Source organism: Klebsiella sp. 18074 (assembly GCF_902705905.1).
GTDB lineage: Bacteria > Pseudomonadota > Gammaproteobacteria > Enterobacterales > Enterobacteriaceae > Klebsiella > Klebsiella terrigena.
In genome coordinates this window covers 57,672-98,325 of the sequence record NZ_CACSIS010000022.1, presented here as the reverse complement: position 1 = coordinate 98,325, position 40,654 = coordinate 57,672, and the positions used below count along the sequence as shown (strand labels likewise).

Genomic DNA, 40,654 nt, shown 5'->3' with positions numbered 1-40,654 from the left:
CCGGGCATCGGCTGACCATTGGTCTGTGGTTTTGTCTGCACCCGGCACCGGTATTCCCTCTGCTTTCGCCTTGTTACGCCAGTTATAGAGGGTAGCTTCTGATATCCCTTCCATCTGTGCAACTGCGGTGACGGTCATGTTGTAGGGCGGCAGTAATTTAGCCAGTGCGGCTGATTTACGTTCTGGTGAAATACGTTTCACGATCGGGTCCCATCTTGTCATTAGTATTTTCGATAGGGGTGCATCTATCCTGACAGAGGGGGATCTTGCCAGGGTATTGCTACTTCAGTGCATTATCCACATGTTAAAATCATGGCCGCTAATGTAGCGGATCATGCGGTGTTGCAGCTTGGCATCTTCCCAACAAGCAGGGCAATTCAGGTGTGATTATTCTGCCAGCAGGCTTCCTCAATGCTGTAAATACCGGTCCCGCAGGCGGTGCGGTGCAGCGTTTTTCCCCGCTGTAATGGTTAGCGACCAGACGCAGTACCAGGCCAGCGACATTACCGGGGAATCTGGGGTGTTGAAAAGACTGCGTAATGTTCTGCTGCGTATCTCCGCTTTCACTGCCGGGTCAATATGCGCATAACCCATCAACGTACTGGCAGCTACTGTCCTCTGGTCATGTTCGAACCAGGGTGAATCAGCGTGCGTGCTGGTATGGAAGATGAGTCGGCAGCCACAGGATACGCAGCTCCATACCTGCCCCGGCATGTTTGCCGCTTCACTGGTTGTCACAAAATGCCCACGGTGGTCATTGGCTAGGTAGCATTTCAGCATACGAATTCCGGCGTGCTGTTTCTCACTGGTAACGGTCTTAAAATTCATAAGACTGACTCCTTACCGCCATACGGTAATCCCACTATTCGCGTGTAGGATCATATGGCGAGGGTGAGATTTTCATGAGCCAGAAAGGGCGCGGTCTGGGGGATTGCTGGGGAATGGCAAACTGGGTCTGGGATGGCGCAACGTTCCGCAAAAGCCGCGAGTCAACAACCGGAATATGTCGGTATTTACGCCTGGGCGGTACCTGGGATCTCCCCACCAGGAGAGCCGATGTTAAACCTGGAAAGTAACGTGCTGAAATAACGAGGTAAAAATATCTCCCCCGGCATACCTATCAAGGAAAGTGCCGGAGGAGAAGAGGAGGTACAGGTTATTACTTACGCGCGTCCAGCAGCTGCTGCGCGTTGTCAGCGGTGACTACGGTCCACGGAATATAGTAGTGCTTCTGCGTACCACCATCCCATTTCAGGTCTTTAGCGTACTGCTTCCAGATTTCCGACTGCGGCTGGTAGCTCTCGCCTTTCACTGCCCGCAGGGCCACGTCGATAGAACCCTGTATTTGGCCTTTTGCATCCTGGAGGATGGAGACCATCTCCCCGTCCTGCACCGCGTGGATAGCATCGGAGACGCCGTCAACGCCCGCAATAGCAAAGTCTTTGACGTTCAGCCCAGCGCCCTTAATGGCTTCAATTGCCCCCAGCGCCATCTCATCGTTCTGGCCAATTACGCCGTTGATTTTACCGCGGTGTTTTTGCAGCCAGTTTTCCATCAGCGGCTGGGCTTCAGCGCGCGACCAGTTCGCGGTCTTCCGTTCCAGCACCGTCACCTGGCCTGCGCCACACTCCGCGATAGCCTTGTCGTTGCCTTTACCGCGCTGGATCTCGCCGCTGCCGCCTTTCGGGCCTTCGATGATCACTACGTTTACTTTATGGTTCTTACAGTCGAGTTTATCCAGCACCGCTTTGGCTTCCAGATAGCCGCCCAGTTCATCGTTAGAGACCACTTCCGAGGTCATCTCTTCGGTGTTAAGGCGGGCGTTGGTCACCACCACCGGGATTTTGGCCTCTTTGGCGTTGGTGACGATATCGATGTTGGCCTCGAAATCCATCGGGTTGACGATAATCGCATCGGCGCGGGTCTGAATTGCCGTGGCCGCCTGGTCGTTCTGCACCGAAGCATCGTAGCGCCCGTCATAGAATGTCAGTACCGCTTCGCCGCTTTTCACTGCCGGATGCTCCTTGCCGTAGCGTTCCATCAACTGCACAAACTCCGCTTTGTTACCGTACATCAGCACCGCAATTTTAACCGGCGCCGCCTGAGCGGCCGCCAGACTTCCCATCATCATGGCTGAAGCAAACAACGCTATTTTGGTCTTATTCATTATTCTCTCCTGTAGGGGTTTTGCAGGTTAATTAATCGCGCTGTTGCTTACGCGATGGGTCGAGCAGAACGGCGACCACGATCAGGGCGCCTTTAATAATTTGTTGGTAGTACGACTGCACGCCGAGCAGGTCGAGGCCGTTGTTCATCACCCCGATAATCAGCACACCGAAAAAGGTGCCGACCAGCGTTCCGACGCCGCCCGCCATACTGGTGCCGCCAATCACCACTGCGGCGATAGCGTCCAGCTCATAGCCCGCCCCGGCGTTGGTCTGCGCCGAACCGGTTCGTGCTGTGAGGATCAGCCCGGCGATACCCGCCAGCGCGCCGCACAGGGTATATACCAGTACTTTGATGCGCACGACGTTAATTCCGGAGGTACGGGCGCTTTTGGGGTTGCCGCCAACGGCGTAGACGTAGCGGCCAATAATGGTTTTATTCAGCAGCAGCCAGGCGAGGGCAAACAGCAAAATAAAGATAATCACCGGTACCGGTATGCCGCCGACGTAACCATTGCCCAGCCAGCGGAAATCGCTATTGAGCTGGGAAACCGGGTTGCCGTTGGTGGTCAGCATGGTCAAACCACGGGCGGCGGAAAGCATCCCCATGGTGACGATAAACGGCTGTAAGCGATAACGCGCTAACACCGTGCCATTAATCAGCCCGCAAACGATGCCGATACCGAGCGCCACAATTAGCGGCATGATCACCGCCGTGGCGGTATCACCGATCGCCAGCCCGCTGTTATTGGTAGCGAAACGTGCGGCGACGATCCCGCTGAGCGCCAGTACCGATCCGACCGACAGATCCACCCCGGCGGTGATAATGACGAAGGTCATGCCAATTGCCAGAATGCCGTTGATCGACACCTGACGCAGGACGATCAGCATATTTTCATTACTGAGAAAATAGTTGCTGCTCCAGGCACCCAGGGAGACCTGGTACTCGCCAATCAGCGCCACGATCAGGCACAGGACGAAAAACGCGATGATAATGCCGTACTTGTGCATACGGCGCTTATTGCGGGCGAAAAACGAAACCCCGGATGTTAAGAAGTGGGTACTGTTCATGTTTTATCTCTCTGTTAAACCGCGAGTTTCATCAGTTCGGTCTGGGTCGCATTGGCTGCCGTTAGCTCTCCGGCTAGCTGGCCGTCACGAAAGACTAAAATGCGATCGCTCATGCCGATAATTTCTGACAGTTCGGATGAGACCATGATGATCCCCTTATTTTTCAGGGCGAATTCCGACATAAAGCGGTAGATCTCTTTCTTCGCGCCGACGTCGATACCGCGCGTCGGCTCATCCAGCAGCAGCACTTCCGGGTCGAGCAGAGCCCAGCGTCCTAGCACCACCTTTTGCTGATTTCCGCCGCTGAGGTTGCCCACCGGCTGCTCGCCGTCATGGGTTTTGACGTTGAAACGTTTAATCATCTCGCTGGTGCGCGCCTGCTCCCGTTTCTCATTGATAAATCCGCCGCGGCTGATGGCGCCGAACGACGAAATATTGATGTTTTCGCTGACCGAGCGGCACAGCACCAGGCCGGTATCTTTACGATCCTCGGTGACGTAAGCGATACCACAGCCGATCGCCTCTTTCGGCGAGTGGCGGCCAAGTGTCTTTTCGCCCATCTGGATCGTGCCGCTGTCGGCGTGCTGAATGCCGAATACCAGATCGAGAAACTCGCTGCGCCCGGATCCGACCAGGCCGTAGATGCCGAGGATCTCGCCGCGCTTAAGCTGCAGGCTGATATCCTTGATCTTGTTGCGCCAGCGCAGGTTCTTCACTTCCATCATCACTTCATCACCGGGCTGGTTGAACTTGGCGAATTCGCTGTCGTACTCGCCGCCAATGATGTGCTCAATCAGCTGTTCACGAGTGATATCCGCGATGTAGCCTTCATGGATGTAGGTACCGTCGCGAAAAATGGTGTAGCTATCGGCAATCTGGAAAATTTCCGACAGGCGATGCGAGACGTAGATGATCCCTTTTCCTTTGGCCGCCAGGCGCTTGATGGTCTGGAAGATCTTCTGTACGTCCTCTTCGCCAATCGCCGAGGTTGGCTCATCCATGATGATGATGTCGGCATTGGCATGGGACAGCGCCTTGGCGATCTCCACCAGCTGCTGCTCGGCGACGCTTAGGTTGCGCATCTTCTCCGTGGCGCTGATGTTGAATTCCAGCTCCTTTAGCAGGGCGGTGGTGCGCTGATTGAGGGTGGTGAAATCGACAAAGCCAAAGCGCTTCGGCTCGCGGCCCAGCCAGATGTTCTCCGCCACGGTCAGGTCCGGAATGGCGCTCAGCTCCTGTTGCACGATGGCCACCCCGGCCTCCAGTGCTTCGCGAGGATGATGAAACTCGCGCCGCTGGCCGTTAATAAAGATGTCGCCGCCATCGGGCTGAATGAAGCCCATCAGAATACTGAGAAACGTTGATTTGCCCGCGCCGTTGCCGCCGCACAGCGCGTGAATGGAACCGCGGCGCAGACAGAATTCAGCATTTTTTAACGCTACCACCGGGCCGAAGGCTTTCCGGACACCGGTCACTTCCAGCAGATATGCGGGCTGTTGGGTATGTGGATCGCGCGTCACAGTTGTACCTCCGGGTAAGCTTGCTGCAGGCGTTGCAGATACCGTTGATAAAGTGTGTCGTACTGTTCCTGACGGCTGGCGTCCGGTCGGGTGTGGGTTGCCGGGTCCAACGAAACAAAGCGCTGGCACAGTTCGGCCAGCAGGACGCGGGCGTCCTGTTCGGGACTATCCGCCAGGCTGGTGGCCCAGATTGCCTGAATCGCTCCACCCAGGGCCGCAGCCTCTTTGACGCTTAAACAGACCACCGGACAGCCCATCACATCGGCAACAATCTGCCGCCAGCCAGCGCTGCGCGCGCCGCCGCCGGTAAGACGAATCTCGCGGGCGTTGATGCCCTGACGGCGAAACTGTTCGATACCGTAGCGCAGGCCATAGGTCGCGCTTTCCACGACCGCCATGCAAAGGTTGGCGCGGGTAAAGTTATCGCTATCGAGGTTATGCAGGCTGGCGCGAGCGTGCGGTAGTTGCGGAACCCGTTCGCCGTTGAAGAATGGCAGCATCTCAACGCCGCCCGCGCCCGGCATGGCCTGGGCCAGCAGGGTGTTGAAACCGGCGATATCCTCGTTCAGCAACGTCTGAATGGCGGTAGTGGCCGAAGTCACGTTCATGGTGCAAATCAGCGGTAGCCAGCCGTTGGTGCTGGAGCAGAACCCGGCAATCATTTCGGATTCCGCGCTGACCGGTTCGTCGGACCACGCAAACAGCGTACCGGAGGTGCCGAGGCTCATGGTGACCGTGCCCGCCGCGATATTGCCGCAGCCGATGGCCGCCATCATATTATCGCCACCGCCGGTCGAGACGCGGGTTACCGGGCTAAGGCCGAGCTTTGCTGCGGCTTCCGGGCGCAGGGTACCGATGCAGCTCTCCGCGCTTTTCAGCGGTGGCAGCGCCTGCCACAAACGGCCGCTATTATCGATAAGATCCACCGTGGCTTTGTCCCACTGGCGGGTGCGGACGTTAAGCAGGCCGGTGCCGGAGGCATCGCCGTACTCGGCGACCCGCTCACCGGTAAGCCAGAAATTCAGATAGTCATGGGGCAGCAGCACAGTGTGCAGTCGCGCCCACAGCGCCGGATGGTGGCTCTTAAACCAGAGAATTTTTGAGGCGGTGTAGCCGGTGGCAACCATCAGGCCAAGCTTCGCCAACGAACCCTTAACGCCGCCGAGCTGTTGCAACAGCATGGCGTTTTCTTCCGCGGTTTCGGTGTCGCACCACAGCTTAACGCTGTGCAACACGTTGCCTTGCTCATCCAGCGGCACAAAGCCATGCTGCTGGCCGGAAACGCCCAGCGCCTGAATCTCCAGAGGATCGACCTGCGCCTGGGCCACGGCCTGATGGAAGGCGGCAATCAAGGCCTCGATCCACCAGTCGGCTTCCTGCTCGCGACGTCCGTTAGAGTCGCTGATAAGGCGGTGAGGCGCGCTGCCCTCACCGAGGATCGCGCCCTGTTGGCTGTCGACAATCACCACTTTTGTCCCCTGCGTACCGCAGTCTATGCCAGCATAGAGCGCCATGGGATCACTCCATTTCCAGCATAATTTTGATATCGGACGCATGACCGGCTGCGGCGCGTTCGAAGGCGGCGACGCTGTCGATAAACTTATAGGTCTGACTAATCAGCGGCTGTACCTGCAGTTTGCCGCTGCTTAGCAGACGCAGAGTGCGCGGATACATGTTGGCGTAGCGGAAGATGGTTTTGAAGGTGATCTCTTTGGCCTGGGCGGCGACGATATCCATTGGCGCGGCATCGATCGGCATCCCCACCAGTACGGCGGTCGCACCCGGCGCGGCGTGTTCAGCCAGGGTGGCGATTGCCGGTTTTGCGCCACTACACTCGAAGACGATATCTGCGCCGTTACCGCTGGTCAGCTCGGCGACTTTACCCGCCAGATCGCCTGTTTTGATATTCACCGCGTGCAGACCTTCATAATTGGCGGCGACCGCCAGCTTCTCATCAAACAGATCGCAGATGATGACATCGGAACAGCCGCCCGCCAGCGCTGCCAGCGCGGTGACAACGCCAATAGGGCCTGCGCCGATCACCAGCGCGATGTCGCCGGGTTTGATCTCCGCTTTGGTGGCGGCATGCATCCCGATCGCCAGGGGTTCAACCATTGCGCCTTCGGCAAAGCTGACGTTATCCGGTAATTTAAAGGTGAATGCGCCCGGGTGAATCACGGTTTCACGCAGGCAGCCGTGGATCGGCGGGGTGGCCCAGAAGCGTACTGCCGGGTCGAGGTTGTAGATCCCTGCGCGGGTTTGCGCAGAGTTAAAATCCGGGATCCCCGGTTCCATGCAAACACGATCGCCCGTTTTAACGTGGGTGACATTTTTACCCGTTGCCAGTACCACGCCTGCTGCTTCGTGCCCGAGTACCATCGGCGCTTCAACGACAAAAGGACCAATGCGCCCGTGCTGGTAGTAATGTACGTCGCTACCGCAAATGCCAACGGAGTGAATTTTGATTTGCACATCGTTGTCGCCGAGTACTTCGTCAAAGCTGCGATCTTCGATAGCGATTTTACCGGCTTCTGCCAACACTAATGCTTTCATGTGACCTCTCTTTGCAATCATTTTAATGGTATCGGTATCATTAAGGTTCAACGATCCTGGAGTAAACATGAAGTGAAAACTGTGACAGAAGTTAAAAATATTCAAAATATGTTAATCATGATGATTACATGTAATGTACTGAAGCGATTCATATCACGGAAATGAAACCTTAATGGCGGGTTAAATGCTGACGATAGTGTTAACGATACCGTTTTTAATGCAGAGGATACGATGAATACACCGACTGATGCCGTTCAACGCACGCTTCATTTCCTACAATTAGCTGAGATCGTTTTGACGGGGGAGGAAAAGCAACATATTGAAATTGCGACATTTGGCTTACCGGATTACCCGCTTTCCGGCCTGCAGCTTCTGACGTACATCAACTCGCCGCGCTACTGCGCCAAAGAGCTGGTGCTGTTTCCACGCCAAACCTGCCCGGAGCATCTGCATCCGCCGTTCGCCGGTACGCCCGGGAAACAGGAGACCTTCCGCTGCCGTTGGGGTGAGGTGTATCTCTTTGTCGATGATCCAAACTTGACGCCGAATGACGCCAGCGGCGAGCCGATGTGCCAGGTCCCGGAAGGCAGCGAGGCGTGGTATACCTGCGATCGCTACATTCGACTGCGCCCCGGTGAGCAGTACACCATCGCGCCCAACACTCGCCACTGGTTTCAAGCCGGAGAGCATGGGGCGGTGGTATCGGAGTTTTCTTCCGAAAGCCGCGATGAACTGGATATTTTTACCGATATTCGGGTAAATCGTCTGGCAGGAGTAAAGTGTTAGCATCATGGAGTGAGTTCTGTCATGATGACATTAATGGTATAAAATGATTCATTTTGACTAAGGAGCTGCATTTGGCAGTTGGTCGTGGACGGAAGGCGACGCTGGCCAGCGTCGCTGCGCAGGCAAACGTCAGTAAAATTACTGCCTCGCGGGCTTTTTCTCAGCCGGATAAAGTGCATCCGGAAACGCTACAGCGCATTCGTGAAACGGCAGCCAGCCTCGGTTATGTGGTCAATGCTGCCGCGCGTAATCTGCGGGCGAAAACCAGCAAAACCATTGGTATCGTCAATCCGGACATGGCCAACCCGTTCTTTGGCGGCCTGACGCGGCTTATCACTCTCGAAGCGCAAAAGATGGGCTACGACACGCTGGTGTTTGATTCCTATGAATCTCAGGAGAGCGAAGATCGGATTATCGAAAAGCTGATCGGTTATAACGTTGATGCGATCATTTTATCGGTGATCTCCAATGATCATCAGTATCGCCCGTCCTATCTCAAGCGGCTGGAAACGCTCAATATACCGGTGGTGCTGGTGGACAGGGAACTGGACGATCGCCACTGTAGCGGGGTCTATATTGATAACCTCGATTGTGGTTTGCAGGCTGGGCGCTGGCTGCTGGAGCAAAAAGCACAACGCGTGGTGGTGGTCTCCGGGCCGGAAAATTCCAACGTCGCCAGAGAGAGGGTGACGGGGTTACAGGCGGCGCTGCTGGGAAAGGTTGAGTCCTGCGAAGTGCTGTATGCAGACTTCTTTATGGATATCGCCTGGCAGGAGACCAGCCGCTGGTTAGCGAATAATCCGGCACCAGATTTCTTTGTTGGCTGTAATAACCAGATTTCGTTGGGGATTATCAAAGCCTGTCTTGAGCATCAATTAGATCTTAAGCAGCAGGTCTCTTTATTCAGCATTGATGAAGTTTCCCACGCCGGGATCTACGGCTTCCACTTCCCTTGTGTTTCTCACGATCTGCAGGAGATCGCCTGGCAGGCGCTGAATCTGGCGATTCGCCGGGTGACCGACCCGGAGAGCAAACCGGGTAAAGTGGTTGTGCGTGGCAAAATGCTGCCGTAATTAGCTTTCGCAGGCCGTTGATCGGCGCAAATACCAGCACAATATTGTCCTCAACTCGCCATGTTGACGCAGATAAATGCGTCAGCAGACCGACGCCTTGTTCAAAATAACAGCCCATCTAATGTATTGCTAACTCGAATTAGTTTATGATTAAGCAGTTCTGTTCGTTATGGAAAATGATGTTATGGCCAAAACTGTTGAGCAAGTCGCCAGAGCGCTGGAAATCTCGATTACTACCGTGCGGCTGGTGCTGGGTGGCAAAGCTGAGCAGTATCGCATCAGCGCCAAAACGCAGCAGCGTATTAATGATTATATCGCTGAGAACGGGCTGGTCGTTAACCACATCGCCCGCAGCCTGAAGCTCAATAAAACCGAGACCTTAGGGTTGGTGATCCCGCGCCTGTCGAACCTGTTTTTCTCCACCCTGGCGGAAAAGCTGGAAGCCTGCTGCCGTCAGGCAGGGTATCAACTAATGATCGCCTCTACCTACAGCGACAGCGAGCATGAAAACAGCCTGGTCGAAGGGCTGCTGGCGCGCAATGTCGATGGGCTCTTTGTGGTGCCTTCTACCCGGGAAACGCAGCTGCATCATCAGAAGGTGGCGCGCAAGCGGCCGCTGGTGCTGCTCGACCGTGATTTTGGCGAGAGCGATGTGTCGCTGGTGGTGAGTGATAACTACAACGGCAGTAAAAAGCTGGTGCAGGCAATGACTCAGGCGGTAGATGTCTCGCCGATTTTTTTTATCGCCGGGGATACCCAGCAACCGTCGATCCAGCGCCGTTTGCAGGGCTATCTGAGCGAGCTGCCCGCCGGAAAAGAGTGGATTTTGTCGGCCAGCCATAACCGTCAGGAAGAGGGGAGGCAGCTGATGCTCGATTTTCTATGCCAGCATCGGGAGCCGCCGAAGGCGTTTATCGCCTCATCGCTGCCGATTCTGGAGGGGACGCTAAGCGCGTTGCGGGAAACTTATGGTTTTATTCCATCAGATATCCCGATTGGGACCTTCGATGAACATCAGATGTTAGGTTTCCTGCCGAATGCGGTGTGGTCGATGCGTCAGGACGAGGACGCCTGGGCGCAGCATGCGTTTCATCTGATGCAGCAGAAGCTGCAGGGCGAGAATGCCGACGTGAAGATCACGGTGCCGATGACGCTGATTCATCGCCCTTTGTCGGTGGAGAAGCAGCGGAGTTAAGTGGAAACGGAAAAGACCCTCTCCCTGGAAGGGAGAGGGGGAAAAGAGCGTCGGAGCGGGCATATGACGCGTAGCCCGGACAGGTGCGCAGCACCGCCTCCGGGAACGATTACGCAATCAGCCGCTGAACAAACCGCGCCGCCAGCTCGGCGTCCAGCGCCGGCGGCAGGCCACTGATTCCGACGCCGCCAATGGCCAGCCCTTCGACGATCACCGGCTCGCCGCCCGGCATTGCCAGCAGCTGCGGGTCATTAAATACCGCCAGCCGCAGGGTACCGGCGCTGACCTCTTGCGCCAGCGTTGCTGTCGGACGGCGAAAGCGCAGGGCGCTCCAGGCCTTGCGCTGCGCCAGCTGGCGCGGCAGCGGCGGGCAGCGCGCGTGCGCGCCAAAGGCGATGAGCTCGGCCTCCGGCCCGACAACCGCCACCGCCAGCCCCCGGGTACGCAAATCGCTTTCCGTTTCCTGTAAAAACCGCGCGACCTGCTGACACACGACGCTATCGTTCAGACGGACCTGGGGGCAGAGCGCGTCATTGTCCGGCATCGGCGATATACCCCCGTAAGCGCACATGAAGTTCGTCCAACTCCCCTTTTTGCGCCGCCGTCAGCGCCACAAACGGCTCGCGGGTTGGTCCTGTATCGACGGTCTCTTTACCGGCAAGATACTTCGCCGACTGGAACACGCCGCGCGCCACCAGGTTTTCCACCACCTCGTTAATCTGCTGCTGTAAGCGCTGCGCCCGGGCGATATCGCCCTGCTTAAACGCGCTGCGCAGAGCGAGAAACAGCTCCGGCTGGAGGTTGACCGTGGTGCCGACTGTGGCCGTCGCACCTGCCGCGAGGCTGGAAAGGAAGATCTCATCGAAACCGTTAAAGAACACTTTGTCCGGATAGCGGGCGATCATCCGCTCCAGCGAGTATAGGTTATGCGAAGTGTGCTTCACCCCCAGCACCTGCTCGTCGCCGAGCAGCGCTTCGGCGGTCTGATGGTCAAGCTCGACGCCGGTAAACTGCGGAATATTATACAAAATCACCGGAATCGAAATGGCGTCCAGTACTCGACGGTAGTAGGTGATAATCTCCTCGCGGCTGTATTTGTAGTAGTAGGGCGGTACCAACGATACTGCGCTGGCCCCGTCCTGCTCGGCGCTTTTTGCCAGCTCGACGGCATCCCGGGTACGCGGCGTTCCGACGTGGGAAATTACCGGCACTTTGCCTTCCGCCGCCTGTACCAGCGTTGCCAGCACCTGCCTGCGCTCATCGAAACGCAGTAACGGCCCCTCTCCGGAGGAGCCGCAGCAGTAAAAGCCTTCAACCCCGCGGGCCAGCTGGGCACGGGCGAGGGTGTCCAGCGCCGCATAGTTTACCGACTCGTCGGCATGCATCGGCGTCACCACGGCGGAGATAATGCCGCGAAAAACCTGCCATTTATCGTTTACCATGCGGTCCAGCCTCCATCCACGACGACGTTGGAGCCGGTCATATAGACCGACGCGTCGGAGAGCAGGAACACCACCGCACCGTTGTACTCATGTGGTTTTGCCATCCGTCCAATCGGAATGCGGTTGGTGTAGTTTTTCTGAAAACGCGGATCCTGGTCGCTACGCTCAACGCCGGAAAGGGTCAGGGTATTGACGCGAATGCCGTCGCGGCCCCAGTAGGTGGCGCAGTAGCGGGTAAAGTTATACAGCCCGGACTTTGCCGCTGAATAGGCCACCGGCTTGACGAACGGAATACCGGTATCCTCTTTTTTATAGCTATAGATATCCTGCACCGGGGAGACCACGCCGTAGATCGATCCGACGTTGATAATCGAGCCGCCTTTGCCGGCCTGCTTCATGCGCTTGCCAACCTGCTGAGTCATCAGGAAGGTGCCGACCAGGTTCACTTCCACCACTTCGCGGAATACCTCTTCCGGGAACTCCTCAAACGGGCCGGAAACTTCCGGCGGCGCGCTGGGCTGGGTATCAACCCCCGCATTGTTCACCAGGCCATCCGGCACGCCCCATTTTGTTTCGATGCTATCAAGAACCCGGTTAATGCTGGCTTTGTCGATAATATTCACTTCCGCGCACAGTAGGCGGTCGGAGTCCTTTATCGCCCCCAGCACGCGATCGATACGTGCGGCATCGACACGGGTGGCTAGCGCCGCCACCTTTGCGCCGCGCTCATGTAAGGTCTTCACGTACTGCGCCCCCAGCTGTCCAAGGCCGCCGGTCACGATGATGACCTTGTCTTTAACTGAGAATAACGTGTCTTCCATTGTCCTTTCCCCATCACTGAGTGGTTAGATTTTGTGTGTTGCGAGATAGTCACGATCGAGAATGATGCCGTGGCCCGGTCGTTCGCTCGGCACGTAGTAGCCGTCCACCTCTTCGCCCGCCTCGGCGATAATGCGCAGATCCTTCCAGCGCCCACCGTCGGTCATTTCGGCGTATGAGATATTCGGTACCGTTGCCAGCAGGCTGGCGCTGAGCTCCATGACAAAATGCGGCGTCATCGGCAGGTTGTGCGCACGGGCGACGGCGGCGATATCCAGATAACCAGTGATCCCGCCGACGCGTCCGAGATCCGCCTGGATGTAATCCGCACAGCCGCTCTCGATGTATTGCGTGAACTGGTTTAAGTTATAGACGTTTTCGCCCAGCGCGATAGGTGTAGTGCTGCGTTCGCGAAGCTTGAGATGGCCGGTGATATCGTCGGAGGGCAGAGGCTCTTCAATCCATAACAAGTTGAGCGGCTCGAACAGCTTGAACGCGCGCAGCGCCTGCGGGAAATTCCAGCCCTGGTTGGCGTCAACCGCCAGCGGAAAGCCCGGCACCGCTTCCTGAATTTTGCGCAGACGCTCTACGTCTTCTTCCAGCGTCGGTTTGCCGACTTTCACTTTCGCCGCCAGGTAGCCGGTGCTTTTCCAGCGTTTGACCTGGTCGATCACTTCTTCGATAGACAGATGCAAGTTGATGCCGCTGCCGTACAGCGGAACGCGATCGCGCACGCGGCCAATAATGTCGATGATTGGCGTGTTAAGAGTTTTGCCCAACAGATCCCAGTAGGCGATATCCAGCGCCGCCAGAGCATGGGTGGTGACGCCCGCGCCGCCGACGTCGTGAATATGTTTATACGAACGATGCCACAGGCCGCGCGGCGAGAGTGGCTGGCCGATCACGTCCGGGATAATCTCATCAATCAGCGCGGAGATAGTTTTTCCGCACCAGCCGGAAGTGTGGCTAAAACCGGTACCGACGTGGCCGTTTGAACCGTAGACATCAACAATCGCCACTTCGATATCGGTGACGTGGTGAATCTGATCCCCCCATGGGCCTTCCGGTAGCGGGACGCGGGCGGTCATCAGTTCGATATTTTCAATCACGGGCATTTTTGTGCTGTTCATCTGATTCCTTCCTTTATGTGTTCAGCGGGGGCCGCCTCTGCGGCCCGGACGGTTAATGTTTAGAAGTTGAGGCCGGGGATTCATGACCCTGCAGGGCGATTGCCGGGCTGGCGTCATGTTCTTGATCGTTTTCGTCGCCCACCGCATGGCCGAAGACTTCTGGCAGCAGGAAAATGGAGGCGAGGAAGGCGCAGAACGGCGCGATAGCGATAATCATTGAGGCCACCGGCACGCCAACCGCTTCAAACAGGGTCGGGAATACCAGAGTGGTGACGAAGGCGGTGACCTTGACGATGGTGTAGCCGATACCGGAAGCCACGCCACGGTAGCGCGGTTTTGCCACCAGGGAGATGACCGTCATCCCGCTTTCAGAGTCCCAGTAGTGGCCCCACAGCATCAGCGCTGCGCCGAAGATGATAAAAGCGAAGCTGCTGCTATAGACGCCCCACGCCGAAATCGAGATACCAATGGTCACCAGCAGGAAGCCATATTTGCTCAGCCCTTTATGGCCGAGTGTCGGCAGCAGCAGTGGGCCAACGAACGCCGAGAGCGCGGCGATACAGTTCACCGCCAGCAGAGCGAGGTTGTTCTGGATCTGCCCGGAAATACCGATGGTGACGAGGATCAGCGGCAGGAAGAACGAGAAGGCATAGTTCTCAAACGACTGTACGGCGCAGGAGAACCAGCCGAACAGGGTTGTGCGGCGGGTAAACGGGCGGCGGAACAGATCGTGCAACGTCTCTTTGAGCGTCGGGTCGGCGATAGCGACGTTTTCGTTGGGCAGAATGTCGTCCAGCAGGCGGCCATCCTGTTCGCCGTAATATTCGCGGGAAGCTTTTTTAGCTTCGATAAAGCGGCCGCGTTCCACAAACCATGCTGGCGTTTCCGGTAGCTCCCGACGCATAAACAGCAGCAGACAGGCTGGGATCGCCGGAACCGCCAGCACGATACGCCAGATCATATCCGGGTGAACATCAAGCGCGGCCAGAGTAGTGACCAGCAGAATAGCGGCGATAATTCCCAGCGCGAACATAAACTGCCAGCGGTTCGCCATCACCTCGCGTTTGCCTTTCGGCATGACTTCCATGATGTAGGTAAAGCCGTTGGCCACGTCCGCGCCCACCGGGATCCCGGCGAGGCAGCGAATAATCGCCAGCCAGTACATATTGGGCGCCAGGCCTTGGAGAATGGCGAAAATCGCGAACAGGATCATCGACCAGAGGAAAATTTTGCGTCGTCCAAGCTTATCGGTCAGCCAGCCACCGACCAGTGCGCCGATAACCGCGCCAAGCTGAGTACCGGCAGCGGTAAAACCGAGCAGCCAGCTGCTGGGTTCATAAATATCTTTCAGGGCGAATAAGATAAACGCCATGGAATAAATATCCCATGACTCAATTAATAATGCGGTGATCATTAGCCATCCCGCTTTGGTACAGCCGGGGGCTTCCTGTAGGTCGAGCCGTTTCTTTGCCTTTTTGATGATAAATTCAATGTGTTGCTGCTGATACATATAATCCTCTCTCGTCCGGGCAAGCAAAAGGCCCGCCCGGACAGATGCGCGTTGACCCGCTCTTTATGGGCGATAAAGAGGCGAATTAAGCGGATGTTTGCCAGGATCGCTAACAACGTAAAAATTACATAAGCGAATCAGTTTTTATTTCATTAATAAATGAGCATCGCCTGCGATAAAGACTTTTATATTTTGCGTCAGCGCCTGGGCAATAAAGGCGTTCAGCACTTCGGATAAAACCTCCTCCTCTACGTAAGCCAGACTGAGATGGTTGCTCTGGTGTCCCGCCATTAAATCGTCGCGCGAAACCCCGTCGAGAGCGGCGTTGAGTAACGGCCACTCGTAGTTTGTCGCCTTGCGGCGGCGTTCGAACTCGTCATGCGGTAGTTCGACGGCGGTACCGGTGCCGATGTGCAGGATCACCTGAGTGCCTTCATAGTGCGCGCGCGCCCAGATAAAGCGCCCGGCTTTGCCCTGTCCGGCGATAGTTGAACCGCCGTAGGGGAAGAACATCGGCGGCTGGCGATAGCCGGTGGCTCCGGCGATCCCGCCTTTCAGATGGGCGAACGGGACCGCACCGGAGATCTCCAGATCCCAATAAAATGTGCCGTTGTATTCGCTACCCCAGCGGATATCGTGGAGAGTGGTTTCGCTTTCCATGCCCAGTGCGCCGAGCAGCTTCGCCAGCATTACCTGCGGGATGGCGCTGCCCATATCCACCTCGTTGATGCAGGGGATTGGCGCATCCGGGCAGATAATCTCGCCGTGCTCATCCGGGATCGGGAAGCGCTCGGCGTTGCCGATAGCACCCTCTGCAAAATCAGAGGCCGCACAGCTGTCTTTGAGCCCCTGTTGATACTGCACGCCAACCGCCGTCAGCCCGAATCGCTTCACGAAACGCGCCATAGCGATCATCATTGCGCACTGTTCCAGCACCTGCTCCCGGGTGAGATCCTGCGCACTGTCAGGGCCGAATTCAAACTGCATTCCGCGAGTTTCGTACCAGTCGAGGCAGGCTTCGCGCAGGGCGGTCGGTACCTTATTCATCTCAACCAGCAGCGCCGATTGCGATAGCGACTCCACCGGCATCCCCACATCGATCATCGCTTTTTGCGGGAAGACACCGTTGATCATCCCCATACAGAAGGTGTCGAACAGACCGACAATGGCTTTGTGTTTGATGATCGACTGCCCAACTTTGACGCCAATCTGCCCGGCTTCGCTGGCCAGCAGCGGCGCGCTGGGGGCGACCGGATGCAGATAGCCGAGCTTATGGCTGAGGTGGCCATCGCGCAGCCAGGTCTCTAAGCCACGAATAAACGCGTCATCGGCGAAGGTTTCTGACCACAGACGCGAGTAGTTGCGCTCAAGGCTGGTGAGGCATCCGGCCATGCAGAGCATGCCGACCAGGCCCGGCCAGGTGCCATCGAAATTGGCGAGCAGCAAAATGGGGCCGCGATGATGCACCAGCGAAGGAGCAAGATGGTGAGAGTATTGCCAGGCGGTCAGCAGGACGATAACCGGCGCATCCGGATCGATTTGGGCGAACAGATCGCTACCTTCCTTCTGGCTGCTGATAAACCCGTGACCGCGGCTCTCATTCACTGGATGGGCACGGCGCAGTCGGTAGCCTAATGTTTCCAGCGCCGCTTCCAGACGTTGTTCAAATAATTTTTGTGTGGGCCAGCAGGTGACGTTAGCCGGTTCGCGGAGATCCGCATTGGTAACCATTAAAACTTCGCCTGATTTCGGGGTAATAAACTCGGCTTCCGCGGGTAACGTTAAATTCAACATGTGAATTTCTCCTGTAGGGGATAGGTAGCTTAGTTATCGTTCATCGTGCTGCGCATGGTTTTGTGCCGTATCAGCCGCTTCTTTGGTTGCTGATTTCATTAGCTAACTCGAATTAGCAAATTAGGGTAAAAAAAAGACAGGGACAAAGCCTTTACCGTGATTTTGTGATGGCTATCAATATTGTTTTGTTAATGTATTGATATTTATGTTTTTATTTAATTTATTCTGAGTGTGGGGGAAAAATGTCTGTAAAAGCGTTGCGAAGGTGGGAAAAAAGGGTGAAGAGAGATGGATTGATTATTCTTGATCACCGAATAGCGGATATTTCATTTATTTTTAATGGGTTATAACGTATTTTTGCTCGCCTTGCTGCCCTCGGTGATTTGCATGAGTGTTAAAATTTAACCGATCCTGGTCACACTCTCTTAGCATTTACGTTGTGAATCTCTGTATCTTGTTATAATTAGCTAATTCGAGTTAGCTTTGCTGGCGATTTTCCCTTCGCCGCTGCTGTTAGCCAGGCGCCGCCCGATTTAACAATAATGATTCAGGACAGAGGATTTAATGATGACTATGCTTACCTCGCCAGCCATTACCCCTGCAAAAGATGAACAAACATCGCTACAAAAGCATGAACGAAGAAAACTGATCACCGTGCTAGGCTCGGGTTTATCCGGCACAACCATCGAGTTTTATGACTTTTTTATTTACGGTACCGCCGCCGCTCTGGTGTTCCCGTCACTCTTTTTCCCCAATCTCTCACCGCTGATGGCGCTGCTGGTATCCTTCCTGACGCTGTCAATCACCTTTGTGAGCCGACCCATCGGAGCCATCGTTTTTGGCCACTACGGCGATAAAATTGGCCGTAAAAAATCGTTAGTGCTGTCGCTGATGATTATGGGGATCTCGACGTTCTGCATTGGACTCATCCCCAGCTATGACACCATCGGCAACGCCGCGCCGCTGATCCTGATCTTTTTACGCCTTTGCCAGGGATTTGCTATCGGCGGCGAGTGGGGCGGGGCGACCACGCTTATCACCGAATATGCGCCACGCAACCGTCGTGGCTTTTTTGGCACTTTTGTCCAGTTAGGTAACGTGCTTGGATTGTTTATTGCGACAGCCGTTTTCACGCTGGTGGTGATGTTGCCGGAAGATGACCTGATGTCCTGGGGCTGGCGCGTACCTTTCCTGCTGAGTATCGCGCTGCTGTTCGTGGGGATGTTTATCCGTTCGCGCATTGAAGAGACGCCGGTATTCCAGGAAAATCAGAAACAGCAGCAGAACGCGCCAAAAGCGGCGGAGCAACAGTTTCCGATTCTCGCTGTGCTGAAGCACCATCGCAAAGCGGTGTTTCTGGCAATGGGCATGCGCATGGGGGAGATTGTGCTGGGCTGGTTGACGGTGGCGTTCTTCATGTCGTACGTCACCAGGGAGCTGAACTTCACCCGTGAAACGGCGCTAAATGGTCTGCTGTTGGCCAGCTTTGTCGGTATCTTTACCTTCCCATTCTTTGGCTGGCTATCCGATAAAATTGGCCGTCGCCCGGTGTATCTTGCAGGGGCTGCCATCACGCTGATCTTTGCCTTCCCGCTGTTCTGGATGATCGATTCTGGCTCGGTGAAAATGTTTATGTTCGCCACCACCTTCTGCTATTCCATTGGGCTGGGAATGATGTTCAGCGTTCAACCGGCTTTCTTTTCGGAGCTTTTTGACACCAGCGTGCGCTATACCGGCGTGTCGTTAGGTTTCCAGTTGGCGAATATCGTCGGGGGGTTAACGCCGATGATCGGCACTTTGCTGCTGGTGTGGTCCGGCGGCGAGTCGTGGCCTATCTCGCTGTTTCTTGCCTGTATGGCGCTGATTACCATTCTCTGCGTATGCGTGACGCGGGAAAGCTATAACGATGAACTCAATGAGGTGAAGAAGTAATTTGTGAAGGTTTGCCCCGCCGATGGCGGCGGGGCAAACATATCAGAACAGATTAAACTTATATTCGATAATCACTTCCGAGGAGAGCGAGTTGGCCCGGCTGTAATGACCGTCGGTCAGCACCGGGATTTTGCCATTCATCTTATAAGACCAGCGCCGGTTACTTTCAGCTACCGCCACGCGCCCCTTGTGTGCGCACTTCCGGCGAGGCTCAGCAGGTTTACGCTCAAGAAGCAGATGGTGTGCTCTCATAATGCGATACACCCGCTTCGCATTAACCACAGCCAGGCCATCCCGCTCTGACTCCCGTCGCAGCAGCGCCCACACGCGGCGATAGCCATACGTCGGCAAGTCAGACACCGCCGTGTTTATCCGGGATAACACGGTGCTATCGTCAGAGCGGGGCTGATGTCTGCGATCCTGCCAGTCAGGTGGCCGGTGAACTCTGATGCTCAGTTGCGCACGCGACACGCCAATACTCCGGCAGACCTCGGTCAGTCGTCGTCCCCGGGCAACAAGGGCGCATGCGCTATCCATTTTTTTGCCCGGCCGAACTCCACGGCCTCTTTGAGTATCTCAGCTTCCATCGTCTTTTTGCCCAGAAGACGCTGAAGTTCGCGGATTTGCTTATTGGCCGCAGCAAGTTCAGACGCGGGTACGACCTCTTCACCTGATACCACGGCGGTCAGAGAACCGTCTTCATACTGCCTGCGCCATTTGAAGATCTGGTTAGCATTGATGCCATGCAGGCGAGCGACATGAGACACGGTCATGCCGGGTTCCATCGTCTGCTGAATAATGGCAATTTTTTCCTGCGGTGTACGACGCCGACGCTGTTCAGGTCCTGATAACACTTCAACCATCTTATTATTCTGACTGGTGTTAAACATAGTTCTAAGACTACCTCTTATTTTAAGAGAGGCGAAGTGTCTGGTGAACTATGGGGCCAGTCTACCTCATTGGTTCCCGTGAAATTCTGTATTTCTTTTCATCTGCATACAGGCAGCATGATAACGGAGTCTGAATGTCAGGAAAACAAGAAGGAAGAGACGGGGTGTCAGAACGGATGGAATGGTGAAGTTAAAGATAAGGAATAGCGTGCTCAAAGCGGTATAGCAGCGACTTTGTGCGATTTTTCGAATGGATGGAAACTCTGTAAGAGCCGTTCTGTTATCTATCCAGAAACGCCATGAAACATATTGTTCCTTCAATATGTTTAGTGATGTTCTATCATTGCATGTATTGGATTTACTTTTCAATGTTAATTGAATGTAAAGTGATTTACAATTATTTTACGATCGATTTCTATAGTTTTCTATTAATTAATTACCTGTCGTTATTTGTTTTTAGGATGTATCACAATGCTCTGCGAGTTAATTTACTGGGATAACAATGCTCGCGAGGTTAAATGTTTTTTTAATTGCCTGTTCAATGTATTGCTTTTTACCTAAAAAGTTATTTGATAATATTTTTATCGACCAGGGGATCTGGCTGTAATTAAATCTTGTTAGTGGCGATTTAATTATTAAAACGGATTTTTCGGTGATGCGGAGGGCTGCAGGTCGTTGGCCAAATATAATGCCACGACTTTATCGCTCTTTACTTTTTAGGATAAAAATTTATAACGCAGGAATTTTCTATGAAACTGAATAAAGTTGCTATGGCTGTGGCATTAACTGCTGCTCTCGGTTCTATGTCTGCTCTGGCTGATACAACTAACGGTCAGATTGAACTTCAGGGTGAGCTGGTGAATACCGCTTGCGGCTTAGCCCCGTCGTCCAGCCCGGTAACCGTTGATTTTGGTCAGGTTCCTGTTTCCCTGCTGCAAGGCGGTGGTCAGGCAACTGAAACCAAAAACATCGAACTGCAGTACTGCGATACCACCATTGCCAGCAGTGCTGTTGTTTCCTACACCCCGACTTCGGTTAACCCGAACGATCCTACTCTGGCAGCATTCACTTCTGGTTCCGCATCTGGTGCGGGTATCGGCCTGAAAGACAGCGCTAGCCAGACTGTTACCTGGGGCGCGCAGACTACTCCGGTAACTCTGGTTGACGGAACTAACACTATTCCTTTTGTTGCGTTCCTGAAAGCAGAAAGCGGTACTCCGACCGTAACCGCTGGTGCATTCCAGTCAACGATCAATTTCACTATCGATTATCAATAATCGTTTTTGAGTTATCGTTCGCGGGGAGATTACTCCCCGCGATATTTGGCTATATACCAGATAATATGGAATTCTGAGTATGGTAAAGGATACAGAGAAAAAGAGACTGATAGGGTTATTCGTATCTGTATTGCTCTTTTCCGGACATGCTTTGAGTACTAATTTCACGCCTGGAAAGCTGGCACTTTCTGGCGAGTTGGTTGCCGCCGCATGTGATATTGATCCTGACTCGCGAGAGCTATGGGTGGATTTTGGCAATATATCCGCTCGCGATATTAATAGGGATCAAGAGGGCAAGCTTACCCGGCCTTTTCTGGTGCGCTTAATCGGCTGCGAGTCTTTCGGCAGTGATAATCAGTCAAGTCCAGGCGCTTTTGCCACGATCACCTTTACAGGAAACGCCTCCTCGCAAGATTCTACAGTATTAATTCCTGATGGCGAAGGGAAGGGGTTTGGTATACAGATTCGCGATCGCCATGGAGAGATTTTAACCTTTGGGGAACCCTCTTCGGGATATCATTTGAGTGATGAGAATAATACGCTGAAATTTACCGCTTCATTGGTTCCGGTTCAGCAACATATTAAGGCAGGGGATTTCTACGCTGTCACTCGCTTCTTTATGGATTACAACTAGAAACAAATCGGCTAGTCGGTGTCATTAGCTTGTTTGTTGCGCACGATATTTTACTGAATGATTCGGGATGAATAGTCATGTCAGCAGAACTAAAAATAAAAATAAACGTAATCCTCTCTCAGATACTTTTTTTCTGTTGTACTTCTATGGTTTGCGCTTCCTCGGATGTGGAGTTCAATACCGATGTACTGGATGCCGCCGACCGCGGAAATATCGATTTAACCCGTTTTGCTACCGATAACTATGTTCCGCCCGGCGAATACCTATTAGACATTAAAATTAATGGCCAGGCGGTGGGACAGCAAAAGGTTCGCTATCTGCCCTCTAAAGACCAGAAGCATACCCAGGCCTGCATTAACGGTGAAATCCTCTCAAGATTGGCCTTGAAAGAAGAAGCACAGCTGAAGGTCGTACAGCCGTTTGCAGATTGCTATGACCTGCTCAGCCTTCCTGGCGCTACGCTAAGTAACTACGCTGGCGTGCTGGATATCACCGTCCCACAGGCGTGGATGAAATACAACGACCCGAACTGGGTGCCGCCAGAGCGCTGGGACCAGGGAATTGGTGGGTTCCTGCTCGACTACAGCTTGACCGGGCAATACACCCGGCAGCTTGATATGCATGAAGATTACAGCACTCTGAGCGGATATGGTCAGACCGGGGTCAACCTCGGCGGCTGGCGTTTACGCGGTGAGTATCAAACCAGTTACTATAGCTCAACGCATCAATTTGATTTCGATATGAATCAGATCTACGCCTACCGCCCGCTGCCGATGATGGCGGCAAAGCTGACGGCAGGCGAGATCTATCTCGATTCTCAGGTCTTCGACACCGTGCGCTTTACCGGGCTTAATCTCGCCAGCGATGAGCGCCAATTGCCGCCGAACTTGCAAGGTTATGCACCGGAAATTCGTGGCCTGGCAAAGACCAACGCCAAAGTCACGGTGAAGCAGAGCGGGCGCATTATTTATGAAACCACGGTCCCTGCTGGGCCGTTTAATATTCAGGACTTGCGTAGTTCGGTGCGAGGCACGCTGGATGTACAGGTTGAAGAGCAGGATGGTTCAATCGCCACTTTCCAGGTCAACACCGCCAATATTCCTTATCTCACGCGTCCGGGCTACGTGCGCTACAACGTGGCGATCGGTGCGCCATCCCGCTACAGCCATAAAATTCAGGGACCGGGATTCGCTTCCGGCGACTTCTCCTGGGGGATAAGCAACGCCTGGTCGCTATATGGTGGGCTGCAAAGCGCGGGGGCTGAATATACTGCGGTTTCCGCTGGTATTGGTCGCGATTTAAGCGTTCTTGGTGCGCTCTCGCTGGATGCCACAGAATCTTATAGCCAGCAGTCGAATAAGAAACGACTTAAAGGCACCTCATTTAAGTTGAGCTATGCGAAAACCTTCGACGAATACAACAGTTCCATTACCTTCGCCGGATATCGCTTTTCTCAGGAAGATTTCCGCTCTTTCTCGCAATATCTCAACGAACGTTATGAGGGATATGACAGCCTTGGGCGCGAAAAAGAAGTTTATACCATTACCGGGAATAAAACGTTCTGGGCCGATGAGGCGGGGAAAGCGACCACTATATTCCTGACTTATACCCACCAGAATTACTGGAATCGCAGCAGTCAGGATCGCTATGGCATCTCTTTAGGGCGCTCGTTTAATGTCGGTAATATTCGTGGGATCACCACCAATATATCGGCATACCGTTCGGATTATGAAGGACGTAAAGACGACTCTATCGCCATTTCGCTTTCTATTCCGGTTGGCGATAGCAAATGGAGTGGTCTGGACGTGCAGACCAATAACGGCAAAACCAGCCCGATGCTCTCGTATACCGATAGTAGCGACTACAACAATCTGTGGCGACTGCGCGCAGGGGCGAGCCAGAGCGGTTATGCCAACGTCGACGGCTATTATCAGCGCCGCTCGCAGTATGCCGAAATCAACAGTAACGCCAGCTATCAGCAGGATCACTATATCTCTCTGAGCAGCACCCTGCGCGGCGGCTTTACCGCCACCCGACACGGCGCGGCGATCCACAATAGCGGTGCGACGCTCAACACCGCTCGCGTGATGGTGAATACCAACGGCATTGGTGACGTTCCGCTAAATGACGGTAAATCAAGAACTAACAATTTCGGTATCGCCGTTATTCCGGACATCGTGAGTTACAACAGCTTTGATACCCGGGTTGATGTCGATTCGATGTCGGAATCGATTGAACCGGCAAAAGCCATCAGCACCGCGACGCTGACCGAAGGTGCTATCGGCTATCAAACCTTTGGCATGGCGAAAGGTGAGAAAATGATGGGCATCATTCGCCTGGCTGACGGCACCTATCCGCCGTTTGGCGCCGAGGTTATTAACGGCGATGGCGTAAGCGTATCGATGATTATGGAAGGTGGACAGGGATGGCTGGCGGGCGTGAATCCACAAGAGGCGCTAAGCGTGATGTGGAGCGGGAAAAAACAGTGTCAGATAACCATTCCGCCATCTATAGAGCGTCGTTCGACAGCCGCGCTATTGCCGTGTAAATGACAGTGACAGTAATAAAAGGCCAAAAATGAGCATGACAAGTAACAAACTCTGCTGGATGGGCGTTCTGATGCTGACGGCGGTAAGCAGTACCGCTCAGGCGGGCGTTTCTCTGGACCGCACTCGCTTGATTATCACCGGTAAAGATAGCTCGGCAAGCGCGAATTTGACTAACACCAGCCCGGATATTCCGTTTCTGGCGCAGTCCTGGGTCGAGGACAGCAAAGGCAATAAAATTACCTCTCCGCTGGTGGTGCTGCCGCCTTTGCAGCGAATTAACGGCGGGCAAAAAGGCGTCGCGCGTGTTACCAGGACTGATGGCATCAATCAACTGCCACAGGACCGTGAAAGCTTGTTTTATTTAAGCGTGCGCGAAATTCCGCCTAAACCAGATAAAGCGAATGTCCTGCAATTAGCTATGCAGTCGCGGATTAAATTATTTTTCCGCCCGACAGCCATTATTCCAAAAAGCAAAAGTGAGATTTGGCAGGACCAGGTTGTCTTTCAAAAGAGCGGCAATAAGATGACTGCGCAAAACCCGACGCCTTATTACATCACTATTATTAGCTTATCTCGCGGCAAAGGCGAAAAAATAACGAAATTCCCAGGGGTTATGATTGCGCCGAAATCCAACCTGGAATTCAGCGTAACGGATGGCGGAATTAGTGATTTTTCCATGATGTACGTGAACGACTATGGCGGACATCCGGAGTTGAAATATCGCTGTGCAGGAAATACCTGTAAGGCTCTGCCGCCGTCGCAGCAAGGGTAATTGAGAGGAACCTGATGATGAAAACGCGTTTATCGCTATTCGCACTGTTTGTATTCGGTCTCAGCATGCCAGCGCTGGCCGACGCTGATATTCCGCTACAACCACAGCACTATAACCAGGATCATCAGGGAGAAGATGGCGGTAACGTGATATTTCAGGGTTCCGTTTACGCCTCACCGTGCGTCCTTGCTCCGCAGAGCCGTCTGCAAATCATCGAATTGGGCGAAATTAGCGCCCGCCGTTTTCATCAGGCGGGCGACCGTAGCCAACCGGTGCTGGTTCGCGTTGAACTGCGAGATTGCCTGAAAGGTGCTTCACAGGCGCGCGACAGCATCGCATCAAGGACTACGGGAAATAGCAAGCACCTCTATACCACGGGCGAGCAGGCGGTACAGATGACGTTTATCGGCGAGTCGGACGAGAATAATCGTCAACTGTTACGCCTGACCGGCAGCACCTCCGGAGCCGGCATTCGTCTGCTGGATATCAAAGAGCGCGCGCTGGATATCAATCAAACCCAGCCGCCGTTTATTGTGAAAACCGGCGACAGCAGCCTGACGTTTATTGCGGTACTGGAGTCTACCGGCCGAAACGTGACCGCCGGTAATTTTAGCGGCCTGCTGCGTTTAAAAATGGAGTATCTGTAATGGCTGCTAAGGTTATCTGGCGTAAAATCCGCGTTGCTATTTTGCTATGCGGTGGCCTACTGTCCTGGGAAACCGCAGCGGCAGTTGAAGGGGAAATCACGCCGGTTGGCGGACCTAAAATGTATAATATTGACGTCGCCAACCAGGATATTACCAGTAATAGTATTGGGGCGACCATTCCTTATACTTTCACATTAGGCGGCCAATACTCTGGCGTAGCCAGCTGCACTATCGCCATGGAAAATCAGGCCATCTATTATTCTGCTATTGCCTCGTTACTTCAGCAGGGTAGTTCAGCGGGATATTTAAAACTCAATGATTATATGGATGTGAAAATTGAAATTTACATCCGTGGCCAACGCATGGCGTATCTTCCTGTGCCTTTTAATAATGAGTCGAACGAGGCTTTTCAGAATAAATGCGTGCCGCCGACCACCCAGTTTAATAACTTTGAGTCCGGCGCTCAGGGGCGAGTGACGTTTATGATCACCAAGCCGATTATTAACGGTGTTAATCTGCTGGGAACTGAAATAGCCAAGCTTTACGGTCGTCTGGGTAATTACAGCGCCGGGATGGGGACCACGCCAATGTCGATTGTTTCTATTAACTCTGGGGTGATTACCGTTCCGGACAAATGCGTTGTTAACTCAGGTTCACCGATTACAGTAGATTTTGGCACTATCCCCAGTTCAAGTTCATCGCTCAATGGTAGCAACTACAGTCAGTCCGTGCCGATTCAGGTGAAGTGTGAAGGGGGGAGCTTTGCTACCGGCAGTCTGAATATTCGTCTGGGGGTTCAGCAAGCCAATACCGCCAGTTTTAATAGCGATTATTTAGGCACCACTGGCGCCGTTGACCGTTCAAACCTCGGCATTATCCTTAAAGACTCTGGTGGTAGTTTAGTGGCGGCAAATAAGTTTTATGACGTCACGGGTTTTGCTAATAACCAGGGAACCTGGAATCTGACCGCCGCACCGATTGCGAATACCGGAACCAGCGTTCTTGAAGGGGATTTTCAGGCATCGGCCACCGTGGTCGCTGAGTTTCAGTAAGGGGGCAGCATGCGTCAATTAATCGCATCAATGGTACTTATCTGTTCGCTACCGGCGGCTACCCCGGCGCACGCTATCGGGGAACTGATCGGCGGCGATTTAAACTTCAAGGGAACTGTCGTTGCCCAGGGCTGCAGCATCGTCCCTTCGTCAAAAAACGTTTCCGTAAACTTTGGTCAGATCTCAACCCGCACGCTGTATGCCGAAGGGAAATCACTGCCCAAAGCGTTTGTGATTGAGCTACAGGATTGCAGTACCGATGTCTTTAATTCCGTCACTGTGACCTTTAGCGGGACGGAAAATGCCAATATGAGCGATCGCCTGGCGATTACGCCAGTATCGCCCAATTCCGCCAGCGGGATAGGTATAGGCTTTGAAGAGAGTAACGGTACGGCTATTTCACTGAATACGCCGACCACTGCGGTTGCCATTTCCGATGCCACCATGCAGTTAAATTTTAAAGCTTTTGTGGAAGGGGAACCGGATGCCTTGAGCAACAAAACCTTGCAAACCGGTGCCTTTCAAGCCACGGCAAATTACACCCTAAACTATCAGTAGAACTGATCAAGGATGATTAAAAATGAGCCGCCATTTCTTTCTTTATGATAAAAATATTTTTTTCTCTGAAGGTGTGCGTTCCGCGGTCGCCGATCTTACCGCCCGCGAGCCGGACTGCTCTTTCGCAAAGATCGACCATTTTTCGCAGCTGATTAGCACGCTGCGTACACCGAAAAAGAGAGATGAGCTGCATTGGATCCTCTGTGATGTCGACAGCTTACCGGATGAACGCTTTAATGCGCTGTATACCATTAAAGAACATTATTGCCGGGAAAATCAGCAACTGGTTATTTTATTAGATGGCAATAATCTTGCTCTCTTTTTTGCACTGCATTCGCTTCTCCCTGAAGCCAGTTGGTTGTTAAAGAATGAATCGCTGAGCAATTTTTCCAGTTTTATCGAAGACACGCATTCATTAGTAGCAAAAAAGATATTTTTTAGCCGTTCGTTGATTAACTACACACGGCAGAAATGGTTGGCAAGAGATTTTAATAACAGCATCTCCAGCGATGACTGGTGGTTAATGGAAGAAATATTCAAAGGAAAGTCGCTTTCGCAAATTTCCTCTGAGCAACAAATTGATGTTCGTCGTTTAAGCCGCAGTAAACGAGGGTTGATGAAAAAGCTAAACGCCAAAAATAATGTTGAACTTTTTAATATCTTCAAATGCATCGTGGCCACGCCTTGCATATAGCAGCGTACAACGTATGACATCGACAGAATTACTGGCAGGTATCTAAGTTAGTAAGCGCAGTGAAATAAATTTCAATATAAATAGTTAAGGAACTAACAAATGCAAAAATTAAGCATGATTGAAGCATCGGGTATTATTGGCGGGACCTGTAAGGAAACTTGCACCAGCTCTTACGAGACTATGGTTGTTGGTGGTGTTTCTTCATGTAAAGAAGTTACCACTTGCACGGATAAACACGGCAACTCAACTGTTAGCATGAAAGATGCTGCTGATGGTATGTGCGTAGTGCCGAACCGCATCCGCCAGTAATTTCTGCAGTAGTACATGGAGGGGTAACCCTCCATATACCCGTCATACTTCAAGTTGCATGCGCGTTGGCTTTCCTCGCTCACCCCAGTCACTTGACTTGCGTAAGCTCCTGGGGACTCTCTGCGTCGCCGCCTTCTCGCAACTCGAATTATTTAGGGTATATTTCTACGCTTTTTTCGCGAGCCTGGTATCGAAATGAAAATAAAACCTATTACCGCTGTTGGCTACACGTTTCTGGTGGCGTTAATTTCGTCCCTGATTACCGTATTGTGTTATCACCTATTTGTCTTTAATACATTCTCACTGGACAGCAGTAAGCCTTCAGCGCTACGAAAAATTGACGATGCAATTGTTGCCAGTAGCCCAATAAAACATGAGAACAGTATTATTGAAGTGCTGTCTTATGGCTGCCACTACTGTGCGTCGAATGAGGAAGATATCGAAAAATTGGCCGCCACCTTACCGGCAGATAGCACCTTCGAAGTTATCCATATTACCGCTGAAAGAAATGGTCTGGCGGTTTATGCACCGGTTTTTGCGACGCTTGAAGTGATGGGCCTTGAGCGTCAGACGCGCGACTCGGCATTTAGCGCGGTAATGGTTCGCGGTATTAATTTAGCCGATGATGAAGTGCTGAATCCCTGGCTGAAAAAGAACAATATTGATGTGGCGAAATATCATCAGGTACGCCAAAGCAAAGCCGTTGCCGAACGGCTGGAATATATGGCAAAAATCACCGAACTCTATGAGATTAACGCGACACCGTTGTTTATTGTTAATAAAAAATATGTAGTGGCGAAGGATCGTCAATTTCCTGAATTTGCCGACTATATGCGCCAGCTGTTAACTCAGGACAAGGAGTAAGCGTGACGCGCTTTCTGATCGTCTGGGGCGTCTTCAGCGTAAGAAAATGGTCCGCGCAGCTTGCCTGGCGACACCGTCCTTTTACCGGCTACGGGCAAAAGGCGGTGCGTGCAGTGATGCGTTATACCCCTATGTCGCTGCTGTTGCTAACCGTTCGCGCCCTGTGCAAGCAGCGACTGCTGGGCCGACAATATCGCGGGCGTACCGCCGTGGCGACGCAGAACTATCGCTGCCTGACCAATGGCGATGGGCGAATTGATGCCGCGTGGATCGCCATGCGCCGCCAGCTGCTGGAGATGGGCGCGACCTGGGGTCGGCACCCGGCTACGCTGCGTCAAATGCAGGCGTGTACGCGAGAGCTTGATTCTGTGGTCGCCCCGCTAGTGGCGCAAAAGACACCGGTAGTCCTCGCTCCGTTGCACTGCGTTTCCGATATTTTAGCCGCGATGGTCGGGGCCGGTGTGACGCCGGGAAAAGCCAGCGTGGTGGTCTCATCCAGTGCGGAAAGCTACACCGTCGCCAGCCGCGCAATGGGGGGCGTCGCGCTCTCTTACTGCTCTATCCACCAGGATAATACGTCGCTGGCCAGCGAACTGATGGCGTTAATGACCAATGTTTCAGAAGGGCGGGAAAATATGATTATTTTCCCCGACATTCCTGCCGATTACACCGTACAGACCCACGAAGCGCAGTCCGGGAAAATAAGCTGTCGTCTCTTTGGCCGTCCGGCAAAATTACACAATGGTGTACAGCGTTTTTCGCGCATCGTGTCGGCGCAGGTGGTTTTTTATCACCTCTATTATCAGCAAGGGATAAAAATAAAAATATATTCCCCGCTGTTGGCAAAAGAGGTAGCGGAAACTCTGCCGATAATCATTGAAAACACCCTGCGTGATTATCCGCAAGATTGGCTTTTGTGGCACAACCATTCGCTCTATTTTATTAATCACTGATGCATCAATATGAAAAATATTATCCCTGATATGGTTTTTCAGGAAGAGACCAATGAGTGCGGCCTCTCCTGTATTGCGATGCTGGCGCAAACCCAGAATATTCAGTGTTCTCTCCCGGCATTGCGGGAAATTTTCCCGGCGTCCGATCATGGGACATCGTTGAGCGATTTATCCGTCATTCTACAACAGGTTGGCATTGCCACCGCCCCGGTGCTCTTCGATCACGATGAGCTACATGGGCTGCCATTCCCCTCCATTTTGCACTACGGTGCCAGCCACTATGTCCTGCTGGCCTGGTGCAAGGGGGATTACGTCTGCGTGATGAATCCGGCAATTGGTCAACAGTGGCTGCCATTCTCGGCGTTAAAAAAAGAGATTAGCGGCTATGCGCTGATCCTCGAAGAGTCCCCCTCTGCGGGCGTGATTCCCAATCCTGTTATCGCCGAAGCGCACCAGGAGACGCCGCGGGCCATGAGCCTGAAGGAGACGGCGGCGGTACCGGGTATTTACAAGCTGATGCTTTTAACCTTCCTGGTTGCGTTAACGCTCTTTTTAATGCCGACGATGGTCAGCCGGGCGATTAATCAGGCTTTCTCTGACGCTCAGAATACGGAATTTCCTTATCTGTGGTTCATCTTTGCCTTTTTCGTCTCTACGCTGTTAGCGCTGGGCGTCAGGGTGATTAGCGAGCGTTTTATCCGCCGCTTTGTGTTGCTTAATAGCGATATTGGTTTTTCGCGATTGCTGAATAACCCGCTGCGCTTTTTTGAAAAGCGTGCGCCAGGTGATGTTTTCAGCCGCTTTATTGCCTGGCAGAGCGGGATGCTGCAAAAAATAGAGCTGGATAATGGCCTGCGCTCAGACTGGATTATTTGCGTTATCGCTATCGGCATCATGTTCTGGATCTCCCCGGTGCTGGCGCTGATTTCCGCCGTGGGTATTGTGGCGATGGGGCTGATTAGCGTCTGGGCGATATTCCGCGACCGCTGGTATACGCAGCAGCTCCAGCTCAAAAGCGCGGTGCTAAATGACTTTTTTATGGAGACCCTTCAGGGGGTATTAACCATTAAAACCGCTGGCCTGGAAACCCAGCGTAAGGCGCAATTTGCCCGCTTGTCGCATGATCTTTTTACCTGCCTGCAACGGCAGAAAGTGTATCAGCAGGTGAAAGAAGGGTTGTATCAACTGACCGGCAGCCTCGAAATGGTGGTCTTTATGCTGGTAGTGCTGCCGCTGGTGCATGCAAAACAGATCTCACTGGGCGACTTCTTTGCCTACAGCTTTTTGCGGCAAATCTTTACCTCTTACGTCACGCGGATGTTCTATGCCGTTATCCGTAAGTCGCAATTGCATGTAATTGACACCCGCGCGCAGGGATTGTTTACGAAGCATGAGCTTGCTTCCCCCCTGGTTTCTCCGCTCAACGGGACTGCGGTTCCACGGCTGGCATTTGACCAGGTGAGCTTTCATTACAGCCCGCAAAGGCCGGTATTAAACGCGGTTGACCTCATACTGGAGCCTGGCGATCAGATAGCTATTGTTGGCGATTCCGGTGCTGGAAAGAGCACTTTGCTGCGGCTGATGACCGGGCTTTTTCCAGCACAGAAGGGGCGGATTTTGCTGAACAATGCTGAGGCAAGCGCTCCACAACTGACCTCGCAGGTGTGGTTGCAGAGTCAGGAAGACATCCTGTTTAACGCCTCGGTACTGCAAAACATCACCCTGTTTGACCCGTGGTACAGCGGCAGCGACCGTGGGCGAGTGGAAGAGCTGATCGGTAAAATGGCGCTGAGGCCGGTGGTACAGGCGCTGCCCGGGGGAATGGAAGCGCTGATTCGCGAGAGCCACTCCGCGCTCTCTTTAGGCCAGCGTCAGCGGCTGATGTTGGCGAGGGCGCTCTACAGCACCCGACCGATTTTACTGTTCGACGAACCAACCGCCAATCTTGATGATGAAACCGCAGAAACGGTGATTGCCGCGCTGTGCCAGCACTGTCGTGAACAGGGTAAGACGCTGATTGTCGTGACCCACAGTGAGCTGATTGTGAACCACTTTGCGCAAGTATATCGCCTGAACGAAGGTGAGCTGCGCGATATCGGACAGGGAGCGCCAGGCCAATGATGCGAGGATTATTACGTCAGCGCAAAACGTGGCTGTTTGTGCTGATCGCGATCGTCGCCATCATCGCCGCCGTTTTTTATCAGCGCGCGCTGCCGGCGCAGGCCGAATCGCTCTATACCGTCGCCCTCGATCGTGGAGATATTGAAAAAGTGGTACTGGCGAGCGGCATCATCAAACCAGCCGTCCAGGTGAGCGTCGGCGCTCAGGTCAGCGGGCAGTTGCGCAAGCTGTTTGTTCGTCAAGGAGATCGGGTGCAAAAAGGGCAACTGCTGGCCGAAATCGATCCGACTTTACAGCTTTCAGACTTACGCAACGCCACCGCGCAGCTGGCCAGCGCCAGAGCGCAAAAGTTAGCCTCTGAAGCGACGCTGGTGCAGTACCGTAAAGCGCTGACCCGCGAGCAGGCCATGAATCGCGATGGCTCTGGCGTAAACGGTGACCTTGAACAGGCGCAGGCGCAATATGCCGCGCAGGTTCAGCAGATTGCGGTCAATGAGGCGCAGATTGTGCAAGCGGAAATGAGCGTGCAGACCGCCAACGCCAACCTCGGCTATACGCGCATTCTCGCCCCTATGGACGGCGAAGTGCTGGGTATTGTCACCCGTGAAGGGCAAACCATTGTCTCCTCGCAAATTGCGCCGACAATTCTGGTGCTCGCCGACCTCGATAAAATGCAGGTGCAAACGCGCATTTCCGAAGCTGATATCCAGAAGATCCATCCCGGACAGCCGCTGTGGTTTTACGTGATTGCTGACCCGCAGACGCGTTATGAGGGAGAGCTTGGCTATGTCCAGCCCGCGCCGCAGGAGGCGCTGGAAGAGCAAAACTCCGGGGCTTCCGCCAGCAATCAGCAAAGCACAGCCATTTACTACAACGGTACCTTCGAGGTGGATAACCGCCAGCGACTGCTGAAAACCTCGATGACTGCACAGGTGTTTATCCGCATCGCGCAGGCCAAAGAAGCGCTGCGGGTGCCGGTCGCGGCGCTGGGACGTTCGCTGGGCGATGCGCGCTATCGGGTGGTGGTGCAGAAGGCGAAGGGCAGCGAGGAGCGCACCGTTCGCATCGGCATTAACGACCGCCAGTACGCGCAGGTTCTTGAAGGATTGCAGCCCGGTGAGCGGGTGGTGATCCCGCAGGACGCGGGGTCAATCTGATGGCGAAGCCGTTAATCCAGCTGAACAACGTCACCCGCTCTTTTATCGCCGGAACGCAGAATATTCCGGTGCTGAAATCGGTGTCCCTGACCATTATGCCTGGTGAAATGGTGGCGATCATGGGGGCTTCCGGCTCGGGTAAATCCACGTTGATGAACATTATTGGCTGCCTGGATAAGCCCAGCAACGGCGAGGTGTATATCAACGGCATTGCCACTCATCTGGCTGATAGCGCAGCGCTTGCCGAACTGCGTAGCCGCTGGTTAGGGTTTATTTTTCAGCGCTATCACCTGATGCCTTATTTAACGGCAGAAGAGAATATCGCTATCCCCGCCTTATACACCGCGATGCCCGCAACTGAACGTCAGGCGCGAATCGCGCTGCTGGCGGGAAAACTGGGCATTGATACGCGCTTAGGGCATAAACCCGCGCAGCTCTCCGGCGGGCAGCAGCAGCGGGTCAGCGTGTGCCGGGCGCTGATCAACGGCGCGCAGATTATTCTTGCTGATGAACCCACCGGAGCGCTGGATAGCGCCAGCGGCAGGGCGCTGATGGATGTTCTGCACCAGCTTAACGCCGATGGTCACACGGTGATTATCGTGACCCACGACCGCGAGGTGGCGCGGCAGGCGCAGCGGATCGTCGAGATCAGCGATGGGCAAATTGTTGCCGATCGCACGAATTGCGCTCAGGACAAGCGTGATATTCAGCGGCTGCCGACGGTGCAGGATAACGGTCGGGCTTCGCTGTCGCGAAGCGTAGGCGAGTCGGTACGAATGGCATGGCGTGCGTTGCTGGGCCATCGGATGCGCGCCTTTTTGTCGATGCTGGGGATTATCATCGGCATCTCATCGGTGGTTTCTTCGATGGCGGTAGGTGAAGGCGCCCGGCAGACCATCATGAACGAGATTGGCAAACTGGGTAATACCACGCTCGAAATTCGCCCCGGTACCGGCTGGGGCAGCAAGCGCCCGGATATGGAACGGGCGCTGTCGCTGGAGGATATCACCAGCCTCAGCAAGCAGCCCTGGGTGCTGGGGGTGTCGCCGATTGTCTCCAGCATGACCACCGCAGTGCGCCAGGGCCTGGATTCCTCGATGATCCTCTCCGGGGTTTCCGCCGACTATTTCTCGTTGCAGGGAATTCGCTTTATTCAGGGCAACGGCTTTACCCTGAGCGACGTCAACGATCGGGAGCCAGTACTGGTGCTGGATGAGACCAGCAAAGAGACGCTGTTTCCCGGTAATGAAGATCCGCTGGATAAAATCGTGCAAATTGCCGGTGGGCCCTGGCGGGTGATTGGCGTTGCCAGCAAGCCGGGGCCGAAAGTGGTCAGTGGGTTTATGTCGGCGTGGATCCCCTATACCTCGCTATTACAGCGGATTTCCGGTGATAAGCCGCTGGAGGCGCTAACGCTGCGCTTTCAGGAGACGCTGTCGCCGAGAGAGGCCGCGGAGCGTGCGGAAAGGCACCTTATTCGCGAGCACGGCAAAAAAGATTTCTTTGTCCAGACCGACGAACAGCTCGCCAACGCACTGCAAAAAACCTCCGATTCTATGTCGCTGCTGATCACCGCGATTGCCGCCATTTCACTACTGGTCGGCGGCGTTGGGGTGATGAATATCATGCTGGTTTCCGTTACCGAGCGAACCCATGAGATCGGTATCCGACTCTCGGTCGGCGCGCGTCCCTCCGACATCATGCATCAGTTTTTGATTGAGGCGGTGATGATCTGCGCGCTCGGCGGGCTGACGGGGGTCATTGGCTCCTGGGCCGCCGGGAACCTGTTTGCTCTGCTGACGCAGGAGTTCTCGATGGTCTTTACCTGGCTCCCGGTGGCAATGGCCTGCGGCTTTTCCGCCCTGATCGGCCTGACGTTCGGCTATTTTCCGGCGCGGCGAGCGGCGCGACTCAACCCGACGGAGGCGCTGGCCCGCGAATGAAATTAGGTACTTTTTTACCGTTGATCCTGCTGCTCACGGGCTGTGGGAACCTGACCCGCAGCGACTATCAGCGACCGCTGTTGTCGGTGCCGGAAAACTGGCAGCGAACAGAAGGGCAGAATATCGCCCCTTCGCAGGTGGAAGATGGCCGATGGTGGGATCGCTTCGGCGATGAGCGTTTGTCGCGAGTGATTGGTCAGGTGCTGGAAAGCAATAACGATCTGGCTGCTGCCGCTTTAACTCTCAAGCAGGCGCGCATTTCTGCCGGGCTAACCCAGACCAATATCAGTCCAGACGCGACGCTCAACGGCTCCGGCAGCAATTCGAAGCCGTTAAATAGCGGGCGTTCGCAGGAGAGCTACAGTACCTCGTTGTCGCTGAGCTATGAACTGGATCTCTGGGGCAAGCTGGCGCGGGTCCGCGAACAAAGTGAGTGGGAAGCAGTTGCCAGCGAGCAGGATTATCACGCGACGATTCTGTCGACGATTGATACCACCACGCAGCTGTACTGGAACATCGCTCTGCTAAATCAGCAAATGGCTTATCAAGAGGCGAGTCTCGATATTGCCAGGCAGACGCTAGCGCAGGTTGAGTCCTGGCAGCGGGCGGGGAAAGTCGGACTACTTGATGTTCTACAGGCCCGGCAGACGGTTATCAGCCGCCAGAATCAACTGCTCGCCCTGAAGCAGCAGCGGGCGATTTCGCGCAACGCGCTGGCGCTGCTGCTCAACCGCCCACCGTCGCAGCATACCGATGAGGCCCATGCGCTGGATGTTCGCCAGCACGTCGTTATTGCCAATGCCACGCCGTTGGCCGCGCTCGCCAGCCGTCCGGATCTTCAGGCGGCGGAATCGCGCCTGCGTGCGGCGCTGGCGGGCTCAGATGCCGCTCGGCTGAGCTTCTATCCCACGCTTTCGTTGCAGGGGACGCTTAGCGCCGGAAGCCAGATTTTTCACCAATGGTTTAACGATCCGCTACGGACCGTCGGCGGCAGCGTGAGCGCGCCTTTTATCCAATGGAATACGGTACAGCTCACCGTGGAACAGGCCAGCGTAAAGGTGCAGCAGGAGGCGGTGAACTTCCGCCGCACGGCCTATACCGCGCTGTCGGAAGTGGACAACGCCATGGAGAAACGGCTAAACGCCGACGAGCAGCGAGAGCGCCTGCTGCAATCGTTGCAGCTGGGCCAGCAGCGCCTGACGCTCACCGAGAGCCGCTATCGTGCAGGCGCGGTGGACTATCAGACCCTGCTGAACGCCCAGGATGCGCTGCTTGATGTGCAGAACAGTCTCGCACAAAACCAGTACGACTACCTTTATGCCACTTTGCAGCTCTGGCTGGCGCAGGGGGGCAGTAACCCGCAACAGAGGACATCCCAAAATGAGTCACAGTAAACCCCCTTATCGCGTGGTGATTACCGGCTATGGCGCGGTGACTCCCCTTGGCGACAGCGCCGCCGAAAGCTGGCAGGCGATCATGGATTATCGACATGGCTACCGCTATGTCGATCTCTCGGCTAACGGTATCCATACCCATTTTATTGGTCAGGTGGAGAACGAACCCAGCCTCAAGGGCGTTCCTGCCGCAATCCGTCGGCGTCTACCGCGCCACGCACGCCTGGCGTTGGCCGCCGCGCGTGAAGCCATGGCGATGGCCTTTGCCGGTGAATCGCCTGCCGCGTTCTACGATCCGCTGATGTGCGGCGCGATCATCGGTTCCGGCTGGGCAGGGCTGGATGAAAGCTATCTGGCGGTACCAGAGTTTGAGAAAAAAGGGGTCTCTTCACCCTTTAGCTGCTTTTTCTCTATGCCGAATGTGACCACCGCCGCTTGTAGTCAGCTGTGGAATCTGCGCGGCTATCAAAATACCCCGGTCGCCGCCTGCGCCACCGGCACTATCGCCATTGGCGAGGCCTATGATGCGATTCGTTTTGGCCGTGCCAGCATGATGCTCGCCGGGGCCGGGGAGTCGTTGAACAGCGTCTGCGCTATCTGGAATATCGATGTGCTCGGCGCGCTGAGCCGGGAAACGGAATCGCCGGAGCGGGCCAGCTGCCCGTTTAGCCAGCAGCGCAGCGGGTTTGTGCTTTCAGAAGGGGGCGCGGTGCTGTGCCTGGAAGAGCGTGAGAGCGCCATCGCACGCGGGGCGACGATCCTCGCGGAAGTCACCGGCTATGCCAATTTCTCCGACGCAGTGGATTTTACCTCTCCGGCAGAGGATTGCGTGGCCCGCGAGCAGACCATCCGCTGGGCGCTGCGCAGCGCGGATCTCCAGCCCGCCGATCTCGACTATATCAACGCCCACGGCACCTCCACGCCGCTTAATGATATTAACGAAACGCAGTCGCTGAAAAAGGCGCTGGGTGACGAGGCGTATCGAATCCCGGTTTCCAGCACCAAATCCTACTCCGGGCATCTGATCGCCGCGGCGGGAAGCTTCGAGACCATTGTCTGCCTGCAGGCGATGGCGGCTGGGATCATGCCCGCGACGGCACATTTAACCCAGCCCGATCCACTGTGCGATCTCGACTATATTGCCGAAGGGCATCGTCAGGGCGAGATTCGCCGGGCGTTGAATCTGAGCTTTGGCTTTGGCGGCGCGAACGCCGCGCTGGTGCTGGAGAAACACGCGTGACGCGACTGCGCTACACCCTTGCCGATGCTCATCAGTGGGCAGCATTTTCCGGTGATGACAACCCCATTCACTTCGACCTCGCGGCGGCGCGCGCGATGGGGGGGAGCCAGTTGAGCGTCCACGGGATGCGCGCGCTGCTGGATGTGAAACGTGATGTTCAGTCGCGGCTGGCATATCCGTCATCCAGCGCTGAAGGTTATCTGAAATGTCAGGTACGCCTGCGCAGGCCGCTGTGGTGCGATACCGACTGGCTGTTGACGACGGGAACGCCGAAAAACCGCGTGTTATCCGTCGCATCGGTTACGGATCCGCAGAATGATGAAGTCTGCTTGTCGTGCCAGATGAGCCTGGCGACTGAGCCGGAATCGCTGGTGGGGAAACAGCTCAGCGAACTTGCTTCTAAGACGCTGCTCGCACTGCAATCTCACTTCAACAGCGCCTGGCCCGACCTGGCGCAGTGGCAATTTCTTGATGCACTGCTCTTCCGCCAGCTGATTAGCGATAAAGCGCTGCTGGAGCAGGAGAACATTGCGGCCCTGCTCGGCCAGGGAGAAACCTCGTTGCAGCAAATTTTTACCCGCTATCCGGTGCTGCAAACTCATCAGGAGGTCATTTTTGATGCCCGACTGATGGGCAAAGGAGTACCGATCTGGCCCGAATCTCTGTCGCTCTGGCTGCTGCCCTCGCTGGTGGTAGGCCAGGTTGAACAAGGTGCGCTGGTGCGTATTTCGGCGGCAGCGCAGTTGAATGACCTGATTATGACCAATGTAATTACGCTAAAGGTTGTCCCAATTAGTAATTGATAATTAAGGATAATATTATGATTTCGTATGATGAAGTTCTGCAAAAAGTCTGTGAAATGATCTGTGATGCCAAAGACCTGGAGCCCGATGAGGTTGATGAGAATACGCCCCTTGTACGGCTGAAATTAGATAGCCTTGACTACGTCGAACTGATGGTACTGGCAAAGCGTGAATTCAACATCACGCTGGAGGCGGACTGGTTTATTCACAACCCGGGGATCACCCTCGGCGAGCTATGCCAGCACATCAGCAAAGAGTCAGGCAACTAATATGGCGCAGAAATGGATACTGGTTACCGGCGGCAGCCGCGGCATCGGGCGAGCGCTGGTGACGGGGTTGGCGCAAAACTGGAGCGTGGTGTTTACCGGGCGCAGCGAAGCGGCGATCAACGACATCCTGGCTCAGGTACCGGTTGGTGATTCATCCTGCCGGGTGCAAGGTTTCATCTGTGATGGCAACGACGAAGCGCGAGTTGAACAGCTTGCGCAGTCGCTGCTGGCCGAGTGGGGGGCGCCGGAGGCGATTATTCACAATGCCGGAATTGCCCGAGATGGTCTGCATATTCATCAGAATGCGGCCATCTGGCGCGAGGTGCTGGAGACTAACGTTATCTCGATGACTCACTGGAACCGGGTGTTATTACCCGCGATGATGGTACAGCGACGCGGTTCCATCGTGATGATGTCATCGGTCAGCGCGTTAAAGGGCAACGTGGGTCAAACGGCTTATGCCGCGAGCAAAGCGGCGATGGGCGGCATTGCACGGTCACTCGCGCTGGAGGTCGGGCGCTTTGGCATCAGGGTCAACTGCCTGGCTCCGGGCTTGATTCGTACTGAAATGCTTGAAGAGATCCCGGCACAGAAATTGAAAGAGATGCGCCAGTCGATACCGCTGCGTAGATTGGGTGAAACGGATGATGTGCTTCAGGCGGTGGCGTTCTTAATCGGCGAGGGGAGTCAATATATCACCGGGCAGACCCTGGTACTGGACGGTGGACTTTGTGCCTGAATATGACCAGTCCGGACAATCGGCAGGCCCGGTCCTAAGTGGGGGGCGCGAGTTGCTCTATACGCGCCACTAACACTTTTATTTCTGCGGCAGTAGCGCGATAAATATGAATAACCTGCGAAGAATATTGTGCGACCAGAGACATAATAAACAGATGCATTTCATCCCCATGGTTATGCTTAATTAACTGAGCCAGTGATTTCTCTTCCGCTCGTGGGCCAGTTAACGCATAAACTACCTGGCGACTGACTGCGATAAGTACTGCTTCCGGTACCTGCGTTTTATAGCTTAATTTATACGGGTTGGGGCTATTTTGCATAATACCCCACTCGGCAATATCATCAATTCCTTCAATTGGATAGAGTGAGTGCAGCGCTTTATCTGGCGAAGCCGAACCCTTATGCGGCGGGCTATGATCCAGACACGAAATATTATGCAATAACCCACCAATCTCTACTTTTAGCGTTTGCGTTGCGCTCATTTCCATTTTCGTAGCCAGAAATCCGGCAATGCGTCCGACGGCTGAGGAATACCACGGTGACTGCTGGCTGAATTGATCGATGACAAAAGAGAGCAGCTCAGAAATATCGCGTAGGTTATGTAAAGAGATAGTGTCGTTATGAATCTTTGGGATTTCTTTAATGTAATCCCGATAGTCAGAGGAGGCCATCACCGACCAGAAGTGTTCGTTTGATGAGAGCATTCTGAAGGCCTGAATATACTCTTCCTTATAGAGTATATTCGCTCCGGCAGTAACAATTTCGAGGAGTTTCTTGCCTAAGAAGGCCACATGACTGGT

General features: G+C 54.3%; 37 protein-coding genes and 2 pseudogenes (1 of these 39 running past the window's edge). 24 read left to right on the top strand and 15 right to left on the bottom strand.

Going from position 1 to position 40,654, the window contains the following annotated elements; all coding sequences use genetic code 11:
• Both GVK32_RS20430 and GVK32_RS20425 read right to left on the bottom strand, forming a co-directional pair.
• A partial coding sequence (locus GVK32_RS20430) for a transposase (RefSeq protein WP_159872674.1) occupies nt 1-201 on the bottom strand: 201 nt, incomplete at its 3' end.
• A 207-nt stretch (nt 202-408) separates the two neighbouring features.
• Nucleotides 409-828: a putative zinc ribbon protein gene (locus GVK32_RS20425; RefSeq protein ID WP_370461195.1), complete on the bottom strand. Its 420-nt coding sequence runs from the start codon at nt 826-828 to the stop codon at nt 409-411.
• A gap of 53 nt (nt 829-881) precedes the next feature.
• Between GVK32_RS20425 and GVK32_RS20420 the strand changes: the two are divergent.
• Nucleotides 882-1,076: pseudogene (locus GVK32_RS20420) on the top strand (DUF1176 domain-containing protein); the annotation flags it as partial.
• A gap of 83 nt (nt 1,077-1,159) precedes the next feature.
• Here the strand turns inward: GVK32_RS20420 and GVK32_RS20415 are convergent.
• The 5 genes from GVK32_RS20415 to GVK32_RS20395 all read right to left on the bottom strand — a co-directional run bounded on the left by GVK32_RS20415 (nt 1,160) and on the right by GVK32_RS20395 (nt 7,309).
• Nucleotides 1,160-2,167: a substrate-binding domain-containing protein gene (locus GVK32_RS20415; protein WP_159872672.1), complete on the bottom strand. Its 1,008-nt coding sequence runs from the start codon at nt 2,165-2,167 to the stop codon at nt 1,160-1,162.
• Nucleotides 2,168-2,198: 31 nt separating this feature from the next.
• Complete coding sequence (locus tag GVK32_RS20410) at nt 2,199-3,176, bottom strand: ABC transporter permease (protein ID WP_370461196.1); 978 nt, start codon at nt 3,174-3,176, stop codon at nt 2,199-2,201.
• A 74-nt stretch (nt 3,177-3,250) separates the two neighbouring features.
• The gene (locus GVK32_RS20405) at nt 3,251-4,756 is read right to left on the bottom strand and encodes a sugar ABC transporter ATP-binding protein (protein WP_159872668.1); all 1,506 of its coding nucleotides are present in this window, start codon (nt 4,754-4,756) and stop codon (nt 3,251-3,253) included.
• The gene (gene xylB, locus GVK32_RS20400; protein ID WP_159872666.1) at nt 4,753-6,270 is read right to left on the bottom strand and encodes a xylulokinase; all 1,518 of its coding nucleotides are present in this window, start codon (nt 6,268-6,270) and stop codon (nt 4,753-4,755) included. Before xylB ends, GVK32_RS20405 begins: the two co-directional genes overlap by 4 nt.
• Nucleotides 6,271-6,274: 4 nt before the next feature.
• The gene (locus tag GVK32_RS20395) at nt 6,275-7,309 is read right to left on the bottom strand and encodes an NAD(P)-dependent alcohol dehydrogenase (protein WP_159872664.1); all 1,035 of its coding nucleotides are present in this window, start codon (nt 7,307-7,309) and stop codon (nt 6,275-6,277) included.
• A 231-nt stretch (nt 7,310-7,540) separates the two neighbouring features.
• On the opposite strand from GVK32_RS20395, the gene GVK32_RS20390 reads away from it, so the two are divergent.
• The 3 genes from GVK32_RS20390 (at nt 7,541) to GVK32_RS20380 (ending at nt 10,363) form a co-directional block, all read left to right on the top strand.
• Nucleotides 7,541-8,095, top strand: coding sequence for a D-lyxose/D-mannose family sugar isomerase (locus GVK32_RS20390; RefSeq protein WP_159872662.1), 555 nt, complete (start codon nt 7,541-7,543; stop codon nt 8,093-8,095).
• 71 nt (nt 8,096-8,166) lie between these two features.
• The gene (locus tag GVK32_RS20385; RefSeq protein WP_159872660.1) at nt 8,167-9,168 is read left to right on the top strand and encodes a LacI family DNA-binding transcriptional regulator; all 1,002 of its coding nucleotides are present in this window, start codon (nt 8,167-8,169) and stop codon (nt 9,166-9,168) included.
• A 184-nt stretch (nt 9,169-9,352) separates the two neighbouring features.
• A complete protein-coding gene (locus tag GVK32_RS20380) occupies nt 9,353-10,363 on the top strand; it encodes a LacI family DNA-binding transcriptional regulator (RefSeq protein ID WP_200842912.1) in 1,011 nt (336 codons plus the stop codon).
• 109 nt (nt 10,364-10,472) lie between these two features.
• Here GVK32_RS20380 and GVK32_RS20375 read toward each other — a convergent pair whose 3' ends face one another.
• From GVK32_RS20375 to GVK32_RS20350, 6 genes are all read right to left on the bottom strand, one after another.
• The gene (locus GVK32_RS20375; protein WP_159872656.1) at nt 10,473-10,907 is read right to left on the bottom strand and encodes a heme-binding protein; all 435 of its coding nucleotides are present in this window, start codon (nt 10,905-10,907) and stop codon (nt 10,473-10,475) included.
• Nucleotides 10,894-11,805 (bottom strand): dihydrodipicolinate synthase family protein, encoded by a 912-nt coding sequence (locus GVK32_RS20370; RefSeq protein WP_159872654.1) that lies wholly within the window; start codon nt 11,803-11,805, stop codon nt 10,894-10,896. Before GVK32_RS20370 ends, GVK32_RS20375 begins: the two co-directional genes overlap by 14 nt.
• A complete protein-coding gene (locus GVK32_RS20365) occupies nt 11,799-12,626 on the bottom strand; it encodes an SDR family oxidoreductase (RefSeq protein ID WP_159872652.1) in 828 nt (275 codons plus the stop codon). Before GVK32_RS20365 ends, GVK32_RS20370 begins: the two co-directional genes overlap by 7 nt.
• Nucleotides 12,627-12,650: 24 nt before the next feature.
• The gene (locus GVK32_RS20360) at nt 12,651-13,754 is read right to left on the bottom strand and encodes a mandelate racemase/muconate lactonizing enzyme family protein (protein WP_159872650.1); all 1,104 of its coding nucleotides are present in this window, start codon (nt 13,752-13,754) and stop codon (nt 12,651-12,653) included.
• Between the two features lie 52 nt (nt 13,755-13,806).
• The gene (locus GVK32_RS20355; RefSeq protein ID WP_159872648.1) at nt 13,807-15,264 is read right to left on the bottom strand and encodes an MFS transporter; all 1,458 of its coding nucleotides are present in this window, start codon (nt 15,262-15,264) and stop codon (nt 13,807-13,809) included.
• Between the two features lie 144 nt (nt 15,265-15,408).
• Nucleotides 15,409-17,058, bottom strand: a complete 1,650-nt coding sequence (locus GVK32_RS20350; RefSeq protein ID WP_159872647.1) for a signal transduction protein — start codon at nt 17,056-17,058, stop codon at nt 15,409-15,411.
• A 567-nt stretch (nt 17,059-17,625) separates the two neighbouring features.
• On the opposite strand from GVK32_RS20350, the gene GVK32_RS20345 reads away from it, so the two are divergent.
• On the top strand, nt 17,626-18,990 hold the full coding sequence (locus tag GVK32_RS20345) for an MFS transporter (RefSeq protein WP_159872676.1): 1,365 nt from the start codon (nt 17,626-17,628) through the stop codon (nt 18,988-18,990).
• Between the two features lie 42 nt (nt 18,991-19,032).
• Here the strand turns inward: GVK32_RS20345 and GVK32_RS20340 are convergent.
• Nucleotides 19,033-19,853 (bottom strand): annotated as a pseudogene (locus GVK32_RS20340) (transposase).
• Nucleotides 19,854-20,629: 776 nt separating this feature from the next.
• Between GVK32_RS20340 and GVK32_RS20335 the strand changes: the two are divergent.
• The 19 genes from GVK32_RS20335 to GVK32_RS20245 all read left to right on the top strand — a co-directional run bounded on the left by GVK32_RS20335 (nt 20,630) and on the right by GVK32_RS20245 (nt 39,855).
• Nucleotides 20,630-21,157, top strand: coding sequence for a fimbrial protein (locus tag GVK32_RS20335; RefSeq protein WP_110275828.1), 528 nt, complete (start codon nt 20,630-20,632; stop codon nt 21,155-21,157).
• A gap of 79 nt (nt 21,158-21,236) precedes the next feature.
• Nucleotides 21,237-21,791, top strand: coding sequence for a fimbrial protein (locus GVK32_RS20330; protein ID WP_159872645.1), 555 nt, complete (start codon nt 21,237-21,239; stop codon nt 21,789-21,791).
• Nucleotides 21,792-21,868: 77 nt separating this feature from the next.
• Nucleotides 21,869-24,343, top strand: coding sequence for a fimbria/pilus outer membrane usher protein (locus GVK32_RS20325; RefSeq protein WP_159872643.1), 2,475 nt, complete (start codon nt 21,869-21,871; stop codon nt 24,341-24,343).
• A gap of 25 nt (nt 24,344-24,368) precedes the next feature.
• Nucleotides 24,369-25,112, top strand: coding sequence for a molecular chaperone (locus GVK32_RS20320; protein WP_159872641.1), 744 nt, complete (start codon nt 24,369-24,371; stop codon nt 25,110-25,112).
• A gap of 17 nt (nt 25,113-25,129) precedes the next feature.
• Nucleotides 25,130-25,759: a fimbrial protein gene (locus GVK32_RS20315; protein ID WP_112213839.1), complete on the top strand. Its 630-nt coding sequence runs from the start codon at nt 25,130-25,132 to the stop codon at nt 25,757-25,759.
• Nucleotides 25,759-26,811: a fimbrial protein gene (locus GVK32_RS20310; RefSeq protein ID WP_159872639.1), complete on the top strand. Its 1,053-nt coding sequence runs from the start codon at nt 25,759-25,761 to the stop codon at nt 26,809-26,811. Before GVK32_RS20315 ends, GVK32_RS20310 begins: the two co-directional genes overlap by 1 nt.
• Nucleotides 26,812-26,820: 9 nt before the next feature.
• On the top strand, nt 26,821-27,369 hold the full coding sequence (locus GVK32_RS20305; RefSeq protein WP_159872637.1) for a fimbrial protein: 549 nt from the start codon (nt 26,821-26,823) through the stop codon (nt 27,367-27,369).
• A 22-nt stretch (nt 27,370-27,391) separates the two neighbouring features.
• Nucleotides 27,392-28,063: a DNA-binding response regulator gene (locus tag GVK32_RS20300; protein WP_159872635.1), complete on the top strand. Its 672-nt coding sequence runs from the start codon at nt 27,392-27,394 to the stop codon at nt 28,061-28,063.
• Nucleotides 28,064-28,162: 99 nt separating this feature from the next.
• Nucleotides 28,163-28,372: a DUF4762 family protein gene (locus GVK32_RS20295; protein ID WP_159872633.1), complete on the top strand. Its 210-nt coding sequence runs from the start codon at nt 28,163-28,165 to the stop codon at nt 28,370-28,372.
• Between the two features lie 195 nt (nt 28,373-28,567).
• Nucleotides 28,568-29,236, top strand: a complete 669-nt coding sequence (locus tag GVK32_RS20290) for a DsbA family protein (RefSeq protein WP_159872631.1) — start codon at nt 28,568-28,570, stop codon at nt 29,234-29,236.
• Nucleotides 29,237-29,238: 2 nt separating this feature from the next.
• On the top strand, nt 29,239-30,189 hold the full coding sequence (locus tag GVK32_RS20285; protein ID WP_159872629.1) for an ABC transporter: 951 nt from the start codon (nt 29,239-29,241) through the stop codon (nt 30,187-30,189).
• 9 nt (nt 30,190-30,198) lie between these two features.
• Nucleotides 30,199-32,310, top strand: coding sequence for a peptidase domain-containing ABC transporter (locus tag GVK32_RS20280; protein WP_159872627.1), 2,112 nt, complete (start codon nt 30,199-30,201; stop codon nt 32,308-32,310).
• Nucleotides 32,307-33,467 (top strand): efflux RND transporter periplasmic adaptor subunit, encoded by a 1,161-nt coding sequence (locus GVK32_RS20275; protein ID WP_159872625.1) that lies wholly within the window; start codon nt 32,307-32,309, stop codon nt 33,465-33,467. Before GVK32_RS20280 ends, GVK32_RS20275 begins: the two co-directional genes overlap by 4 nt.
• Nucleotides 33,467-35,410 (top strand): ABC transporter permease, encoded by a 1,944-nt coding sequence (locus GVK32_RS20270; protein ID WP_159872623.1) that lies wholly within the window; start codon nt 33,467-33,469, stop codon nt 35,408-35,410. The genes GVK32_RS20275 and GVK32_RS20270 overlap by 1 nt, the downstream gene beginning before the upstream one ends.
• The gene (locus tag GVK32_RS20265) at nt 35,407-36,804 is read left to right on the top strand and encodes a TolC family protein (RefSeq protein WP_159872621.1); all 1,398 of its coding nucleotides are present in this window, start codon (nt 35,407-35,409) and stop codon (nt 36,802-36,804) included. Before GVK32_RS20270 ends, GVK32_RS20265 begins: the two co-directional genes overlap by 4 nt.
• Nucleotides 36,791-38,044, top strand: a complete 1,254-nt coding sequence (locus GVK32_RS20260; RefSeq protein WP_159872619.1) for a beta-ketoacyl synthase — start codon at nt 36,791-36,793, stop codon at nt 38,042-38,044. Before GVK32_RS20265 ends, GVK32_RS20260 begins: the two co-directional genes overlap by 14 nt.
• A complete protein-coding gene (locus GVK32_RS20255) occupies nt 38,041-38,847 on the top strand; it encodes a MaoC family dehydratase (protein WP_159872617.1) in 807 nt (268 codons plus the stop codon). The genes GVK32_RS20260 and GVK32_RS20255 overlap by 4 nt, the downstream gene beginning before the upstream one ends.
• Nucleotides 38,848-38,864: 17 nt before the next feature.
• Nucleotides 38,865-39,116 (top strand): acyl carrier protein, encoded by a 252-nt coding sequence (locus GVK32_RS20250; RefSeq protein ID WP_159872615.1) that lies wholly within the window; start codon nt 38,865-38,867, stop codon nt 39,114-39,116.
• Between the two features lies 1 nt (nt 39,117).
• On the top strand, nt 39,118-39,855 hold the full coding sequence (locus GVK32_RS20245; RefSeq protein WP_159872613.1) for an SDR family NAD(P)-dependent oxidoreductase: 738 nt from the start codon (nt 39,118-39,120) through the stop codon (nt 39,853-39,855).
• Between the two features lie 34 nt (nt 39,856-39,889).
• Here the strand turns inward: GVK32_RS20245 and GVK32_RS20240 are convergent, their stop codons facing one another.
• Nucleotides 39,890-40,654, bottom strand: the 3' portion of a protein-coding gene (locus tag GVK32_RS20240) for an HD-GYP domain-containing protein (RefSeq protein WP_159872611.1). It continues 432 nt past the right edge of the window; the window shows 765 of its 1,197 coding nt (coding positions 433-1,197); the start codon falls outside the window, past its right edge; its stop codon occupies nt 39,890-39,892.

Bases quoted from the DNA above. Each gene is read 5' to 3' on its own strand.
- GVK32_RS20335 (WP_110275828.1), top strand. From the start codon at position 20,630: ATGAAACTGAATAAAGTTGCTATGGCTGTGGCATTAACTGCTGCTCTC.
- GVK32_RS20320 (WP_159872641.1), top strand. From the start codon at position 24,369: ATGAGCATGACAAGTAACAAACTCTGCTGGATGGGCGTTCTGATGCTG.
- GVK32_RS20365 (WP_159872652.1), bottom strand. From the start codon at position 12,626: ATGGAAGACACGTTATTCTCAGTTAAAGACAAGGTCATCATCGTGACC.
- GVK32_RS20275 (WP_159872625.1), top strand. From the start codon at position 32,307: ATGATGCGAGGATTATTACGTCAGCGCAAAACGTGGCTGTTTGTGCTG.
- GVK32_RS20395 (WP_159872664.1), bottom strand. From the start codon at position 7,309: ATGAAAGCATTAGTGTTGGCAGAAGCCGGTAAAATCGCTATCGAAGAT.
- GVK32_RS20265 (WP_159872621.1), top strand. From the start codon at position 35,407: ATGAAATTAGGTACTTTTTTACCGTTGATCCTGCTGCTCACGGGCTGT.
- GVK32_RS20410 (WP_370461196.1), bottom strand. From the start codon at position 3,176: ATGCACAAGTACGGCATTATCATCGCGTTTTTCGTCCTGTGCCTGATC.
- GVK32_RS20245 (WP_159872613.1), top strand. From the start codon at position 39,118: ATGGCGCAGAAATGGATACTGGTTACCGGCGGCAGCCGCGGCATCGGG.
- GVK32_RS20300 (WP_159872635.1), top strand. From the start codon at position 27,392: ATGAGCCGCCATTTCTTTCTTTATGATAAAAATATTTTTTTCTCTGAA.
- xylB (WP_159872666.1), bottom strand. From the start codon at position 6,270: ATGGCGCTCTATGCTGGCATAGACTGCGGTACGCAGGGGACAAAAGTG.
- GVK32_RS20305 (WP_159872637.1), top strand. From the start codon at position 26,821: ATGCGTCAATTAATCGCATCAATGGTACTTATCTGTTCGCTACCGGCG.
- GVK32_RS20390 (WP_159872662.1), top strand. From the start codon at position 7,541: ATGAATACACCGACTGATGCCGTTCAACGCACGCTTCATTTCCTACAA.
- GVK32_RS20280 (WP_159872627.1), top strand. From the start codon at position 30,199: ATGAAAAATATTATCCCTGATATGGTTTTTCAGGAAGAGACCAATGAG.
- GVK32_RS20415 (WP_159872672.1), bottom strand. From the start codon at position 2,167: ATGAATAAGACCAAAATAGCGTTGTTTGCTTCAGCCATGATGATGGGA.
- GVK32_RS20250 (WP_159872615.1), top strand. From the start codon at position 38,865: ATGATTTCGTATGATGAAGTTCTGCAAAAAGTCTGTGAAATGATCTGT.
- GVK32_RS20295 (WP_159872633.1), top strand. From the start codon at position 28,163: ATGCAAAAATTAAGCATGATTGAAGCATCGGGTATTATTGGCGGGACC.
- GVK32_RS20330 (WP_159872645.1), top strand. From the start codon at position 21,237: ATGGTAAAGGATACAGAGAAAAAGAGACTGATAGGGTTATTCGTATCT.
- GVK32_RS20350 (WP_159872647.1), bottom strand. From the start codon at position 17,058: ATGTTGAATTTAACGTTACCCGCGGAAGCCGAGTTTATTACCCCGAAA.
- GVK32_RS20360 (WP_159872650.1), bottom strand. From the start codon at position 13,754: ATGAACAGCACAAAAATGCCCGTGATTGAAAATATCGAACTGATGACC.
- GVK32_RS20355 (WP_159872648.1), bottom strand. From the start codon at position 15,264: ATGTATCAGCAGCAACACATTGAATTTATCATCAAAAAGGCAAAGAAA.
- GVK32_RS20290 (WP_159872631.1), top strand. From the start codon at position 28,568: ATGAAAATAAAACCTATTACCGCTGTTGGCTACACGTTTCTGGTGGCG.
- GVK32_RS20425 (WP_370461195.1), bottom strand. From the start codon at position 828: ATGAATTTTAAGACCGTTACCAGTGAGAAACAGCACGCCGGAATTCGT.
- GVK32_RS20370 (WP_159872654.1), bottom strand. From the start codon at position 11,805: ATGGTAAACGATAAATGGCAGGTTTTTCGCGGCATTATCTCCGCCGTG.
- GVK32_RS20345 (WP_159872676.1), top strand. From the start codon at position 17,626: ATGACTATGCTTACCTCGCCAGCCATTACCCCTGCAAAAGATGAACAA.
- GVK32_RS20375 (WP_159872656.1), bottom strand. From the start codon at position 10,907: ATGCCGGACAATGACGCGCTCTGCCCCCAGGTCCGTCTGAACGATAGC.
- GVK32_RS20310 (WP_159872639.1), top strand. From the start codon at position 25,759: ATGGCTGCTAAGGTTATCTGGCGTAAAATCCGCGTTGCTATTTTGCTA.
- GVK32_RS20260 (WP_159872619.1), top strand. From the start codon at position 36,791: ATGAGTCACAGTAAACCCCCTTATCGCGTGGTGATTACCGGCTATGGC.
- GVK32_RS20315 (WP_112213839.1), top strand. From the start codon at position 25,130: ATGAAAACGCGTTTATCGCTATTCGCACTGTTTGTATTCGGTCTCAGC.
- GVK32_RS20380 (WP_200842912.1), top strand. From the start codon at position 9,353: ATGGCCAAAACTGTTGAGCAAGTCGCCAGAGCGCTGGAAATCTCGATT.
- GVK32_RS20325 (WP_159872643.1), top strand. From the start codon at position 21,869: ATGTCAGCAGAACTAAAAATAAAAATAAACGTAATCCTCTCTCAGATA.
- GVK32_RS20270 (WP_159872623.1), top strand. From the start codon at position 33,467: ATGGCGAAGCCGTTAATCCAGCTGAACAACGTCACCCGCTCTTTTATC.